A 50,878-nucleotide genomic window follows, 5' to 3' on the forward strand; every position below is an offset into this window, starting at 1 on the left:
GCCAGCAGGCCAAGGCGCTGGGCCTGTTGGCCACCGGCACTACCCTGGCCATGGTCCTGGGCATCCCGCTGGGCCGGGTGGTGGGGGAGGCGCTGGGCTGGCGCATCACTTTCCTGAGCATTGCCGTGGTGGCGCTGGCGACCATGCTCTGCCTGATGAAGTCGCTACCCCTGTTGCCCAGCCAGAACTCCGGCTCGCTGCGCAGCCTGCCGATCCTGTTCAAGCGCCCGGCGCTGGTGATCACCTATGTGCTGGTGACGCTGGTGATCACCGCGCAGTTCACTGCCTACAGCTACATCGAGCCGTTTGCCCTGCACGTGGCACAGATCGGCGGTGAGCGCACCACCTTGCTATTGCTGCTGTTCGGCGGCGCCGGGGTATTCGGCTCGTTGCTGTTCAGCCGTTACAGCGACCGCTTCCCGCATGGCTTCCTGGTCGGTTCGATCGGCCTGCTGGCGGCCTGCTTGTTGCTGCTGTTGCCGCTGTCGGGCAACTTTTATGCGTTCGCTGCGCTGAGCATGTTCTGGGGTGTGGCCATTCTCAGCTTCAGCCTGTCGCTGCAGTCGAAGACCTTGAAGCTGGCATCCGATGCCACCGACGTGGCCATGGCGTTGTTCTCGGGTATCTACAACATCGGCATCGGTGGTGGCGCATTGCTCGGGAGTATTGTCAGCAGCCAGCTGGAGGTGGCCTACATCGGCCTGGTGGGCGGAAGCGTGGCGGTGCTCGGGTTGCTGCTGGCGGTTGCCAGTACCGCGCGGTTCCGCCAGGCACTGGCCCACTGAGCTGACCCTGGCACGCGTATCCTGCAGCTACCTGCAGACCTGGGAGCGGGGTGCAGACCGCTCAGGCCAGCACGGCAGCCCAGGCAGACACCAACAGCACCACGGCCAGCACCTGGTTGAACAGCCGCCACCGCTGCGGCGCCTGCAGCCAACGCGCGCTGCCCGCACCCAGCACCGCCCAGGCCGCCATGCACGGCAGGGCAACCAGCAGGAACACCAGCGCCAGTTGCCACACCGGCAACGACGGCGCGGTAAACACCCCGACCACGGCCACGGCCATCAGCCACACCTTGGGGTTCACCACCTGCAACGCGGCCGCGCTGAGCGCGCTGAAACCTTGCGCCGTGGCTGCCTGCAGCGGGGTGCCGGCACTGCGCAGCATCTTCCACGCCAGCCAGCTCAACCACAGCACCCCGGCCCAGCCCATCAACTGCTGGGCCAGCGGGTGGCGCAGCAGCTCACCCAAGCCCAGGCCCACCATCAGCACGATCGCGGCGGCTGCGCCACAGGCCGCCACGATCGGCGCCAGGCTCGCGCGCAGGCCGGCGCGGGCGCCATGCGCAAGGATCAACAGGTTGGTTGGCCCAGGGCTGATGCTGGACACCAGGGCAAACAGGATGAAAGGCAACAGCGACTGCGACATGATCAACGGCTCCGGATGAACGAAGCACCATGTTGGCTGGCTGCCGCCGTTCAGTCTGGAAGGTTTGAGCAGCGCTTGCGGTAGTCGGCTGGAGTCAGCTGGTAGGCGCGACGGAACCAGCGCCCCAGGTGGCTCTGGTCGGCAAAGCCCAGGGCCATGGCCACCTCGGTGGGTGTCTGGCCCTCGGCGAGCAGGCGCCGCGCACGAGCCAGGCGCAGCTGGATCAGGTAGGCGTGCGGCGCCAGGCCATATGCGGCCTTGAACGCGCGGGTCAGGCGGAAGCGGTCGATGCCACAGGCCTGGGCCAGGTCTTCCAGGCCAATGTCGCTCGCCAGGTGGGCGTGCAGATAATCGCGCGCACGCTGCGCGGTCAGCGGCAGGCGCGGATCGGGGTTGAGACGTCGGCGCCAGTGCAGGTGGCGGGTCAGGCAGGCCAGCAGGTCGTCCATGGCCGTCTGGCGCACGATGCGCCAGTCCTGCCCGTGCACGGCGCGGAAGGCGAGGGCGGTGGCCCGCGCCAGGCATTCATCGTGGCACAGGGTATCGGCAAAGCTGGGCAGGCTGTCGCCTGGCACGTGCTCGAACAGCGCCCGCAGTTGCTGGTCCAGCCAGGCGGGCTGCAGATACAGCGTCGAATAGGTGAAGCCTTCCGCTGTCGGTGCCAGGCCATCATGGAGGTCACCGGGTTCGAGCAGAAACACTTGCCCCGGTGTGCTGCGGTGGCGTACCCGGCGGCAGTTGAACTGCTGCACACCCTGTTCGGTCACGCCGACCAGGAAGCTGTCGTGCCAGTGCGGATCGTAGGCATGCCCGACGAAATGCGCGCGGACCGACTCGATGCCGGTGTCGGCGTCCTGTTTAAGGTCGATCCAGTTGCTCATGGGGGCGTGCCGTAACGGAAACCACTACCTTAGCGTAACGGCCCCCACTCAGTCTGGAACGATTGTGCAACCGTTGCTCAGGGCCCGGGTGCGCAGGGCCTCGAAGCGTTCGCGCAGCCACAGGTGCAATTGCACGACCACGGGGGTGAGTTGCTTGCGGTGCGGGCACACCAGGGTGACCGGGGCGGCCTCGCCGAGGTGCTCCGGCAGGATGATTTCCAGTTCGCCGGCGACCACGTTGGCACTTACGTCCAGCCACGACTTGTAGACGATACCTTCGCCTTGCAGGGCCAGGCGGCGAATCACGTCGGCATCGTCGCTGACCAGCGGCCCGCGCACCTGCACGGTACGGTTGCCCACCCGCCATTTGTCGTACACCCGGTTGTGCTGCATGTACAGCAGGCAGGCATGCTGCTGCAGGGCTTCAGGAGTGAGCGGGCGGCCATGGCGGGCCAGATAATCGGGCGAGGCCACCAGCACCCGGCGGTTCCAGTCGGCCAGTGGCAGGGCAATATAGTTGGCGTCCTGGTTGAGCCCGTAGCGGATGGCCACGTCCACCGGGTCGCGGTTGAGGTCGGCAATCTGGTCGGAGAGGAAGAAGCGCAGGTGCAATGACGGGTGCTCACGGCGAAAGGCGCTCAGCCACGGCAGCAGCATGTTGCGGCCCAGGTCCGAAGGTGCCGACACCTGCAGCGTGCCGCGCAGCACGGTGGAGCTGCCATGCAGGTCTTCACGGCCTTGGCGCAGGCTTTCCAGCACATTCACTGCGGTCGGCAGATACAGCTCGCCTTCGGCCGTCAGGCGCAGGCTGCGGGTGGTGCGGGCAAACAGGCGCACATCGAGGTCACGCTCCAGGCGCTTGATCGCGGCAGCCACCTGGCCGGGTAACACGTCGGCCTCGTGGGCGGCGGCGGTGAAACTGCCCAGTACGCTGCTGCGGACGAACAGTTCGAGGTCGGCGATGCGCAGCATTTTCACTCCAGGCGTTAAAGTGTTGTTGCATTGTGCCGGTTTTTCTTTTTTGCAGGGAAGATAGGATGGCCAGCAAATCCCTCGTTGATTCCAGGAGTTGTTGCATGGATACCGTCTCGCTGGCCAAGCGCCGCTACACCACCAAAGCCTATGACGCCTCGCGTCGCATTCCCCAGGCCACTGTCGACGCCCTGCTCGAGCAACTGCGCCACAGCCCGTCTTCGGTCAACTCGCAGCCGTGGCATTTCATCGTCGCCGACAGCGCAGAAGGCAAGGCGCGCCTGGCCAAGAGCACTGCCGAGCGCTTTGCCTACAACTCGCCGAAGATTCTCGATGCGTCACACGTGATTGTGTTCTGCACGCGCACCGAGATGAGCGAGGCCCACCTGAACGCAGTGCTCGAGCAGGAGGCAGCGGATGGGCGCTTCCGCGATGAGCAGGCGCGCGCCGCGCAGAACCAGAGCCGCCGGCACTACGTCGACTTGCACCGTTTTGACCAGAAAGATTTGCAGCACTGGATGGAAAAGCAGACCTACCTGGCGTTCGGTACGGCCATGCTGGGGGCTGCGGCCCATGGCCTGGACGCGACACCGATCGAAGGCTTCGACAGCAAGATCCTCGATGCCGAGCTGGGCCTGCGCGAGCGTGGCTTCACCAGCGTGGTGCTCCTCAGCCTGGGGTATCGCAGCGAGACGGATTTCAATGCCGGGCTGAACAAGTCGCGCTTGCCGGCTTCGCAGGTGTTCACCTTCCTGTGACATGGCCGGGGGCCGCTCAGCGGCCCCTGCACATTTATCAAGCTCACGTTTACACGCTCACGCGCTCAACCGCTCGGCAATCGGGTTGGCAACTATTCGGCAAATACCGCATACTTGTCGGCAAACGCCGGAAAGGAGCTTGCCATGCTTGCCGAAGTGCTTCGCGACAACGGTTACCACGAGTACCGGGCGCGCCTGCATGCGCTGCTGGAAATCCCCGAGCTTGCCAGTGATTTCGAGATCCACACCCGCATCACCCACGGGTTTGCCGCCACCTGGCTGGTAAAGCTGACCGAGCTCGGGGTGTTCACGCCAGTGGAGCGTGACCAGATCATTCCCCTGCGCACCCTGAAGTCGCGCATCGAACGTGACCAGCCACTGACCGTCGAGGAAAGTGACCGGCTGTTCCGCTCGGCGCACATCACCGCCATGGCCGAAGCCGTGTTCGGCGACGCGGCCAAGGCCAAGCGCTGGCTGTCCAAGCCCAAGGAGCGCTTCGCGGGGTTGACGCCGATGCAGATGCTCACTACCCAGCAAGGTACTACCCAGGTCGAGGAAATGCTGCTGCAGATCGCCGAAGGCTTTGGCTTGTGATCCTGTGGCGAATCAGCGCCTATGCCGACCTGAGCGGAACTGGCGGCCTGCGTGTCAGCGGCCGCTGGCACCAGGCCGGGCGGCCGGTGGTCTATGCCGCCACCAGCCCGGCCGGTGCCATGCTCGAGGTGCTGGTGCACCTGGAGATCGACCCCGAGGATTTCCCCACCACCATGCGTTTGCTGCGCATCGAGTTGCCCGACACGGTTTCCCAGGCACAGCTGCCACCCTTGCAGCCTGGCTGGTCAGCGCAGACCGAACTTACCCGCGGTTTGGGCAATCGCTTCCTTGATGACTGTTCGGCGTTGCTGCTGCCGGTGCCCAGCGCGATCATGCCCAGAACCACCAATTACCTGTTCAACCCGCGGCACCCGCAGGCGCACAGTGCCAGGCTCGAAGTCGAGGACTTCACCCCGGACAGCCGGCTGTTCTAGGCGGGCTTACCAGAATGCCGCCGAAGCCGCCGCCAGCACCCTGGCAAATACGTTGATCGCGGTGTCCACTTCAGCCTCGGTGCTGAAGCGGCCGATGCTCAGGCGTACGCTGTTGCGTGCCCGGCGTTCGTCCAGTCCGATTGCCAGCAGCACGTGCGAGGCCGCCTTGCTTGCCGAATTGCAGGCAGAGGTGGTCGACAATGCCAGCTCGCTGGCCAGTGCGGCACTGTTGAAAGCCGGGTTGTCGATGCACAGGTTCAGCGTATGCGGAATGCGCTGCCGGGGGCAGCCATTGAGGGCCACGCCAGGCAGCGCCAGCAGGCCTTCGCGCAGGCGCCCGGCCAATTGCGCGAGGCGGCGGTGCTCGCTGTCGCCGGGCTGGCCGGCCAAGGCAAAAGCGCTGCCCATGCCGACGATCTGGTGGGTCGCCAGGGTACCGGATCGCAACCCCTGCTCATGCCCGCCGCCGTGCATCTGCGCGCGCATCAGCGGGCGCGCGCGCGGCCCGACGTAGAGCGCACCGATCCCCTTGGGGCCATACACCTTGTGCGCCGAGAACGACATCAGGTCCACCGCCATCGCGCTCAGGTCGATGGCCAGTTTGCCCACCGCCTGCGCTGCATCCACGTGCAGCAGGGCACCGTGGGCGCGCACCTGTTCGCCAATCGTGGCAACGTCAGTGAGGGTACCCAGTTCATTGTTGACCGCCATCAGCGACACCAGGCGGGTGTCGGCGCGCAGCGCCGCCTGCACGGCGGCAGGCTGGATCAGGCCGGCGGCATCTGCGGCCAGGCGGGTAACCGCCCAACCCTGGCGCTCCAGTTCGGCCACGGTGTCGAGCACGGCCTTGTGTTCCAGCTGGCTGGTGATCAGGTGCCCGGGCTGGTCGAGGCCTTGGGCGATGCCCTTGAGTGCCAGGTTGTTGGACTCGGTCGCGCCTGAAGTCCAGACCAGTGCGTCAGCCTGCGCGCCGACGCGTTCGGCCACTTGCTGACGGGCCTGCTCCACAGCCTGGCGGGCGGCCTGGCCAAAGGCATGGCCGGTGGATGCCGGGTTGCCGAAGTTGGCTTGGCTGCCGAGGCAGGCGAGCATGGTTTCGATGACCCGGTCGTCGACCGGAGTAGTGGCGGCATAGTCGAAATAGAGCGGGGCGCTAGGCATTGGGGCGGGTCCGTATTGTTGCCGTGATCTCGGCGTTCGTTGGAGCAAGCGTACCCGCCGCTTGGGCGGTGGTTTTTGCTTCTTGCACCGACATTTTCCGGATCGTTGAACGGATATTTCTACCTCAAGCAAGATCAGTAGAAAATTTTTCTCTCGCCAGCGTAGGTTTGGCCCCAAAGCCATTGGCAACCCCTTCAGACTGGCGCCAGAGCCTTTTCCTCCTCGGCCACGACGCGCTCGCACAACTCGGTGATCTGTTCGCGCATCCAGCGGTTGGCCGGGTCCTGGTCGGTGCTTTCATGCCAATACAGGTGGGTCTCCAGCGCCGGTACTTCCACCGGCAGTGGCTGGTAGCGCAACTGATGGCGGCGGGCGAAGCGCTCGGGAACGGTCATTGCCATGTCGGTCTGCTGCAGCACCTGCGAGGCCATCAGGTAATGCTGCGAACGCAAGGCAACCTTGCGTTGCACGCCCATCTTGCCCAGGGCCAGGTCGACATAGCCCAGGCCGTTGCGGCGGCTGGAGATATGGATATGGGTCATGCCCAGGTAGCTTTCGAGGGTCAGCTTGCTGTCTGCCAAAGGATGGCCCTGGCGCAAGGCGCAGACATAACGGTCCTGCATCAGTTTGATGTGGCGTACTTGCGGGTCGGTATTCAACGGCGCGTCGATGGCGAAGTCCAGGCGCCCGGCGGCCAGTTCCTTGGTGGTCTCGCGACGCTTGCACAGGAAGCTTTCGATCAGCACCGCCGGGGCCAGGCGGCGCAGGCGCTGGAACAGCGGCGGCAGGATGACCGCCTCGGTCAGGTCGGTCATGCTGATGCGGAAGGTCTTGTTGGCCTGTTGCGGGTTGAAGATACGGCTTTCCTGCACCGAAGTGCGCAGCAGCGCCAGGGCGTTGCGCACCGGGCCGATGATGTTCTGCGCCATGGGCGTGGGCACCATGCCTTGCGCGGTACGCACGAACAGCGGGTCGTTGAAGGTTTCGCGCAGCCGCGAAAGGGCGTTGGACACCGCCGGCTGGGTGATGCCGACAATCTGCCCGGCGCGGGTCAGGTTGGCTTCGGTGTAGATCGCATCGAACACGATGAACAGGTTGAGGTCGACCTTGCTGAGGTTCATGGGCGCCGCTCTTTGTTGGAATTATCGGCCGATCATATATCGGTTATGAATGTTAATACACACGGAAAATAGACTAGGTGGATGGGGGCTTGCTGCTCTAGGCTCTGCCCCATGTACTTCGAACCGTGAAGGTAGCCCCGATGGATTTCGCCTATTCGCCCAAGGTCCAGGCACTGCGCGAGCGCGTCAGCGCGTTCATGGACGCCCATGTCTACCCCGCCGAGGCGGTGTTCGAGCGCCAGGTCGCCGAGGGCGACCGCTGGCAGCCCACCGCAATCATGGAGGAACTCAAGGCCAGGGCCCGCGCCGAGGGGCTGTGGAACCTGTTTCTGCCTGAATCGGAATACGGCGCCGGGCTGAGCAACCTGGAATATGCCCCGCTGGCAGAAATCATGGGCCGCTCGTTGCTTGGGCCAGAGCCGTTCAACTGTTCGGCACCGGATACCGGCAACATGGAAGTGCTGGTGCGTTATGGCAGTGAAGCGCAGAAGCGCCAGTGGCTGGAGCCGCTGCTGCGCGGCGAGATCCGCTCGGCATTCGCCATGACCGAACCGGACGTGGCGTCCTCGGACGCCACCAACATGGCGGCCACGGCGGTGCGTGACGGTGACGAATGGGTGGTCAATGGCCGCAAGTGGTGGACCTCGGGTGCCTGCGATCCGCGCTGCAAGGTGATGATCTTCATGGGCCTGTCCGACCCGCAGGGGCCACGCCACCAGCAGCATTCGATGGTGCTGGTGCCGACCGACGCACCCGGGGTGAAGATCGTCCGGCCGTTGCCGGTGTTCGGCTACGACGACGCGCCTCACGGCCATGCCGAAGTGCTCTTCGAAAACGTGCGGGTGCCGTACGAGAACGTCATCCTCGGCGAAGGCCGCGGCTTCGAGATTGCCCAGGGGCGTCTTGGCCCGGGCCGGATCCACCATTGCATGCGTTCGATCGGCATGGCCGAACGTGCACTGGAGCTGATGTGCAAGCGCGCGGTGGAGCGCACCGCGTTCGGTCAGCCTCTGGCGCGACTGGGGGGCAACGTCGACAAGATTGCCGACTCGCGCATGGAAATCGACATGGCCCGGCTGCTGACGCTGAAAGCGGCGTACATGATGGACACGGTCGGCAACAAGGTGGCACGCAGCGAGATTGCGCAGATCAAGGTGGTGGCGCCGAACGTAGCGTTGAAGGTGATCGACCGGGCGATCCAGATCCATGGCGGGGCTGGGGTGAGCGGCGACTTCCCGCTGGCCTACATGTATGCCATGCAACGTACCCTGCGCCTGGCCGACGGGCCGGACGAGGTGCACCGGGCGGCCATTGGCAAGTATGAGATCGGCAAGCACATGCCGGCGCGCAAGGGGCACGGCGAGCAGTGATTCTGCCCGCCGGCGTCGACCGCTTCGCGGCTACGCCTGCGCCCATCGAAGCGGCTTAGCCAAGCTAGCGGCTGGAACGGCTGTTGGTGTTTTCCGGTGTCGCCCTGGTGGGGCGGTGGAGGTGGGCGCCGGTCGGGTCGACGATCTGGATCACATCGCCCCGTTGCCAGCCGTTGGCCTGCGGGTCTGGCGTGGGTATCGCGATGTCGGCCCGTTGCGCCTTGTTTTTGACCGTATCGATACCCAGGCGCCGGTTGCGTTGCTCGACCATGGCCGGGTTGGCCTGGCCATCGGCGGTAAAGCCCATCATCAACTGCGGGACCCCGAGCGGCAGCGTCTTGTCCTGGTCGGTATGCCAGGTATGCCAGGTTTTTCCATAGGTATGCGCCAGGCGCTGCATCAGCGCATGTTCTGCCGGCGCGGGGATGCCTGGCGCTACCAACTGGCCAGACGATACTTCATAGCCATGGCTGTGCCACATGGCTTTCTCCTTTGCCGACAAGTGGGCGAACAGCTTCTGGTCGATGATGTACTCGATGCCCATGATCTTGGCACTACGGGTATTGCCGTCGTAGATCACGCACTGGATTACATCCTCGTTCAGCACCGAGCAGTAGTGGTGGGCTTCCATCTGGATGTCGGGGTGGCCATTGTAGAAGTGGAAGCCATCCAGGTAGGCATTCAACGCATCGATGGGTGGCTTGTCCTGCAACAGCGCTGCGCCTGCCTCCAGCAGTTGCGTGGTGCCGGTTTCAGGGGTTCCGGGGGCATCGACAGGGGATGCCGTACGCGCCGTCGAGCAGCCCCAAAGGGCGAAGCAGGCGACTGACAGGCTCAAGCAGGTTGTGATGAACTTCATGTAAACGGTCTCCATGGGGTGTGCACAGAAGACCATCAGTTGTTGCCTGACACTGAATTGACGGGACGGGCGGTACGACGGGCGCCATGGGCTGGAACTTAGTTGCCTCCGGGTTGCACTAACTGGTTGTCAACCCCGACAACCCAGGCCGTCCCGAGAAAGGTATCCCCATGTCCCGTCTTGCCGAATTCCGCCAGCTGGAACAGAAACTGGCTGCTCAACTTGCCGAACTGGAAGCCATGAAAGGCAGCCCAGAGCTGCAAAGAGAAATCGAGTTTGAAACTAAACTGCGTAACTTGTTGGCCAAGTATGAGTTCAGCCTGCGCGACATTATCAGCCTGCTGGACCCGCAAGGCGGTCGCCGCCCGGTCCAGCCAGCCGTTGCGCCGAAAGCCAAGCGCCGCGCGCGCCAGGTGAAACAGTACAAGAACCCGCATACGGGTGAAATGATTGAAACCAAGGGCGGCAACCACGCGAAGATGAAGGCCTGGAAAGCTGAACATGGCGCTGAAGAAGTTGAGAACTGGCTGGTTCGTTAGTATGCCCAGGCAGGTGAAGCCAGGCGAAATCGTGAGCTTGGCCAGCCCGTAGGAAACTTCTGATTTTTGACCCTCCGCGCTCAAAGTCTGCCCGTGAATGTTAGGTTTCCGCCCCTGAGCCAGGTACAGGGAACTTGTGGATGCGCGTCAGTCTTGAGGGAAAAGGGCAAGCAGTCGATGGCGATGCCACCACTACGGGTGCTGTCTGTATTGCGACGAACGCCGGCTATCTCGCCGAGGGTCGAATGGTGCTTCGCGAAGGTGACCGCACCACGCCATGCCCGCTCTGTGGGCAAGTGGGCACTGTCGCCGAAGGCGTAAACCATTTTATTTCCGGCGGCCAGCGGGTGGCCGTGGACGGTGCGCTGGTGCTCTGTGGCTGCCCGCCGGGCAGTAATCGGGTTGTCGCACCGCTGCATGAGGCCCCACCGTCTACGCAGCCTGTTGCGGGCCGGGCCGATACCCACTTTGCCGAGCCGTCGAACGACGTCTACCCCGAACCTTTCTCCCAGCCGCTGGCAAGTGCGCTGCCCGGTACGCTGGAGCCCGGGTTCTACGTAGTGCCACGGCGCATGTCGTTCGCGCAGGTGCTACTGCAATTGGCCGAGCACGATGCCACGTTGCCAATCTCACGGCTGCAGCGGCTCAACCCGACGTTTGAACAGGGTTTCAAGGCAGGGGAAATCTTTGTCATCGGTGACCCTGACAACGGTGATGCCTGCACCCGCGAGGAGGGCCAGCTGATGGCGGCGGCCGAGCATGCACGCCGTGCGCTGGCAGTGCTCGATTTCGCCGAAGCGGACTTCATGATGGAACATCAGGCTGAAATCGCCGGCTTGCTCAGCAATGCCAGCCAGTCCATGGGCGTGGGCAAGGACATGCTGGAACAAGGGTTAAAGCAGGTCAGTAATACGCTGACCAGTATCGAGCTATTGCACCAGCGCGAGTTCATGCAGCATGGCCACCTGAACAGCCCGAGCTTCTTTGCCGAGCGGCGAAAGTTGTTGCAGCAACTGGATGGTCAGTTGAAGGCGGCGCTGCTTAACAAACAGCTTAACCTGGGCAGCTATGAGCGGCTGAAGAAAAGCTTGAATATTTCGACCAAGAGCCTTGTACACCATTGGTCGAAGGCTGGCGGGCCGGGGCAGATTCCGGGGTATGCGACGCATCTGGACAAGGTGGCGCGACTCAGCAAGTTTCTTGAGTACGGTGGCTACGCTGCGATTGGGTTGGGTGGGACTTCTTCGTATCTGAAAGTGCAAGAAGTTTGTCGGGCAGGGGAGACTGAAGATTGTAAAAAAGTCAGACTGACCGAGACGGGAGGTTTTGCTACTGGAACTGCCGGAGCAATGGCTAGCACTTTAGGAGCAAACCTCGTATCTGGAACAATTTGTGCCGCTGTGACAATGGGCTCGGCAGGTCTGGCTGCGCCGGCATGCGGCATTGTACTGGTGGGCGCCAGCGGCATGGCTGGGGTAATGCTGGGCGGGAAGCTCGGTGAGTCCGTGGGCGAGTTTATTTACGAGGCAACCAGTGATTGACATTACTGGCTGGCAACCACTTGCTAAAGTGGCGCTTCTATTAAGTCCTTTTGCTATCGCCATACCAGGATTAGTCCTTAGTGCTGTTTCAACGTTGACCAAAGATTATGACGTCGCCTGCTCGGCCATCACCAGCAACCCCTATTTTGAAAGCATCAAGCGTTATTGGGGTTGTGGGTCATTCAAGTGGCGCTGGATGACGCTATGTACGGCAAGTGGGTTAGTGGCATTTCCGTGGCTAGCGCTGCGAATGGGTCAACTGGATGCTGGCGAGCTAAATGCGTTTCCGAAGAAGCTTAAACGCAGGTTGAAAATTTCAGCCTGGCTAAACATGACCGGGTGCATCTGGATGGTGATTGTATGGGCGTTATTTAAGTTCAAGTAGGGGAGTCAGACCCGCATCTGCGGGTCATCCTCTTTCTGGCCGACTGTACGATCGGCATTTGCTGGTTGCTCGAGCGGCTGATCCACGACAGCCACCTTCTCCCCCCGCGTCTTGACCAACGAAACCACCACCCCACCCAACAGCAACCCGAACGTCACCCCCAACGACAGCAGCGCCGGCACCTTGCCCACCATGCCGTGGTAGAAAATCTTGCAGCCAATGAAGACCAGCACCATCGCCAGCGCGTACTTGAGGTAAACGAACCGGTGCATCAGCGCCGCCAGCGCAAAGTACAGCGAGCGCAACCCCAGGATGGCGAAGATGTTCGAGGTATAGACGATGAACGGGTCCTGGGTAATCGCGAAGATCGCCGGCACGCTGTCGACGGCGAACACCAGGTCGGCCAGTTCGATCAGCACCAGTGCCAGGAACAGTGGGGTGGCATGGCGCAGCGCCTTGTTCTGGCCGGGCGGAGCAAGGCGTACGAAGAAATGCGCGCCGTGGATCTGCTCGGTGACCCGCATGTGCCGCCGCACGAACTTCAGGATCGGGTTGTTGGCCAGGTCCGGCCGGTGGTCTTCCTTCGACAGCGCCATCTTCACCCCGGTAAACAGCAGGAAGGCGCCGAAGAGGTACAACACCCAGGCGAAGTTCTGCACCAGCGCCGCGCCCACACCGATCATGATCGCCCGCAGCACGACCACGCCGAGGATGCCCCAGAACAGCACGCGGTGCTGGTAGCGGCGGGGGATGGCGAAATAACTGAAGATCATCGCCATGACGAACACGTTGTCCATCGATAGCGACTGCTCGACCAGGAAACCGGTATAGAACTCCAGCGCCGGTTGTGCGCCCAGGTAATACCAGACCCCGAGGCCGAACAGCACGCCGACGCTGAAATAACCTGAATACAACAACAGGCTTTCACGCATTTCGATTTCCCGCTCGTGGCGGTGCAGCACGCCAAGGTCGAGCACCAGCAGGGCGACGACGATGGCCACGAACAGCAGCCACAACCAGGCGCTGGTACCGAGGAACGGGGTGGTGAGGAAAGTGTGTAGAGCTGTCATGAGCCCCTCCTTGAATGTCGACGTTGCATGGCAACAGTGATCCGACATGGCGGCCTGGCAGCCGTCAGAGGGGCCCGGTATCACATGGTCTTGAGCCTAGACCTGATTACCGGGGATGCCGAATGGGGAGCTGTTACATTATTTTGCCGGGACCTGTGTAGCGTCGACCCGCAGCGGCGGTCAGTTCACCCATACCTCGACCCGGCGGTTGCGCAGCCGCCCTTGCTCCAGTTCGTTTCCTGCCACCGGTAGTTCATCGCCCATGCCCATGACCTGCTGCACCTCGACCCCATCGCGCGCCAGCTCGCGGCGCACTGCCTGGGCGCGCAGGCGGGAGAGCAGGGCGGCACGGCCAGGGGTTTCCTTGGGGTCGCCAAAGCCCACCAGCACTGCCTTGCCGTTCAGCTTGCCGGCCTGGCGCAGGTAATCGGCCACCCGCTGCACATCGCGCAATGCCTTGGTGTCGAGGCTGGCGCTGCCCTCCTGGAAGCGGAAGTTCACGCTCAACCGCTGCGCTTGCTGGGCCAAGGCACGATAACGCGGTGGCATGTCGGCCAGCGGTGCGACAGGCTGGGCATTGATCTGCTGCGAGACGAAACCCTGCTGGGCGACGATCGCCTGGCCGGCCGGGCTCTGGGCGAAGTCTGCCAGGGCCTTGGCCTGCGGTTTCGGATTAGCCGGCAGGTAGAAGTACAGGCGCCGCGACAGTGGATAGTCTTCGCTGGCCACCAGCGCGCGCTCGGGGAGCATGGCCGGCGCGTCGCCTTCGGCCACCGCCAGCACCTTGGCCCGGTGCACGGCCGGCAGGCTGCTGAAACCGATGGCCTGGCGGTCGGCGCCGACTTGCGCGGCCAGCTCGTCGCTGGATTCGAAGCGCCTGGCCGTGGCCGCCAACGTTTCGTGCTGCGGTTCCAGCACCAGCGCCTTGAAGGTTTCGTAGGTACCGGAGCGGTCGTCACGGGCGTAGAGATGAATGGTACCACCGGCAATGCCCAGCTGCTCCCAGCGCTGTATCTGACCGGAGAAGACCTGTGCCAGTTGCGCTGTAGTGAGTTGCGGTAGCGGGTTGTCGGGGTGGACGATGACCGCGACGCCATCGAGGCCGATCACCTGCTCGGCGGCGGCGCCGCGCAGGTCGCCAAGTGCGCGCAGCTGGCCCGCTTCGCTGTCGTTGATCGGCCGCGAAGCGGCGGCCAGGTCGGCCTCGCCCCGCCCCAGGGCGGTGAAGCCGGTACTGGAGCCGTGGGCGGCGATATCGACGCGTATCGGCTGCCCTTGGCTGTCACGCGCAGTGATGACGGTTTCATTGGCGAGTTGCCCGGGGTGCTGTTCGACCGCCGTGGCATGCCGGGCGCGCAATTGCGCCTGGACCAACGCCGGCAGCAGCGCTGCGCCGATCGTGTTGGATCCCTGCACCCGCAGGTACTCGGCGTGGGCCGTCAGCGGAAGCAGGGCAAGCAGCAAGACAAGCAGGCGGGGCATGCCGGTTAGCCCTGTGGCATGGAGTTGGCCGGCAGATTACGACAGTAGCGTGATCATAATGTGACAGGTCACACCTGTAGCAGCGGATTTATCCGCGATGCAGGCGCCGCGCTGGCTGGCACCGGCATCGCCGGTCATTTCAATGCGCCCCGGCGGATTTGCTCAAATCGCTCTCGGCCCATTCGGTATAGATGCAGGCATCAGCCACCGCCCAGCGCACCTTCACGGTATCGCCCGGCTGCATCGGCATGCCCGCAGCCGACAGTGCCTTCACGGTCAGCTCGGTGCCGCCCGCAGTGACGACGTGGCAAGTCTGGCTCTCGCCCAGGAACAACACCTCGCCAACCTTGGCACTGACCTCGTTCCAGCCCGCCGGCAGCGGCTCGCGTACGGCCTGCTCGGCGGTGAGGGCCAGGGCCTTTTCCGGGCGCACCATGATCAGCCCCTCCTGCGACGCGGCCAGGCCCGGCGTCAGGCGGATTGCCACTGGCTGCCCTTCGAAGCTGCCTGCGCCGTTGCCGCTGGCCTTGATCCGCAGGAAATTGGAATTGCCCAGGAACGAGGCGACGAAGGCATTCGGCGGGTTCTGGTACAGGTCGTAACCGGTGCCGAGGCCGACGATCTTGCCATGGCTGAAGATGGCGATGCGCTGCGACAGGCGCATGGCTTCTTCCTGGTCATGGGTGACGTAGACAATGGTGATGCCCAGGCGCCGATGCAACTGACGCAGTTCGTCCTGCAGGTCCTCGCGCAGCTTCTTGTCCAGCGCACCCAGGGGTTCGTCCATCAGCAGGATGCGTGGCTCGTACACCAGCGCCCGGGCGATCGCCACGCGTTGCTGCTGGCCGCCGGACATCTGCGCCGGCTTGCGGTGGGCGAACTGCTCCAGCTGCACCAGCTTGAGCATGGCGTCGACGCGCTTGCTGGTCTCGGCGGCGCTCAGCTTGCGAATGGCCAGCGGGAAGCCGATGTTGTCGCGCACGTTCAGGTGCGGGAACAGCGAATAGCGCTGGAACACCATGCCGATGTCGCGCTTGTGCGGCGGTACGTTGACCAGCGACTGGCCGTCGACCAGGATTTCGCCTCTGCTGGGCGTTTCGAAACCGGCCAGCATCGACAGGGTGGTGGATTTGCCCGAACCGCTGGAGCCAAGAAAGGTCAGGAACTCACCATCCTGGATGTCCAGGTCGAGGTTATCGACGGCGGTGAAGTCGCCGTAATGCTTGTTCAGGCCGCGCAGGCTGACCAGGGTCTTGCCTGGCGCGTGTTCTTTCATTACTGCACTCATTATGGTTTTCTCCGCGCGTTCAGGCGTTGACTTCGGTGCGCCGACGCAAAGCGGCGGCAATGAACATGACAAGCAGCGACAGGCCGATCAGCAGGGTCGAGGCCACGGCAATGACCGGGCTGAGGTCCTGGCGCAGGGTGGTCCACATCTTCACCGGCAGGGTCTGCAGGTCGGGGCTGGCCATCATCACGCTCAACACCACCTCATCCCACGACACCAGGAAGGCGAACAGGCCACCGGCGATCATGCCCGGGCGAATCGCCGGGAAGGTCACCTTGAAGATCGCCTGCAGCCGCGAGGCGCCGCAGATCACTGCGGCGTCCTCGATCGACTGGTCGAACAGCTTCAGCGAGTTGATGATCGAGATGATGGTGAAGGGCAGGGCGACGATCACGTGGCTGACCACGAAAGCGAACAGCGTGCCGGTGTAGCCAAGCTTGAGGAACAGCGCGTACACCGCCACCGCGATGATCACCAGCGGCACGATCATCGGCATGGTGAACAGGCCGTACAGCAGTTCGCGGCCGGGGAAACGGCCACGCACCAGGGCGAACGCGGTAGGCAGGCCCAGCAGCACGGCTGCCACGGTGGTCAGCAGGGCCACCTTGAGGCTGGCCAGCGCAGCGTCCATCCACTCCGGGTTGGAGAAGAACTGGCCATACCATTTGAAGGTCCAGCCCGGCGGCGGGAACACCAGCCACTGCGACGAGCCGAACGACAGCAGCACGATGAACACCACCGGCAGCAGCAGGAACGCGGCGATGACCCCGGTGGTCAGGTACAGGCCGGTGCGCAGCGGGCGGCCCATGGCATTGGGAGACAGGAGCATGGCGGTTTACCTCGCGTTGCCAACCGGCGATTCCGGCTGCAGCTTCAGGTACAGGTAGAAGAGCACCAGGGTGATGACCACCAGCAGTGCGGCGGCGGCGCTGGCCAGGCCCCAGTTGAGGAAGGACTGCACCTGCTGGATGATGAATTCGGGCAGCATCATGTTCTGCGCACCGCCCAGCAGGGCCGGGGTGACGTAGTAACCGAGCGACATCACGAACACCATCAGTGCCCCGGAGAACAACCCCGAGCGGCACAGCGGCAGGAACACCTTCCAGAAATTGGTCCACGGGCTGGCGCCGCAGATCGAGCCGGCCTGGAGCACCATCGGGTCGATGGCATGCATGGTGGCTTGCAGCGGCAGCACGATGAACGGGATCATGATGTAGCTCATGCCGATCACCACGCCGGTCAGGTTATGCACCATTTCCAGTGGCGCATCGATGATACCCATGGCCATCAACGCCTTGTTGATCACCCCCGAGCTCTGCAGCAGCACCAACCACGAGTAGGTGCGCGCCAGCAGGCTGGTCCACATCGACAGCAGCACGATGTTCAGCAGCCAGCGGCCCCAGCCCTTGGGCACCAGGGTGATCGCCCAGGCCAGCGGGAAACCCAGCAGCACGCTGATCAGGGTGACCACGCCGGCCACCGAGAAGGTGTTGAACAGCACCCGCGCATAGGCCGAGTTGGCGAACAGTTGCTCGTAATTGCCCAGCCCTGGCGTCGGCTCCAGCACCCCGCGCAGCAACAGGCCGGCCAGCGGGGCGAAGAAGAACAGGCCAAGGAACAACAGGGCCGGCAGCAGGTTGCGGCTGCCTTTCCAGCGCTGGCTCAGGCTTGCGCGGCGCGGGGCCGCGCCCGGTGCGCCGGTGCCCGTGGGGGCACCTTGCTCGCTATGCAGGGCGTTGATGGCGACTTTCATTTGACCAACCACTCATTCCAGCGGGCTGCGATGGCCTGGCCGTTCTTGGCCCAGTAGGCGAAGTCGAGGGTGACCTGGTCCTGGGCGTAGGCAGTGGGCAGGTTCTGTGCAAGGTCCTTGTCCAGCTTGGCCACGCTGTCGACGTTCACCGGCGCGTAGGCAGTCTTGTTGGCGAACTCGGCCTGGCCTTCGGCGCTGCTGGCGTTGGCCAGGAACTTCATCGCTGCGTCCTTGTTCCTGGCGCCCTTGGGCACCACGAGGAAGTCGGCCATGACCAGGTTCTGTTTCCAGCTCACGCCTACCGGCGCGCCGTCCTGCTGCAGGGCGTAGACGCGGCCATTCCAGAACTGGCCGAGCGAAGCTTCACCTGAGGCCAGCAGTTGCTGCGACTGGGCGCCACCGCCCCACCAGACAATGTCCTGCTTGATGGTGTCGAGTTTCTTGAAGGCGCGGTCCAGGTCCAGCGGGTAGAGCTTGTCGGGGGCCACGCCATCAGCCAGCAGGGCCAGTTCCAGGACGCCAGGGCTGGGCCATTTGTACAGGGCGCGTTTGCCCGGGTAGGTCTTGGTATCGAACAACGCCGTCCAGTCCAGCGGTTTGTTGGCGCCGAGCTTGCCTTCGTTGTAGCCGAGCACGAAGGAGAAGAAGAACGAACCGACGCCGTGATCGGAGACGAAGCGGGGGTCGATCTTGTCGCGTTTGATCTGGTTGAAATCGAGGGGTTCGAGCAGGCCTTCGCTGGCCGCCCGCAGGGCGAAGTCGGCTTCGACATCGACCACGTCCCACTGCACGTTGCCGCTTTCGACCATGGCCTTGAGCTTGCCGTAGTCGGTGGGGCCGTCCTGGATCACCTTGATGCCGCTGGCCTTGCTGAAGGGTACGGCCCACGCTTCTTTCTGGGCGTCCTGGGTGGTACCGCCCCAGCTGACGAAGTTCAGGCTGTCGGCAGCCTGGGCGGCCTGGCAGGCCAGGGTCAGCAGGCTGGCGGACAGCACTGCGGTTACACGTTTGCTCAACAGCATGGTTACGCCCTCGTTGCTTTTGTTATTCGAGGCGGGGCTTGTGGTGCGCCCGCCAATCATGTTCGGGGAGCCGCTAAAACAAGGTGTCTGAAGGCCGTTTGTAATTGTAGGGGCCGGCCGACAGATTTTAAGGTCTACGGGATATCATATTATGGTATTCCAAACTTTTGGCAAGCGTTATGGGGCTACCGGCCATCACTCCGTCCGCTCCAGGCTGACGCGAACCCGTGTAGGAGCGGCCTTGTGTCGCGAAAGGGCTGCAAAGCAGCCCCAGCAATTTGTGCATCTGCGCTGAAACCCTGGGGCTGCTTCGCAGCCCTTTCGCGACACAAGGCCGCTCCTACGCGGCTCCGTATCAACCCACCAGGCCAGGCTCGAAGGGGATGCTCTGCACCACCTCCAGCTCGTACCCGGCCAGCCCGGCATATTTCAGTGGTGGGCCCAGGTGACGCAGCTTGCCCACGCCCAGGTCCTGCAGAATCTGCGCGCCGGTGCCGACCTCGGAGTACACCTTCGACTGCCCTCGCTGGTAAGGCCGCACCGGGTGGGTGAGCTGCGGTACGCGCTCGAGCAAGGCTTGGGAGGACTCATGGTTGGCCAGGATCACCACCACACCGGCGCCTTCCTCGGCCACTTTCTGCAGCGCCGCCCACAGCGTCCAGTTGGGTGGCCCGGCGTATTCGGCACCGACCAGGTCGCGCAGCGGGTCGATCACATGCACCCGCACCAGGGTCGGTTGCTCGCGGCGGATGGTGCCCATGACCATGGCCATGTGCCCCCCCCCTTCGATGCGGTCCTCATAGGTGACCAGGCGGAAGGTGCCATGCACGGTCGGCAGTTCGCGTTCGCCGATACGCTTGATGGTCTGTTCGGTACTCAGGCGGTAATGAATCAGGTCGGCGATGGTGCCGATCTTGATCCCATGCCGGGCGGCGAATACCTCCAGGTCGGGGCGGCGGGCCATGGTGCCGTCGTCATTGAGCACCTCGACGATCACCGAAGCCGGGGTGAAACCGGCCAGGCGCGCCAGGTCGCAACCGGCTTCGGTGTGCCCGGCACGGGTCAGCACGCCACCTTCGCGGGCGCGCAGGGGAAAGATGTGCCCCGGTTGCACCAGGTCCTCGGGGCAGGCGCCGGGGGCCATGGCTGCGGCCACGGTGCGCGCGCGGTCGGCGGCGGAAATGCCGGTGGTCACGCCGCTGGCCGCTTCGATCGACACGGTGAAAGCGGTGCTGAACACGCTGCCGTTGGCCGGTACCATCTGTTCCAGGCCCAGGCGCTGACAATGTTCTTCGGTCAGGGTCAGGCAGATCAGGCCACGCGCTTCGCGGGCCATGAAGTTGACGGCCTGGGCGTCGCAACGCTCGGCGGCGATCAGCAGGTCGCCTTCGTTTTCCCGGTCCTCGTCATCCACCAGCAGGACCATCTTGCCCTGCCGGTAGTCCTCGAGAAGTTCCTCGATGGTGTTGAAAGCCATGTTGCACGCTCGCGGTAATGGGGTGATTATTATGGTATACCATCATACATAAATATCGCCGTAACAGGAGAGCAGCGCATGAAGGCCTACTGGATCGCCCACGTGGACGTGACCGACCCCGAGCAATACCAGCAGTACACCCAGCGCGCCCCGGCTGCCTTCCAGGCGTTCGGTGGCCGCTTTCTGGCCCGCGGCGGACGCAGCGAGGCGCTGGAAGGGCGGCCTACCCCTCAGCGTAGCGTGGTGATCGAGTTCGATTCGTACGAGCAGGCGCTGGCGTGTTACCGGTCCGCGCTGTACCAGGAGGCGTGCAGCCATCGCCAGGGCGTGGCGAAAGCCGAAGTGATCATCGTCGAAGGGGCCGAGCCTTGAGTGTTGCCTGATGCCCTCTTCGCGGTTCAACCCGCGAAGAGGGCGGACCTGCGTCAAGGCATGCCAGGCAGCTCGTGCGGTCGCAGGTCGAACACCAGTACCTCGGCATCCACCCCATTGCCCAGCTCCAGCAACTGTTCCTGCCTTACCCGAACGCCATCCCCTTCATTGAGCCGCTGCCCATTGAGCTCGACACTGCCACGGGCCACATGCACGTAGGCATGGCGATTCTCCGCCAAGGTCAGCGTGGCGCGTTCGTCTGCGTCGAACAAACCGGCATACACCCGCGCATTCTGCCGCACCTGCAACGAACCCTCGGCACCATCCGGCGAGATGATCAAACGCAGCTTGCCGCGCTTTTCCTCGGCACTGAAATGCTGTTGCTGGTAACGCGGCGTGGCGCCTTGCACGTTCGGCACGATCCAGATCTGCAAAAAATGCACCGGCTGCACCTGGCTGTGGTTGAACTCGCTGTGGGCCACGCCATGGCCGGCGCTCATCAGTTGCACATCGCCCGGGCGGATGACCGAGCCGGTGCCCAGGGTGTCCTTGTGCTCCAGTGCGCCTTCCAGCACATAGGAGAAAATCTCCATGTCACGGTGCGGGTGCTGGCCAAAGCCCTTGCCGGCGATGACGCGGTCGTCGTTGATCACCAGCAGGTCGGAGAAACCTTGCTCTTCCGGGTTGCGGTAATGGCCGAAGGAGAAGGTATGGAAGGATTTCAGCCAGCCATGGAAGGCCAGGCCGCGGTCGTTGGCGTTGCGTACGGTAAGCATGGTGGTTCTCCTTGATAAGCCTGATCTGCTAAGGCATCAGGCTGCTGATGGGAGAAGCTTAACTGTCAACTTGGTTGTTAAAAAATAAGCACACGCGTGAATAACTGTCTCTTCCAGGCTGACTATCGGGGAAGTGACGCGTAGGACAATGCAACGTGTCCTGTAGGACTGTTCCTGTACCGTTCGGGCGCGATTTTCTTGGTCTTGGTGGGTGCTAGCCTCCCGGTTTCGCTTGAGGAATCTACGGATGGCACCTTTCAGGATTCACGATCGACCCCAGGCCTTGAATGGAGACCGTACCACTACAGGGGCCGTATGCCTGGCCAGTAACGCCGGATTCAAGGTGCAGGGGCGTGAGGCCTTGAGGCTTAATGACAAGACCACTCCATGCCCTGTTTGTGGTGAGGTCGGAACGCTCGTGGAGGGCGTATCACACTTCATCATCCAAGGGCGCCCGGCGGTAGTTGATGGGGCTTTGGTAGCCTGTGCGTGCCCAGCGGGTAGCAACCGTGTCATGGCCACGGGAGGACTTGGCGAAACGACAAGGTCCGCGACGACACAGCAGGCGAGCCAGGCGTCAATATCAGCTCAAGGTGGCTCCATCTCTCCCATCAAGCTTGCGCTTGCAGAAAGCAAACCGCTGCCTGCCACTTGCAACCACCCTGACATGATGGAGCCGGTAGCGAGCTATATCGCGGGGGAAATGAACCGCAACATCACACACCCATCCGTACGGAAAATGAAGAAGCTGACCAGCTTTGACGCGACAGAGGAACGTTCAAAATTTCTAGAGCTTCCTTGGTATGCACGTCTTTTACCGCCTGACTTTCAATCAATGATGGTTGCTAACACTGCTGCCGCGATGGCGCTTTGGGCAGAGCGGGTTGGTCAGGACAGGCCATGGGATCATAAGAAGTCCATCAGGCAACAATTCAGTGGGGTTTGGCACAAACAAGGTGAAGTTGACTACTTCTACGATATCTGGTGGAACATCCATTACGGCTATGTAGGGCGGGCTGGTGGTCTGTCTGAAAGCGCTCTTCTGGACGGTGCCGGGCTTGAGCAGATTGCATCAGATACCATTCGGAAGATTGATGATTGGGATGAACAAGATGGGCCTCGTCGCTACGCAGACATCGACGGGATGCGTGCTTGGGATGATATAGGCGATCGTGTCTCAATCAGTATTGGTATCAAACTGCACAAGCAGCAACCAGACGATGGGATTACGGCAAAGGTGCTTATGGATGAGGTACTAGCAGTGTCATTGTCAAGCTGGGGAGGTAGCGTACGTGACCACCTCTGCAGATAAACCGAAACGGCATTTCTGGCGCTGGGTGGTCGCGATTATGTTCAGCCCAATCGTCTTTTGGTATGTAGCCATACCGCGCTTGAGTTTTCATTTTTCTGACAAGGGGCAGGGGCGTCTTGGCTATATCTTGAACGTCCAAGATAACATTGCAAAAGGCGAGATCTACCCAGGTGAAACCACCGGCGGCGCCGGGCATATCTTCCCCAACGACCAATTCTTCATGCAATTCGATTGGAATAACCGAGGTAAATGGCACTGCATTCGGGCCAAGCCCAGGTGGCCGAGGATCCATATCTACATCGGGCCGGACGGTGCCATAGATAGCCGCACCGATGGCAGATTCATCGAAGCCTGCGGGACGTTTCCGCCATAGCAGCAAAAGACCCGCCTGGGCGGGTCTTCTAGCCATCGATTTACTGCAGGTGCACTTTAAGTTCGGTGCCCGCCTGTCTCATCGCCGCCTTCACCGCCGGCACCTCGCTCAACGGGTTCAACAACCCATAGTCATGAATCATCCCGTTGTAGCGCACCGAGGTCACCGTCACGCCAGCGGCATTCAGCTTGCGGGCATACGCCTCACCTTCATCGCGCAACACGTCGAACTCGGCCGTCTGCACCAGGGCCGGCGGCAGGCCTTTGAGCTGTTCGCTGCTGGCGCGCAGCGGCGAGGCGTAGATCTGTTCCCGTGCCTTGGCATCGGTGGTGTAGTTGTCCCAGAACCATTTCATCATCCCGGTGGTGAGGAAGTGCCCCTCGGCAAACTGCTTGTAGGAAGCAGTCTCGAAGCTGGCATCGGTGACCGGCCACAACAGCAGCTGGAAGCGCAGCGCCGGGGTACCGGCTTCTTTGGCCTTGAGCGCGACCACCGCCGCCATGTTGCCGCCGACGCTGTTGCCGGCCACGGCCAGGCGCTTGCCGTCCACGCCGATTGCCTTGCCATGCTCGGCCACCCAGCGGGTCGCGGCGTAGGCCTGGTTGATCGCCGTCGGATAATGCGCTTCCGGCGACGGGGTGTAGTCGACATAGACTGCCACTGCGCCAGAGCCGACCACCAGGTCGCGGATCAGCCGCTGGTGGGTCGGGAAGTCACCGAGCACCCAGCCGCCGCCGTGGAAGAACATGAACACCGGCAGGTCGCCCTGCACATTGGCCGGGCGTACCACTTGCAGCGTGATCGACTGGCCATCGGCCTGGATGGTGTGTTGCTTCACCTCGATGCCGGAGAGGTCGACCTTGACCGAAGCCTGGGCACCGGTCAGCACGGCACGGGCGTCTTTCGGGCTGAGCTGTTCCAGCGGCTTGCCGGCACCTTGTTGCAACGCTTCGAGGAACGCCTGGGTGTGGCTTTCGACCCCAGGGCCGCCGGCAGCGAAAGCGCCGGAAACGGACAGCGCGAGGAGGGAAGCGGTGAGGGTTTTGTGGACAATGTTCATGAGCGAATCCTTTTCCATGCAAGTGTTGGTAATGGGCGTCTTGCCTGGCCTGGCGGGCCATCGCTGCGACCTGTGGGTAGATTAGGCAGATGCGCGGATGGGAAAAAGCCGCTATAAAGCGTTTGACTGTCACTACGAGCGAGACAATGAACCCTTACGAAGACATGCGCATCTTCGCCCAGGTGATGGAGGCCGGCAGTTTCACTGCTGCTGCCGAGCGCCTGGGCATGTCCAAGCAGTCGGTCAGCCGGCGCCTGATGCAGCTGGAAGAGCGCCTGGGTGTGCGCCTGCTGAACCGCTCCACGCGGCGCCTGGACGCCACCCCGCTGGGCCAGCACTACTACCAGTCGGCACTGCGCCTGCTGGGCGAGGTGCAGCAGGTGGAGCACGACATCAGCGGCCAGGCCCAGGCCTTGCGCGGCACCTTGCGCCTGAGCGCGCCGCTGTCGTTCGCCATGGCCCACCTGGGTTGCCTGCTGACGGAGTTCCTGCAGCTACATCCGCAGGTCGATGTGGAGGTGGACTTGAGCGACCGTGCCGTGGACCTGATCGGCGAGGGCTATGACCTGGCGCTGCGGATCGGCGTGCTGGAGGACTCCAGCCTGATTGCGCGGCGTATTGCAGGCGTCGAGCGGGTCTACTGCGCAAGCCCGGCGTATCTACAACAGCGCGGCGTACCCGCCACGCCTGATGAGCTGGCCGGGCACGAATGCCTGCCATATGGGCACTCACGGCAGGTGCAGTGGCAGTTCCGTCAGGCTGGCAAGGCCCAGGTGCTTCAGGTGAGCGGGCGCATGCGGGCCAACAACGGCGAGATGCTCAGGGACGCGGCGATTGCCGGGATGGGGGTGACTTACTTGCCGACTTTTATCGTTGGCCAGGCGTTGGCGGATGGGCGGCTGGTGACGGTGCTGGATGAATGGCGGCCGCCGGCGTTGCAATTGTCGGCGGTGTACCCGCAACACCGACAGGTGGCGCGGCCGGTGCAGGGGTTCGTGGCTTTCCTGCGCGAGCGACTGGTGCACTTGTGACCGCCTTGAAAGCCCGCTACAGGCTATGCTTGCTGGCATGAGCACACCACCGCCTTTGCGCCAGCCTTGCCCGCCTGGCGCCTGCGTTTGCGGCCGCGACCAGCTGGCTGACCACCCGCAGGCCGCCCAGCGCATCCTCCTGCTTACCCGCCAGGAAGAAAAACGCCTGCTTGAACGCCTGGAAAACCTCAAGGACCTGGAAGACCTGCAGCGCCTGCAGCAACGGATGTACGAAAACCTTGGCATCCGTGTGCACATCGCCCCCGGTTTCAACGAAGTGCGGACCATGCGCGGCATCGTCATCGAGCTGGACGACCAGCCCGGGCTGTGCCGCAAGACCCGCCAATCGATTCCGGCGGCGATCCGCCGGGGGCTGGAACGCAACCCGCAGGTCGCCTTCCGTCTGCTCGATACCCATGATTTGCTGCGGGATACCTGAAGGCCACCAGAAGCACTCCTACGAATGCCAGGCCGCTAATTTTTTCACAGCGTGCCACGTCTACTACAAGGCACCCCTGCGTCACGTGCGCAGTGGCATTCATCACTCAAGGAGACAGGCAATGACTTCCGTTTTCGACCGCGACGATATCCAGTTCCAGGTAGTGGTCAACCACGAAGAGCAGTACTCGATCTGGCCCGACTACAAGGCCATCCCCAACGGCTGGCGCGCCGTTGGCAAAAGCGGCCTGAAGAAAGACTGCCTGGCCTATATCGACGAGGTCTGGACCGACATGCGCCCGCTGAGCCTGCGCCAGAAAATGGCCGAAGCCGCTGCCCAGTGAGCGCAGTGAATCTGCTCTGCCTGCCGTACTCCGGCGCCAGCGCCATGGTCTACAGTCGCTGGCGGCGCAAGTTGCCGGCGTGGCTGCAGGTGCGCCCGGTCGAACTGCCTGGGCGCGGTACGCGCATGGCCGAGCCACTGCACACCAACCTGCAAGTGCTGGCCCGGCAACTGGCGGCCGAGCAACGCCTGGCGACCAGTGCCCCCTACGTGCTGCTCGGCCACAGCCTGGGTGCGTTGCTGGCCTTCGAACTGGCCCACGAGCTGCAGGCGCAGGGTAGCCCGCCACCCATGGCCCTGTTCGCGTGTGGAACCGCTGCGCCGACCCGCCGCGAGGACTACGAGCGCAACAATTGGCGCGAACCCAAGGGCGACGCCGAGCTGATCAGCGAATTGCGCGAGCTGCAGGGCACCCCCGAGGAAGTGCTGGCCAACACCGAGCTGATGAGCCTGACCTTGCCGATCCTGCGCGCCGACTTCCTGCTCTGCGGCACCTACGCTTACCGCCAGCGCCCGGCGTTGCAGTGCCCGCTGCACGTGCTGGGTGGCGTGGACGATCGCGCCAGCGACGAGCAACTGCAGGCCTGGCGCCAGGAAACCCATGGACCGTTCTCGCTGCAGATGTTCCCGGGTGGGCATTTCTTCATTCACGAACAGGAAGACCAGGTGCTCGCTGCGCTGGTCGCATCGCTCGAACCGCTTCGGCTTTCCGCCTGATTGACGTCACCGCTTGCCTGGGGGAGGCTAGGCCTTTTCCAGGCAAGGGGCAGGCAATGCTGATCGATCCACACAAGGCGACGCTGCTGGTCGTCGACATCCAGGAAAAGCTCATCGGCGCCATGAGTGACCCTGCAGGCACCCGCGCACGGGCCCGCTGGTTGCTGGCAGCGGCCGCCGAACTGGAGCTGCCGACGGTGATTTCCGAACAGTATCCCAAGGGCCTGGGGCACACCCTGGCCGAGCTGCTGGCCGCAGCGCCAGCTGCCGAGGTGGTGGAGAAAAGCCATTTTTCCTGCGTGGCCGCCGGGTGCCTGCCCGCCAGCTTGATGGCGCGCGAGCAAGTGATCGTCTGCGGCATGGAAACCCACGTCTGTGTGCTGCAGACCGTGCTCGGCCTGCTGGCGCTGGGCAAGCAGGTGTTCGTGGTCGAGGATGCCTGCGACAGCCGCACCCCGGCGAGCAAGGCCGCGGGCCTGGCGCGCATGCGTGCTGCCGGTGCGCAGGTGGTGACCCGCGAGATGGTGTTGTTCGAGCTGATGGGCACTGCCAGCCACCCGCTGTTCCGGCACATCAGCAAGACCTACCTGGTCGGTGAACAGCCCTGAACGCCCGGATACTGGCGGCCGGGCTGATCGCCCTGGCGCTGTTGCAAGGTTGCGCCGGGCGCCGTGAGGAAGCACTCGAAGCAGACCCGGCCAAGGTCCGCGCGCAACTGCTGCGGTTGTTGCCCGCCCAGGCCAGGGACCGCGAGGGCTGGGCCAGGGACATTCAGCAGGCATTCGAAGCCCAGCGCATAGCCCCGAGCAAGAGCAACCTGTGCGCGGTGCTGGCCGTGACCGAGCAGGAGTCGACCTTCAACGCCGACCCGCAGGTACCCAACCTGGGGCGCATTGCCCGCGAGGAAATCGACCGCCGTGCCGCACGCCTGCATGTTCCCAGGCTGCTGGTCGATGGGGCGCTGAAGACCCCTTCGGCCAACGGCAAGAGCTACCAGCAGCGGTTGCAGGCGGTGCGCAGCGAGAAGCAGCTGAGCGAACTCTACGACGAGGTCATTGCCCGCGTGCCGCTGGGCAAGACCTTGCTCGGTGGATTGAACCCGGTGCATACCGGCGGGCCGATGCAGGTCAGCATCGACTTTGCCGAACGGCACGCGCGCGATTACCCCTACAGCTACACCGGCAGCATCCGCCAGGAAGTCTTTACCCGGCGTGGCGGCATGTATTTCGGTATCGCCCACTTGCTCGGCTACCCGACAAGCTACCAGCGCCAGCTGTATCGCTTTGCCGATTTCAACGCGGGCTGGTATGCCAGCCGCAACGCGGCCTTCCAGGCGGCCCTGAGCAAGGCGGCCGGGGTGACATTGGCCCTCGACGGGGACCTGATCGCACCGGGTTCGATCCTGCCAGGGGCCACGGAAAGGGCGGCGCGCCAGCTCGGCACCCGGCTCGGCCTGCGCAACCCGCAGATTCGCCGCCAGCTTGAGCAGGGCGACAGCCTGGCGTTCGAAGACAGCGAGCTGTACAGCGGGGTGTTCGCCCTGGCCGATGCGGCGGCTGGCAAACCGCTGCCACGGGCCGTGTTGCCCGGGATCGAGCTGAAGAGCCCGAAGATCACCCGCAAGCTGACCACGGCGTGGTTTGCCGGGCGGGTGGATGAACGTTATCAGCGCTGCATGAAGCGGTAGCAGCAAGGCGCCTGTGCCGGCCTCAGTCCTCGCCCAGTGCGGCCACCACCTGGTCGATACTGGCCTGCAGTCCGGCAAAGGCATCCTCGGGGTCACTCTCCACTACCACCAGCTTCGCCCCTGCCGTCCTGATCACTTCGACCACCGCCGGCTGCGGCTGGCGATGGTCCAGTACCACTGCCACCTCCTGTGCCTTCAGGTTGTGCTCCAGTGCCTGCAGTGCAGTGGCATCCCATGCGGCGGGCAGCGGCTGCTCCACCACATCCAGGTTCAGCCCGCTGGCCAGGTAGCCGAGGCGTTCCGACAGGCTCACCACGGTCAGGTTGTCGACCTTGGCCAGGCGTGTCTGGCTGCTGGCGGCAAGTTCCAGCAACTGGCGCTTGAGCCTGGCCAGGTTGCCCTGGATCGCCGCTTTGGCGTCCGGCGCGAGGCGTTCCAAGTCATTGGCTACCACGTCGGCCATGCGCCCAAGGTTGGTCGGGTTCAGCCAAGGGTAGGCGCCATAGGCATCGTCGTCGCTGACGGCAATACCAGGCAGCGCGCCGTCCACCGGCCGGGCGGCGTCGATCTCGACGATGCGGATATTGCTGCGCCGGGCCATCGGGTACAGCGGGTCGTCACGCCAGATCGAACGCACGCCGATCACTGCATCGGCCTGCTGCGCGGCGTCTTGCAGGCTGGCGCCACCACGCCCGCTGAAATACGCAGGCTGACGGCTGGCCGGCAGGTTGGCCGGTGCTGCGCGCTTGAGCTGCACCGCGGTGCCGTCGAGCAGGGCGCTGGCCAGGCTGTGAGTGACTGGCAGGCTGGTCAGCACCTGGGTGGCGAAAGACAGCGATGGCAGGCTGGCCAGGGCCAGCGCCAGGGTCAGGCGTTTGAGGTTCATGCCGGGTTTCCTTGCAGGCGGGGGACGAGGGCGCGGGCCAGCGCAGCCAGGGCAAAGCAGATGCCGGCAACCAGGATGATCGCGGCACCCGACGGCACCGGCAGGTCGAATACGATCGGCAGCAGGATGCCGAGCAGGGTGCTCGAGGTGGCAATCAGCACCGACAGGAAGAAAAAGCCCTTGAGCGACTGGCTGACCAGGCGCGCAGCGGCGGCCGGGATCACCAGCAGCGCCCCGACCAGGATCGCCCCGATCACCTTCACCGCCGCTACCGTCACCAGGGTCACCAGCACCACGAACAGGTAATCCAGGGGCTTCACCGCCACCCCGCGCACCGCCGCCAGCTGCGGGTTGAAGCTGGCCAGCATGATGCGGTTGTACAGGGGCACGGCCAGGGCCAGCACCAGCAGCGCGACGATGCCCAGCACCAGCAGGTCCTGGCCGCTGACGGTCAGCACCGAGCCGAACAGGACGTTTTCCAGGATATGCACATTGATCTTGCCCGCCAGCATCAGCAGCAGGCTGGCACCCAGTGCCAGCGACACCGAGAGGAACACGCCGATCAGCGTGTCCGGCGCTAGCCCGGTGCGGTTGCGCAGGAAGTTGAGCAGGATGCCGAACAGCAGGCAGTAGCCGAACAGGCTGCCGTAAGGGCCAGTGTAGGGTTCGCCCAGCAGGATGCCGATGGCCACGCCGGTCAGCGCCGCATGGCCGACCGCCTCGGAGAAGAAGGCGAAGCGCTTGACCACCACCAGGGTACCCAGGCCGCCCAATACCGGACCGATCATCAGCCCTGCCAGCAAGGCGTTGACGACGAAGCCGTAGGCCAGTGCCTCGGGCAGGTAGCCGGCCGTGGCCCAGCCCTGGACCAGCAGGCGCAAGGATTCAAGGCTCATCAGGCAAGCCCCCCGCTGCGTGGGTGAACGGAGAACAGCCCAAGCAGGCGCTCCGGGCTCAGGGCCTGGGCCGGCGGGGCATCGAACAGCACCTGGCGGTTGAGCCCGGTCACGCGGTCGCTCAGGCGCAGCACGGCCTGCAGGTCGTGTTCGATCCACAGCACGGTGGTGCCGGCCTGGCGCCAGCCGCGCAGCAATTGTTCGAACACCTGGATACCGGCTTCATCCAGGGCCGACATCGGCTCGTCCAGCACCAGCAACTGCGGCGCGGGAACCAGGCCCTGCGCCAGCAGGACGCGCTGGCGTTCGCCGCCCGACAGCGCGCCCATGCGCCGCTTGCGCTTGTCGAGCATGCCGACTCGCGCCAGGGCTGCGTCGATGGCCGGCTGCACCCGGCGCGACAGGCCGAGGAACGCAGGGCGGCGCTGGCACATGGCGGCCATGAAGTCGTCCACGGTCATTGGCAGGCCACGGTCGAACTCCAGCGCCTGCGGTACGTAGCCAATCACTTCGCGCTCACCAGGCCAGTGCAGGGTCAACTGGCCCTGGTGCGGCATCTGCCCGAGCAAGGTTTTGATCAACGAACTCTTGCCGCCGCCGTTGGGGCCGACGATGGCATGCACGCTGCCAGCGGCGACGCTGAAGCTGACCTGCTCGAGGATGCGCGTGCGGCCCAGGCACAGGTCGATGCCGGTGAACTCGATGCGCGGCCCGCAGGTAGCCAGCAGGTTGGCCGCGGCGGTCATGCGCGGTTCTCCTGGATGGCGCGCACGACGGTGTCGAGGTTGCGCTGCATTTCCACTTCGTACTTGTCCTTGGTGTATTCGCCATAGGAAATGTGCGTGAGCGGGTAAAGACGCACACCGGATTCACGCTGGATGGTTTCGACATAGGCGGACGGGAAGTCCATTTCCGAGAAGATCACCCGCACATCCAGGGCCTTCAGCTGGTCGATGGTCTTCTTCAACTGGGCCGGGCTGGGCTCGATGCCATGCGCGGGCTCGACCACCGCCGTCACCTCCAGGCCGAAGTCGCGTACCAGGTAGTCGTAGGCAGCATGGATGGTGGCCACCCGGAAGCTGGCGCCGGGCGCCTCGGTGACCTTGGCCAGGGCCTCGGCCCGCAGGGCGCGCAAGCGCTTGGCGTAGGCGCGGGCATTCTGCGTGTACAGCCTGGCGTTGTCCGGGTCGAGCTTGCCCAGTTCGCGAGCGATATTGTTGACCTGGGCGATGCTGGTGCTGATCGACAGGAAGGTGTGCGGGTTGACCACCTTGCCGGCACCACGGGCGGCAATGCCGGTGGCCGCCAGCAATGGCACGTTCTGGTTGGCCTCGATGGTGTGGATGCCGGGCTTTTCGCTGGCGGCGATCATGCGGTCGGCAAAATCGTCATGGCCCACGCCGTTGAGTACCACCACATCCAGCGTGCCGATGCGCTTGATGTCTTCCGCCCGTGGCTCGTAGGCGTGGGGGTTGAAACCTGCCGGAATCAACGGCACCACTTCGGCCTTGTCGCCGACGATGTTGCTCACATAGCTGTAATAGGGGTGCAGGGTGATGCCGATGCGCAGCGGCTTGCCGTTAGCGGCCAGGGCCGACAGCGGCAGGGCAAGGGCCAGGAGCAGGGCGAGGGCGGAGCGGAGCATGGAGGAGTCCTTGGATTCAGTGACGGTGTTCGCGGGTGACCCCGGCGTCGTAATGGCTGACCACCTGGCGCCAGCCGGCAGCGATCAATGCGGCCTGGCCGAGGTCGTCCGGGGGCGCAGCGGCGCTGTCGCGGCGCAGCCAGACATCCGCCTCGCCAGCACTGTCGCTCGGCACGATCAACAGCAGGCTGCCGGCCACTTCCGGGGCCTGGCTGCGCCCCAGGTAGGCTCCGGCTTGCAGCCATGACCACTGGTGGTTGCCGCGGCTCTGGCTGCCGGCATCGACCACGAACGGTGGCAGGCCTTCCTCGGCCAGGGCGCTTACGCTGGGGACGGCGGCGTTTTCTTCACGCAGCAGGCGGATTTCGTCGAAGGCCACCCGCAGGTCGGTGTACAGGCCTTGCTCGGCGGCGGTGAGGTCGCGCCGGGCATCGATCTGGTGGCTGGCGATGGCCTGTGCGTCCTCGCGCTCACCGCGCACCAGCACCACGCTGGCGGCGAGCACCACGATCAGCAGGCTGACCAGCAGCACGTAGAGGGTTTCGTGCCCGGCACCGGCCGGGCGGATCACTTGGCAGCGGCTCATGGCTGGGTGATATCGGCGTGGTCGACTTCCACCACATGCCCGGGGCCGGCATCGAACAGCACGTAGAATTCGCCGTCCGGGCGCTTGAAGGTCAGCGTCGAGTCATCACCGAGCTTGCCGCCGACCAGTACCTGTTCATCGTAGCCGATCACATCCAGCGTCACCCCAGGGGCACCGCTGCCATCCGAGAAGCCACCGGTGCACTTGACCTGGCCACCGGCCAGTCCTTCGCATTCGCACATCGGGTTGTGTGCCAGGGCGGGGCCAGCGCCCAGCACCAGCACAGGCAGGGCGAGGATGCGCAACAGGTGTTTCATTTCTTGTCTCCTTGTTTCTCGAGCCAGGCCACGGTGGCGGGCGATGCCTTGGCCAGGGGGACTGACGCCTGGTGCAGGCTGCCGTCCCAGCCTTCCAGGGTGATCCAGATCTGCGCGTCCGGGCGGGTGCGGGGCGGGATGGGCAGCGAAGTGCCCATGTGGTAGGGCGCGCCAAAGAAAATCGTGCCGGCGGCGCGCAGGCTGCGCGGCTTGCCGATGCGCAGGTAGGCGGCCTTGACCTCCTTGATACAGGCCTTGCACAACGAGGCGTTGAACACCTTGAAGTACCCGGCCGGGCCATCGGCGCGGGGGGCCTCGTCACGCAGCTCGGCCAGGTCGAGGCGGTAGGGGCCGACCTGGATGTCGCTGATCACATTGGCGCCAAGGCCGGCTTCGCCACGGAACAGCCTGGCGTCGGCGAAGTACTTCGGCATGAAGCCCAGCGGGATGAGAACCAGCAGGATATTCAGGTGGAAGCGCCACTTCAGCCACAGCTGCTTCAGCGGGCTGGCGGGCAGCGCGTGTGCCTTGCTCATGGGCGGACCTCCACGGTGCTGCCGGTGCGTGCCGGGTGCGGCGTGCGTTCGCTGCGCTTGAGCGCGGCGGCGGTGGCCTGGGCGGTGCGTCTGGTCCAGATCAGCAAACCGCTGAACACCATCAGGGTGAGGACCAGGCCGAAGAAGAACCACACCAGCTTGATCGGCAGGCCGCCGAAATCGCCGGTATGCAACGGGCGCATGGATTCGGTGACGACTTCCAGCGCCGAGCGGTCGCCGAGCAGGAACTGGCTGTCGATCTGGCGCGTATAGGGGTTCACCGAAGCGCTCTGGAACATCAGTGGGTACCAGCCCGGCCCGCCCAGGGTGACGTGGCTGTAGGCTGTGGCTGGCAGGGTGATGAAATTGACCTCCAGGCCCGGGATCGCAAGGCCGGCAATGCGTGCGGCTTCATCCAGGTCGATGCGCGGTGCGGGGCTGCCGTCCGCGGTTTGCGGCACGTCCTCGCGGGCGATCACCGGCACCACCGGGCGGCTGGAAATGGTGATGTGGTTGTCGAACAGGATCGCCTGGATCAGAAACCAGGTGCCGGTGATGGAGATGACTGCAATGAACCAGATCGACCAGACCCCGGCCAGGCGGTGCAGGTCGCCCCAGAAAATCCGCGAACCATGGCCGGTGCGCAGTGGTTTGAAGAAGCCTTTCCAGAATTTCTTGTACACCACCAGGCCGGTGACCAGCGACGCCAGCATGGGCAGCCCGAGCAGCGACACCAGGTACCAGCCCCAGCTGAAGCCATTGGTGAACGGCACCAGCCACCAGCCGTGCAGGGCACGGGTGAAGGCCTCGAAGTCGAAATCCGGTGTCTTGCCCTGGATCGCGCCGGTGTAGGGGTTGACGTACAGCGTCGGGCTGGTGCCGTCAGGCAGGGTGACATCGGCCTTGACGGCAAAGTGCGAGCCGTCGGGTTGGCTCAGGCGCTCGACCACCATGTCGGGCTCGGCCCTGTGCAACGCATCCAGCACCTGCTGGAAGCTCAGGCGCTCGACATCGCCATCGGGCTTGTTGGCGCGTACGTCCGGGTTGGCCAGCCAGACGATTTCCTGGCTGACCACGGCGAGCATGCCGGTGAAACAGACGATCAGAACAAAGAACCAGATCGGCAGGGCGAGCCAGCTGTGGACCAGGAACCAAAGCCTGGATTTCGATTTTTTCGCGGTTTTGGCCATCGGACAGTCTTCTGCAAGGGTGGTCGAGCGTGTGCCCAGCCAAAGAGGCTGTACTGATAAGGACGAATGAGAATCAAAATCCTGCCGTTTTAAATGCAAGTAAATGTTTCAGAAACACCAAGGCCGACCTGGGGCGTATGGCGCCAGGCCGGCCAGGCATTGGTTGGCAGCGGGTCAAGCGCGGCTGAGGGCGACCGCTGCCTGCTGCCTGCCGTGCAGCTGGGCCAGGTCCTGGTACAGCGCGCGGCCGATCTCCGCAGCGCGTGCCGGCAGCACCGAAAGCAGGGTGTCGCTCAGGCCGTGGCTGTTTTCGCAGAAGCCTTGCAGGTACACCGACGCCTGCAGGTCGGGGCTGGCCAGCACGCGGTAGTTGCGGTCGACGGTGAAATCGTCAAGGTAGCCGGCCAGTGGTGCCAGCAGGTCACGGTGCGAGCGGCGTTCGTAGCCGGTGGCGAGGATTACCGCGTCATAGCGGTGGGTCTGCTGCTGGCCGGTGGCAAGGTCACGCAGGGTCAGCTCCAGCCCTTCGCGGGTGGCCAGCACCGTTTCCACCTGACGTCGGCACAGCACGTTGTGACGGTACTGGTGCGCCACTTTCTGCCGGTAGAGGATGCCGTAGATGCGCTCGATCAGGTTGAGGTCGACCACCGAGTAGTTCGTGTTGTGGTATTCGCCGAGCAGCTTGCGGCGTTGGTCGGCCGGCTCGTTGTAGACCAGGTCGGTGTAGTCCGGGGCGAAGATCTCGTTGACGAACGGGCTGTCATCGGCAGGCTTGAGCGCCGAGCCGCGCAGAATCATGTCGACCTTGACCGACGGGTAGCTGTCGTTGAGGTCGATGAACGCCTCTGCGGCACTCTGGCCAGACCCGATCACGGCAATGCGCATCGGCGTGCCGGCGGTGCACGGCAGCTTGTTCAGGCTGCTGAGGTACCGGGAGTGGTGGAATACGCGCGGGTCATCCGTGAAGGCAGCGAACTTCTCCGGGATTTTCGGGGTACCGCCGCTGCCGACCACCACCGAACGGGTGCGGCGGCTGTATTCGCGGCCTTGTACGTCACGCGAGACCAGGCGCAGGTGTTCGACCCGGCCTGCCTGCACTTCCGGTTCGATACGCAGCACCTCCTCGCCGTACACCGCCTGGGTAGCGAAGTGCTCGGCGGCCCAGCGCAGGTAGTCGTCGTACTCGAGGCGGCAGGGGTAGAAGGTGCCGAGGTTGATGAAGTCGGCCAGGCGCTGCTTCTGGTGCAGGTAGTTGACGAAGCTGTAGGGGCTGGTGGGGTTGCGCAGCGAAACCAGGTCCTTGAGGAACGAGATCTGCAGCTCGCTCTGGGTCGCCAGGGTTTCGCCGTGCCAGCGGTAGTCCTGCTGCTTGTCGATGAACAGTGCATCGAGGGCATGGCCCTGAGACTCGGCGAGTTCTTCCAGGGCGATGGCCAGGGCCAGGTTGGAAGGGCCGAAACCCACGCCGATCAAGTCTTTTACAGTTTCCGTGTGTGCAGACTGGCTCATGGCTGCGATTCCATAGTGGTCGAATGTGGACGCACGCCGGGAGTAGGCCGGCGCCTGCGTAGGTACATGGGTTGGAACGAGCCACACGCCCGGGAATTTACCGGTGGCCGGCTGCGCGATTTGCACGCTGGGCTAAAGACCTGCGCCTGGCGGCCGATAGGCAGAACAGTCCAGGGACCATTTTTTTATTGCAGGGAGAAATACATGACCGCAATCGCAGCAATCAGCATCGGCAGCACGAGCCAAGTGTCGGGCAGCGCCTCCGGCGTCGCTGGCCAGGATGTGCAGAAGAGCGAAGAAAGCGGGGCCGGCACCCAGGCCGACCTGTCGAAAGTGAACGCTGGCAGCAAAGCCAAAGGCGCCGAGGGCAGCAGCGACAGTTCTGAACCTGCGCACATCAGGCAATTGCGCGAAATGATCAAGAAGTTGCAGAAACAGTTGGCCGACGAGCAGAAGCAACTGGCTCTGGTGATGGCTCAGCAAATGGAAGAAACGGCCAAGCTGGCGGCCGTGAGTGCCAGGCAGGCGAGCATCGCCACGCTCAATGGTGAAATCCTGCAGGCCACCGCGCAGTTGCTCGAAGCGCTGCAGAAGACCGGTGGCAGCAGTGCGGGTGGGATGGTCAGTACCCAGGCCTGACGCTGGCAACGGCGCCCGCCTGGCCAGGGCAGCTGCCAGGAGGCTCTTGCAGGAGCGGATTTATCCGCGATGAGGCGCCGCGCGGGCGGCGCTCGATCGGCCAGGCGCCATTACTCTTTCGATGAACACGCCCTTGGCTTAAACGGCAATGTCACCCGGCACCGTCATTCTGCCGCCAGGCGCCCTTTGTTCTGCCGCTCCGCCTTGTACTGCATGGCTACCGCCGGCGCTGGCTTGGCGGCACCGGTTTCCAGCCACTGGCGCATGCGGCTGGCATCGGCGAAGTGGGTGTACTTGCCAAAGGCATCGAGGATGACCATGGCCACCGGGCGGTTGTCCATGCGGGTCAACAGCACCAGGCAGTGCCCGGCCTCATTGGTGAAACCGGTCTTGGTCAGTTTGATGTCCCAGTTGCTCTTGTTCACCAGGTGGTCGGTATTGCGGAAGCCCAGGGTGTAGTTGGGCTTGCGGAAGGCTACGGTCTTCTCCCGGGTGGTCGACAGCTCGCTCAGCATCGGGTACTTGCGCGAGGCCATCAGCAGCTTGGCCAGGTCGCGGGCAGTGGACACGTTCTGCGTCGACAGGCCGGTCGGTTCGACGTAGCGGGTGTGCGCCATGCCCAGGCTGCGGGCCTTGGCGTTCATTGCCTTGATGAACGCCGGGTAGCCACCCGGGTAATGGTTGGCCAGGGTATTGGCCGCACGGTTCTCCGACGACATTAGGGTAATCAGCAAGGTTTCGCGGCGGTCCAGCTGGCTGCCCAGGCGCACACGCGAATACACGCCTTTCATTTCCGGGTTGTTGGCGATGGTCATGGTGAGCATTTCATCCATGGGCTGCTTGGCGTCGAGCACTACCATGGCGGTCATCAGCTTGGTCACCGAGGCGATCGGCACCACGCGGTCGGCGTGGTTCGAATACAACTCCTGGTTGGTGTTCAGGTCGATCAGCAAAGCGCTGCCCGAAGCCAGGTGCAGCTTGGACGGGTCACGTTGAACCTGGGCCGGGGATTGTGCAGCAGCGGTCGACGGGAGGGTCGCGGTACCTGTGAGCAACAGCAGCAGGCTGAGAATGGACAGGGATGTTTTCACGTTGAGGCTCACTAAAAGTTGGTATGTCGTTGGCTGTGCAAGGGTTTTCCCCCAAAAACCGCTGCATTCTGGAGTATGGCCGAATTGCTGTCGAATGCCTTATGACTAAAGGGCGCAAGGTGAACGAAATTTAATCCTGTACCAATTTTGTACCAATTACGCTCGTTTCAAGCTTCGCCAGCTCGGTCCAATCGTTCGCCGAATTCAGCCATTTCGCGTAGGTCGAAAGCAGCACCTGAACCGAGTGCCCAAGCTGCCCTGCAATGAATGCCGGATTCATCCCTGACATGAGGCACATCGTGGCATAGGTGTGCCGGCAGTTGTACTGGGGGCGATGCTTGAAGCCCTTCGCTTCGACTGCCTGGTTGAAGTGTTTACCGGCGGTTTCAGGTACGGTGATGTGTGGAGACGAGCCTGCTGGCTGGAAGATGAACGGCGACTCGGTCGACACACGGCGTTTTTGCTTGGAACGGTAGTGCGCGATGTCCTTGGCCCTGGCCAGCGCGCCTAGGGCCCGGCTGTTCAGCATCACGGTGCGGGTGTATTTGGTCTTGGTCCGCTCGACCACCTGCTTTTCGACCACGATCCGGCAGATGTGAGCCGTCTTTTTCTCGAAATCAATCTCGTCCCAGCGCAGCGCCATGATCTCCCCGGTACGCATCCCAGTGTAAAAGGCGAACTCGTAGAATGCTGCGAACACCTGGTTGCACCGGGAAAAGTTTTTGTACATCCATTCGATCAGGGCATCCGCTTCTTCCACCGTGAAGGGGTCGACCTGCTTCCTGTTCTTCTGCGGCAACTGAATTGATGCCGCCGGGTTCCTGTCCACTACCTCGTCAAACACAGCTGCGCGGAACATCGCCTTGACCCGGGCGATAGCGGCGCGCTTGACTGTCGAACTCTTCCACTCGGTCTTCGCGACCACCTCTCTCAGCACCATCGGCGTGACCGCTTTGATAGGCAGTGTTGCCAGATGGGGCATCCAGTAGTTGTTCATCAAGCCTTTGTAGTTGACCCGCGTGTCGTGCACAACCTCCAGGCAGTTCAGCCAGCTCTGAGCGTATTCGCCAAACATCAGTTCGCTGGCTGGCGCCGTGTAGCTCGAGTCCGGGAACAGCTCGGCGTATCGTTTTTCGTCCAATACGCCGTGCTTGGCCAGGCTGATTACTTGAGCGCGTAAATCGGCTGCCGCTTTGATCCCCTTGGCGGTCTGGGGGTACGCGAGAGTTTCGGACCGACGCTCACCGTTCCAAGTAAAACGGATCCGGATTGATTTGCCGATGAGTTCGACTCCAGTGGGTAGCCCCAGCTTCCTTCCAGCCACGCTTCGTATCTCCTGATGCTGTAAAAAATCCGGCCGTCGATCTTCTTCCAGACCCCCTCGGGGATCACGCCGCGGCTTCGCTTGCCTTCCAGGGCCCGCTTGGTCGTACCGACCAGCTCAGCCATTCTTTCCTCCGGGACCTTGTCGGATACATAGGCCACCGGCTGGCGTTCTTCGTCTTGCATGATGGTCTCCACGCCGCCGGTGGCGGCAGGTTGGTGGTTAGGCCAGCAGCACCTCGCGCACGACTTCCCAGAGTCGAGCGGCTGGCCATTGGTAACGGTCGAAGTCAGTGTCGGGCTGCATTCCGTAGCGGCAGGTGGAATGGGCGCCGCGCTGATACTCCTCGCGCTTCTGCATGATGGTGGCGACTCGGCCGTCTCCGCCTGGCTCGGTGCGATGGTAGTCATACGCGACTGTCCGGTACTCCCCGCCCGCGTAAACCAGTTCGGTGCCTTGGTGGACCATGTCGGCGCGGCCATCCGGCGTCCAGGGACGCCCGCCACCCGCCTGGCGCTTCCCTTCATGTAGGTACAACACGAACTCGCCTTCGGCGTGCCGCACGGGCTCGTATCGGTGGTTGATCTGTTCACCGACAAGCACGCGGGATACGAAGCTGAAACGGTGGTCGTGGATCGCCGAGTGCTCGAAGCAGCTGCGGCGGGGCAGTTCTGGGTGCCACACGTGCAGGCGCTGGTCGCCCTGCAGCTGCACCTGAACGAAGCCCAGGCCGTGGAGCGTGATCTTGTCGGTCATCACGTCTTCGATGATCATTGCGGTTCTGCCTATAGAGAAGGAAATGGGGGGGTAAATGGATCTTCAAAATTTCGACAAAATTAAGTTGTCGGTCGCTGCGAATATTGGTGCTGGTGTGTTTGGGTTGGTAGTGCCTGGGTTTCTAATGATTTTTGTTTGGGCGCCCACTCTTTTCGAAAGATTGGATTTCTGGAAGTTATTAGTTTTGTCCTTGTCGGTTTGTCTGCCAACATTTCTTCTTCCATTTGGAGTTTCAGGTATATTCCATAGGCTGCTATGTCATGATAAGCCTGACGACGTTGCACTGTGGGGGACGCCCGTGGATTGGTATCTTCGGCATGCTTTTAATAATTCTTTAAATATGTATACGATTATATTGATCGGCTGGCTTTTGGATTTTACGGTTTTGGGGATTGTTTGGTTTCTTGTTTTTTGTGGCTTGCTAATGACGGCTTTGGAGTATGCTCACCTCCTAATGTTCAAAAAGCGACCTAGTGCTCTCTATAATGTTTGGTTTATTTTGGACTCTGGAGAAAAGAATGAGGACAAAAATAAAACGGATTTAGCTAGTTAGTTGGCGCAGGTCGAAATCAGTTCTTTCGGCACCTGAACGGTATCGCCGATCTGGGCGGCGACGATTGCCAGCATCGACGAACCCAGAATGGTTTCTGCCCGGCCTTCGCCTTCGCACTCGGCTACCGGGCTCCAAACAAGGGCTGCTACTTCACTGGAGGCCGATGACTCGATCAGGCGCACGTGCTTATCAAGCAGAGGCCCGCCCAGCGCCCAGTCTTCCCACGGGTTGTAGCGCTTGGTGTGCTCGGTGGCGCTGGCCTGGTACCGGGCGAACACGCGCCAGGGATTGCCGTACTGCGGCGGCACCAGAATCAGGTCCAGGCCTTCCGCCTTGCCGACGGCCCAGCCCAGCGCCTCGCCGGCCAGATCGGCCGTCTTCACTTCGATCAGGTCGGTCATGGCTTGTACCCTCTGGCGCGCATGGCCACCGACAGGCTCTTGACCGACTGTGCATGCGATACGATCTCTCCAGAGCGCATGCCAGAAAGGTCGCCGCCGCGGGCGCAGTCAACAAACTGCTCAAGCTCCTGCACTTGAGCCGGGATATGGCCGTCGGAAGAACAGGTGACCTCATATTCGGTACCGTCGACGACGATGCTTCGGGGGTGGCGCCAAAGCCCTCGAACGACAATGGTGGTGAATTCGCTCACAGCTGATACCTCTCATCAATCCAGCGCCCAGGCGCCAGAGCGGGTGTAGGTTCGGGTTGGGTTTCGTGCGGGGAGAGCTGGCGCTCGTTGCCGGCCTGCAGCTGGCTGTCGGGGATGCAGCTGATGCCGACCCCATTGAGCAGGTAGCAGGTGACGCCGCGCTGGCTGTCGTGCTGCACGTCGATGACGTTCTCGGTTGCGCTGGCACTGGTGGCCAGCAGCAGGAGGCAGAGGGCGAGGCGGGTCATCGGCTCAGTTCCTCGTCCGGGTCGAAGCCGTAGCGCCGGCAAAGCGCATGCGCCACCCCCGACCCACAGCAGAAGGCGTCCTTCATGAGCACCCAGCGCGGCTGCTTCATTCTGGTGGTGCCGCGCACCATGCGCACCGCAGTGCGGAGAAGATCGCCTTCGGTGAACTCACAGCCGGAGAGGGTGATGGTGCGACTCTTCCCGTTCAGGTGCTCGAGCGCTGCCCGGAACTGCTCGATGTACTCTTCCTGGGTTGATCCCCACCGGTTGACCAGGCATTCATCGTCAACTGGACAGCCTTCATCTTCAGGCTCGTCGGAAGGGGTTCCAGGCACCATCATGAACTCACTCTCCACAGCCTGAAGAAGGTCGGAGAAGCGCTTTGTGTTCCTGACGTTTACCTCAAGAACGCTGATCGGATGCGAGTGATGCAGGCCGAAAATGTCGTAGATGCGCGCCAGGTCTGGGTGCAATTGGTTTTCTTCAGGCATGACTTCGTCCTTGGCCGCCATATCGCGGCAGTGAGTTGTACAAGTGGTTGTGTTCGGTACAAGAAAATCGGCCGGTGGTCCGATTCAGTTCTCAAGCTGCGATACCGAGATTGCGTCTCGCCTCGCTTTGTCTATGGTGAGAGTTCACCCTTGGCATACAACTAAAGTCGTAGGAGGTCGACATGAGGATTCGCGGTGAAGTTTTCTGGGAGTGGGCTGATCCGACGCTTCACCACCGTACTCACGACGAGACCCTCAGTGATGGGACGTACATAGATGTTCAGGTGCGACTGTCGCGCACAGGTAACACGCAAATGTTCATTGGGGTGTATGCCGCAGGCGGCATGGCCCTTCATGAGGAGGCATTCGATTCCCGTCCCGGTGAATCCATGACCAGGGCTTTGGCCTGGGGTGTGGGCCGGGCTCGCCGGATCGCCACTGAGGCACAGCCGAAGTTCGACAGGGTCGCCTGCGCGAAATAGAGGGAGAGGGGTTACTGCTGGGTGGAGTACAAATGTGCTCCTGATTGATTTAGCCTTGTGCGCGCATGAAGGCAGCCATGTCGCCCATCTGCTCAATGATTGCGCGCTCTTCGGCAGCTGAAGACTTGATGAGCTTCTTCTTGCGCTTCTGGCACAGCCGGCAATCGACATTGGCCCAGTCGCCTGACAGCTCGGAGGATTCCCCGAGCCAGGTGCCGCAGGGGGCTTGCTCAATGTCTTCCAGGTCGGTGAATGGTGCGAAGTGCGTCTTCACGACTTCGCCCTTGGCTTTGCGGTGCGCTGGAACATGTTGACGTCATGCGCTCGCGGCAGAACTCCTGGCGCGCTCGGCTTTGCGCTGGCGGATAGGGCTGCGCGCCCGTCAAGCAATGCATCGCCCTCGTCTGTGATTTCCCACCACGCCGGGCTGCGCTGCACTCGGTTGAGCAAGCCCAGTTGGACCAGAACATCAAACCAGGTTTTGCCAATGTCGGCGCCCTGACCATCCTCAGCGCAATCACGGAAGCGCTTGAGCTTTCGGATAACCGTTTGGGCGAACTGTGGGAGCGCATCCCGCTCGGCCAGCTGGGCGCGCAGGGCGTCGCGCTCGGCCCTTAACTGTTTCGCATCAGCCATCAGGGCATTGGTTACCTTCTGCTTTTCCTCCGCCTGCCGCGCAGCGTAGGCGATTGCCTGATTGGCGACCTCAAGCTGCTCGGTCAGCCGCTCAACCTCGCCAGTATCAGCATGGGTGTAGAGCTTGATGCCGGGCGCAACCGTCATGCGGTCCACAAGCCAGGACAGCCCGGCGGCAGGGTCCAGCCACGCCACCGGCTCGGCCTGGTGCTGCTCGGCTGGCTCGGTACCGGCCATCGGCCCCAGGCCAACAATCGGCAACCCCGTCGCCGCCGCATCCCGCTCTGCCTCTTCTTTGGTCCACCAGAAGGCAGTACCAACCATCCAGGCTATAGGCTCGGGATGGGGCTGCGGGGCTGGTTGGCCGTAGCTCAGCACGCACAAGTGATCTGGCAGGCCATAGTGCTTTTGCACATGGGTGATGGTCCGGCGTAGAACCGTGCCGGTGTAGTCGCGGGCATCGTCGACCTCGCGGAGCAGAACCGTGTCGCCGACGGCGAACTCACGGTCCGAGCAATCTCGGATCTCGCCGGTCTTGAGGCCGCTGAGCAGGTCAGCCAGCGGGGTCTGTCGGATCTTCAGTTCGTGCTCACGCGGCACGCTGACCATCTCTGTGTTGCTGGATCGGTTTTCTGTAGGCATGGGTAACCTCAAGCGAGACGTTCAAGTTGTTGTTGGATGCGCCGGCCGATCCAGCGGACGACGAACACCGCCTTGCTGTTGCCGATGGCCTTGTAGCGCGGGCCGTCCGGGCATTCATCGGCGGGCTTGCCGCGATAGGGAATGCGGGTGTGGTCGCCGGCGAAGCCTTGGAGCCATTCGCACTCGCGTGGTGTAAGTCGGCGTACTTGGGCGTTTGCCTGCACCGCTTGCACCTCCGCCCGAGCTTCGAGGGTGTAGGCGTGGTCGGCCTGAACTCCGACGCCATCTGGCCCGCTGGAGGGATTCTCACGGAGTGCTCCGGCCTGAATGGCGTGGGCGACGATTGGCTGGCCGCGCCCAGTACCATCTTCACTGGCGTCGAAGCCTTCGGCCTTTAGCGTATGAGTTACCTCGCCAGTGACGCACACCGCGACCTGGCCGCCGGCGTTCGGGTGGCTGGCGCTGTGACCCATGGCTCGAAGTGTTGGGGCGAGGTGCCCGGCGTCGGCGCCGTGATCCTTGCAACTGAAGGCGATGCAGGGCTGACCTTGGCCAGCCTTGCCCCCGCCGGCAGACAGAGTTCCAACTACCTGGCCATCGCCGCCTTCAAGCCGCACTTCCGCTCTGCTGTTCTCGGCAAATGCCAGAACCGCATTCTCTTGTCCGCTGTTTCTGCCCAGCGTATGAGCCATGCCTTGCAGGACACATGGATCCTGCGTCCCGTGCACTACCAGCATGCCGTTCTCAGCGTCCTGTTGGGTGGCACTGCCGGCCGCCTTGCCGTTTGCCTGGAGGGTTCCGGTTACCTGTAGGCCGCCAGCCAGGTCAAAATCAGTACCGAGGCCGCCGCCCGCGCTGGCTCTGGAGCTCAAGGTTCCGGTCACGTAAGCGTCGGAGTCGAGCCGGTGGCTTGCGTTTGGCTGCGCCCGGAGCGATGGGGCAATACAGAAGGTCTCGCTCTCTATGTCCAAGCGAGTGTCCTTGGCCGTCAGTGTGGCGGCCTGGCTGACATTTCCCTGGAGGCCGTGGCCGCCATATGCCGGCACGCCAGCCAAGACCTCGGCTGCCGGCCCGTCTTCGCCCTCGCAATTTGGGCATCCGTACTGGCCCAGGCCTAGATCGAAGATCCATCCGCAGCCGCACTGGAGTGCAGGGCCGAATGGAGCTCGGCCGGCAACGTCTTGCCCCTCGCCTCGGCGCGGCGCAGTATCCCGACGCACGCCTTCGCGCTCAAAAAGTACTTCGAGGGGATCGAACCCTGCTCGAGCACTTGCGACAACGAACACACGGCGGCGTCGTTGGGCCAGGCCGAAATATTGGGCATCCAGAATCCGCCATGCGACTGTTCGCGTGGGTCCATACACACAACCAGCGTCCTTCCATTTGCCCCCTGGCGGTTGAAGTTCTTCGGATTCGCCCACCAGGGCGCCGAGGAAGCAGCCAAACGCGTTGCCTTTGTCGGAGAGGACGCCGGGGACGTTTTCCCAGGTGCAGACGGCCTCGGGTTCGCCGCGCATGGTTCGAACATGGTCAATTGCATCGAACAGCTCCACGTATTTGATTGTGAGGGCCCCGCGCGGATCGGCCAGGCCTTCCCGCATACCTGCCACGCTGAATGCCTGGCAGGGTGTTCCACCGACAAGGACATCGGGCGCCGGGATCTTTCCGGACAGCACCCTAGCAGCCAGGCGGGTCATGTCGCCGTGGTTCGGCGTCTCGGGGTAGTGGTAGGCCAGCACGGCGCATGGGAACGGCTCGATCTCGGCGTACCAGTCGGCACGCCAGCCCAGCGGGTGCCAGGCCACGGTCGCAGCTTCAATGCCGCTGCAGACGCTTCCGTAGGTGATGGGCATAGGATCTCCGATCAGGCGCGGGCGATGATGTCGGCCTCGGCCAGCTCGCAGAAGAAGGAGCAGGCGGGCAGTTTCTCGTTGCGGCGCACTGGGCCATCGCCCAGGTCGCGAAGTGAGAAGCGCACGTTGGTGGTGCGGTTGCGAAAGAGGTATGAGCCTTCACCCAGGTCATCCTGGATGGCGCATAGCGCCTCGAACTGCTCTGGGAAGTCCTGGCGGATCGCCCGGAAGTAACCTTCTCCGCCCTTCACACAGCCGATGCAGTTGGCGTTGTCGTAGCCCATGCGATACATCAGGGGCAGCTCGATGCCGGCGCGCAGCAGGATGGCCTTGCAGTCATCCTTGCCCAGGCCTCGGTCGATCAGCGGGGCGATCACCGGGCGGTCGGGGTTTCTCTCCCTGAAGTCCTCCAGGCGGTCGGCCTCTTCGGCGGTGTAACCGAACACCATCACGTCGCCAGGTTGCTTCCAGGTGTCCAGCAAGCGCCGCTTGAGGATCTTGGTGCACGGCGCTCCGGTACGGCCTTTCATATAGCGCTCGCGCCGGAACACCTCATGGGCGTCGGCGCCGTACTTCTCGTCACGCAGGACGGTGATTGGCTGGCCGAACCAGGCTTCGCAGTCCTGGGCGAACCGTCGGTTGTCTACTTCCTCGTTGGCAATGAATGCGTTGATGATCTGCACGTCGTGCGTGCTGCCGTACTCGGCCAGGGCCAGCTTGGTGGCCACCGCCGAAGCGGCGCCGCAACTGAACTGGCAGACGATTCGATTGGACATGGTGGATCCTCGCCGGGGGGGCGTTCATCGTTTGAGAGGGGAAGGCGCTGGCTGATGGCACGGCGCCATATTTTGCGGGAGGGGTTGATCTTTGTTATAACGCCCGGCCATTTCACAGGAAGGAACCTCATGAAACGCACCGTCATTGGAGCAATGCTTCTAGCCATCACTGCGCTGACGCTTAGCGGATGCTGGGAATCCGAGGCCGACAAGAAAGCCAAAGAACAGCAGGAAGCCAGCGAGAAATTCTGGAATATCACCCCGCCAGATCGCAGCAAGGACAAGGGCTTCAAACCATGAAACGTGCTATTACGATCGCCATCCTGACAACGGCCTCAGCACTGCTTTTGAGCGGCTGCTTGGAGTCCGAAGCAGAGAAGAAGGCTCAGGAACAACAGGAAGCGAGCGAAAACCTCTGGAACATCACCCCGCCGGATGAAAGTCAGGACAAGGGCTTCAAGCCCTGATTCACTACTGACACTAACGCCGCCTATATAGGGCGGCGTTTTCGTTTGTAGGTAAGGCGCTGGCGGGCAGCGCCGGAGGGTCAGGCGGCGCGCACCTTGAAGGTCAGCATTGCTGTAGGCGTCGTCGTTGAAGCACTCGGCCAGTTCCTGATAGGCCCGGTACTTGGCCTGGCTGCGGGTCGCTGCCCACACGCGCTGCACATAATGGCGCGCATCGCCCAGCATGTACCGAACGTCATCCCAGTCGTACATGCCATTGGTGAGAACGTCCCACTGCTTGAGCGGCAGTTTCTCGACCATTTCGCCGTACTGCATCTCCCAGGTGGGGTGGTAGTTGCGGATGCGCTTCTTCGGGTCGCTGTCGAGGATGACGCCAATGTAGTGGCCGCGGTCGGCCATGATGACGCCTGGCTCGTCGTTGGCGATCACTCGGCGCCCGATCTCGGCCGGCACGTCGTAGTGGCGGCGGACGTAGTCGCAGTTGTAGTTGCTCATAGCTTTCTCTATGCATGGCGCCGCCCTCCGTGGCCGGATGCGGCATGGTGGCAATTTGGTCTGGGATGGGGTATTACGGGTGACCGGCACGGGGCCGAATAGCGAGGAGCGTTTATGCAAAAGGTTGATTTGGATGCGCTTGATCCGGCTGTGGAAAGCGATGCGGATAAGCTCCACCGCGTCGCGAGAATTGGGATCGGCCTACTTCCAGTGGCAGGCGGCCCTTTGCTTGAGCTTTTCGGGTCCGTTTTGGAAACTCCGCTCAACAAACGCAAAACCGAGACGATGATTCAAATCGGTGAAATCATTAATCAGTTGATCGATGATGGCGTGGTAACGGAAAAGGGCCTTCAGGAAAACGAGGCGTTTGTGAGCACTGTCGCTGAAGCATGTGCCATATCTCTTCGCAATCATCAGGAGGAAAAGCTCGAGGCGCTCCGCAACGCAGTGAGGAACTCGGCGCTTCCTGGATGTCCAGCGGATGACTACCGACAACTATTTCTCAATTTCGTTGACGTATGCACAGTAACCCACATCCGCTTGCTGCATCTGTTCCATGACCCAGAACTATGGTGTAAGAATCAGAATTTGACCTTGCCGAACTGGGGGATGGGAGGGCTTTCTACTGTCGCCGAATTTGCATTACCGGAGCTTAAAGGGCAAGACGAGTTGTATCGATCGATATGGAAAGACCTTTACCAGCGCGGTTTGGTCAACACGGACAGCATGGGGGCCACCATGTCTAGGGCTGGTATGCTTGCTTCAAGGACTACACAAATAGGCGATCAGCTAGTCAACTTCCTGAGTAAGCAATGACCTCCTTTCTTGCAATGCTCGAGCAGAATTGAGCTTTCGCGCCACAGCCGGTGACACCGTGATTTCGTGGCGCGGAGGTGTCAGCAGCGGCAGCGCTCCGCCAGGGCCCAGCCCATGTAGGTGATGAATCATCAGAGTCATCGCCTCGCCCTGTTCCTCGATTCCAGCCCACTCCATCAGCTCCAGCAGGGCCTGCTTAGTCCCTGGTCGAACCTTCAAGCGTAGGTCTTCTTCCTGGTGCTTTGCTGACTTCTCGCGGCGGCGCCGGTCGCGCTCTGCCTGGTCCATCGCCATACGGCACCTCCTTCAATCCGCTGGGCGGTAGGTTGAATTGTTCTTACCGCCGGCGCTGGCGGACTAGGTTGTTGAGCTTTTTCATTTCCTGATGCGTACCCGTGGGAAGTCGATACCGTTGCGCTCGATTATGTTGACCAGCGTCCCATAGTTGAGGCTCAGCTGCTCGGCCACCTGGGCGCGGTGCAGGCCGGTATCGCGCAAAGCGCAGATCCGCTGGACTACCTTCAGCTCCTCGATCCGCTTCAGGTTCCGCTGGATCTGACGTTGGGCGTCCCGCTTGCTGTTGGCCGACTTCTTCCGCTCCGGGCGCCGAAAAACGAAGTTGCCTTCGCGTGCTGCTCGGAATAGGGCCTGCTTGGATATACCTGTGGCCTCGTGGACCTGCTGGCAGGTCATGGTTTTGGCCATCTCGGCAACCTGGTCGGCGCGGGCTTTCATTTTTTCCTTGCTGGGCGATGGTGCGGCTTTCTTGGCAGCTACCTTTGCGGCCGGCACTGGCTGCGCTTCAGGGCCTTTGTGCGGAGGCAGCGGGCGATAGGTAAAGCCCTCCAGCACGACGAGTTGGCCGCCAGACGCGAAGAAGGCCGCTTTGGCGGCCTCCAGGTCGATGGATTGGTTCATGCTTGCCTCACTTGATGCGGATCGAGCTTTCGCCGCGCTCAAGGTGCGCCCAGGCTGGCTCGGGGATGAGTTCGTCTTCACAGTCTTCGCCGGCAGCCATGCGCTTGCGCACGGCTTCGTTGTGCTCGCGGACGGCCTTGAGCTTGGCGGCGATGGCGTTCTTGTCCGGTGCGATCTTGGTCACCACAGACGTCAGTTCATCCGGTACCGCCTGTTCGTTGTCCACGATTACCTTCTCTTTGCCGGTGACCAGGCTGATGGTGAACAGCGGGCGCTTGATCGTCTTGATGTTGGCCGCGTCCATGTTCCGGCGCAGGTAGTCGGTGATGGCCGTGACGCTGTTGGCCTTGATGCGCTTGAGTTCGTTGAGGCGGTCGATTTCCGCGTCGATCGCGCTGATGTCGCCCTCGATGTTCCGGCGCAGCATGACGATGTTGTCGGCCTTCACCTCGAACTCGCCCTGGATGCCGGCCATGGTGTCCTGAATGGCCTGTTTCAGGCCTTCATCGTCGGTATCACACATGGCGGCCAGTTCGGCCATCTGGCCGGTGAGTGCGTAGAGTTGGGTCATGCTGCAGCCTCCTGTGGCTTGCCGGCTTCGAGGTTCTTCAATTCAAGGGAGATCCGGGCGGCGCCTTTCTCGTCCTTGCGACCGATGAGCTTGCGCACAGCGTGGTCGTGGATCTTTTTGCGCTCATGCGGCGTCACCGCCTTCTGCATGGTCGCGATCGTGTCCTTGATGTAGTTCAGGCGCTCTTCCTGTTGGCGCTCAATCTCGGCCTGCCGGTCTTCGGCCTGTTCGATCGCCTGCTCAGCCTGCAGCTGCTGCACGTAATTCACGTCATCGAACATGCCCAGGAACACGTCGGCGCTGAAGCCCAGCATGGACAGGGCTTTCTTGATGGCATCGGTCAGGGACTTTTTCGGCGCCTCGCCATCAGTGGTCATGCCGTACTTGGTCTTGTACTGGTACCGGGTGCACCCGTACTGCTCGACCTCGCCGCGCTGGCCGTCCTGCATGAACCAGAGCTGGATCTTGACGGTGTGGCCGATCTCCCGGCCCAGGCAGATTCGCTTGTCGCCTTCACCAGCAAACACCTCGTGGCCGTCGTCAAATCGCTCTTCGAGAACCTTCCAGCCCCAGCCGATACCGACCGGGCCGAACATTTCGGTTGCCTTCATTACCATCGCAGTGCCGTTCAGGCTGGTGATCTTCTGACCGCCGACCTCGGCGTTCTTGGTGTAGCGGGTATCGGTGGTCTGCACCTGCTCCCAGATGCGCATGTTGGTAGTGGACATTGGTACACCTCGCGCCAGGCCGGCGCCGTGAGTTGGAATATGAGAGATGCCAGGTCACGCCCATGATGTAGGCCGAGCGCCCTGGCTGCCGGTGATGGTTGCGCGCTCTTGCCGGCTTACGCTCCCTTGCGGGCGCGGTTATCCCCGAGGGGCCCGCCGCACTCGGGTTTTGCGTCAGGAGGTAATGCAGCCAGCGAGAGCGCTGGCGAGCATGAAGAAGGTGCAGGCGAAGAGCATGGAGAAGGAGCCGCGCCAGAACGCCCAGCGTCTGGCCCGCTGGCGGCTCACGTGCGGACCTCGTAGGCCAGGGTGCACATGCCGCAGAGGTAGGCCCGGCCCGACCAGGCCGCAGGGTTCTCGATGTGAGCGAGGCGCGCCTGGTGCATGGCGTCCTCCATGGTCAGGCCCTTGAACACCATCAGGATGCGGTCATCTGGCACGGCCTGGGCAACCTCGGCGACCTGCTCATCGATGAGCGTGGTGACTATTGGCGTGGTCATGCAACCTCCTTGCGCCCATCAACGATCTTGTTGAGACGCCTGCAGTAGTGGTTGAACTCTTCGATCGTGATGCGCTGGTCGGCCATCATTTCGGTGAGCTGCTTCTGGATCATCACGGACCAGCTCAGTGGGGTTGATGGATGGGCCAAGGCATCAAGCTCTTCGTCGAGCAGAACGTGCGGGCTCAAAACCCGCACTCCAGAATCTCGCGTTCGCGGTCCTGCTCGGCTGCGACGGCCTTGGGCGCTACCGGGCGCAGCAGGTCGGCGGCGATCTCCTTGAGGACCTTCGGCCCGCCAAGCAGGTACGTGCACAGCTCCATGATGAAGCCCTTGCTGCCTGTGCCCATGCCAGCCATGACCAGCTTGCCGAAGGCGTCCTGCTGGTCCAGGCCGTCGATTTGGCGGGTG

At 62.9% G+C, this 50,878-nt stretch carries 66 protein-coding genes and 2 pseudogenes (2 of these 68 cut by a window edge); 24 read left to right on the top strand and 44 right to left on the bottom strand.

Annotated elements, in window-relative coordinates; translation table 11 throughout:
- Nucleotides 1–785, top strand: the 3' portion of a protein-coding gene (locus tag ACLEJP_RS00540; protein ID WP_440803578.1) for a sugar transporter. The gene continues 415 nt to the left of window position 1, outside the view; 785 of the gene's 1,200 nt are visible here — the last part of the coding sequence; its start codon lies beyond the left edge, outside the window; its stop codon occupies nucleotides 783–785.
- Nucleotides 786–846: 61 nt separating this feature from the next.
- On the opposite strand, the gene ACLEJP_RS00545 is transcribed toward ACLEJP_RS00540, so the two are convergent.
- The 3 genes from ACLEJP_RS00545 to ACLEJP_RS00555 are packed head-to-tail and all read right to left on the bottom strand — an operon-like array spanning nucleotide 847 to nucleotide 3,281.
- Nucleotides 847–1,428: a LysE family translocator gene (locus ACLEJP_RS00545; protein ID WP_440803580.1), complete on the bottom strand. Its 582-nt coding sequence runs from the start codon at nucleotides 1,426–1,428 to the stop codon at nucleotides 847–849.
- A gap of 50 nt (nucleotides 1,429–1,478) precedes the next feature.
- The gene (locus ACLEJP_RS00550) at nucleotides 1,479–2,309 is read right to left on the bottom strand and encodes an AraC family transcriptional regulator (RefSeq protein WP_440803582.1); all 831 of its coding nucleotides are present in this window, start codon (nucleotides 2,307–2,309) and stop codon (nucleotides 1,479–1,481) included.
- A gap of 48 nt (nucleotides 2,310–2,357) precedes the next feature.
- The gene (locus ACLEJP_RS00555; RefSeq protein WP_440803585.1) at nucleotides 2,358–3,281 is read right to left on the bottom strand and encodes a LysR family transcriptional regulator; all 924 of its coding nucleotides are present in this window, start codon (nucleotides 3,279–3,281) and stop codon (nucleotides 2,358–2,360) included.
- A gap of 104 nt (nucleotides 3,282–3,385) precedes the next feature.
- Between ACLEJP_RS00555 and nfsB the strand changes: the two genes are divergently transcribed.
- The 3 genes from nfsB to ACLEJP_RS00570 all read left to right on the top strand — a co-directional run bounded on the left by nfsB (nucleotide 3,386) and on the right by ACLEJP_RS00570 (nucleotide 5,067).
- Nucleotides 3,386–4,039 (top strand): oxygen-insensitive NAD(P)H nitroreductase, encoded by a 654-nt coding sequence (nfsB, locus tag ACLEJP_RS00560; protein WP_200626111.1) that lies wholly within the window; start codon nucleotides 3,386–3,388, stop codon nucleotides 4,037–4,039.
- Nucleotides 4,040–4,183: 144 nt separating this feature from the next.
- Nucleotides 4,184–4,633, top strand: coding sequence for an antitoxin Xre/MbcA/ParS toxin-binding domain-containing protein (locus ACLEJP_RS00565; protein ID WP_225777285.1), 450 nt, complete (start codon nucleotides 4,184–4,186; stop codon nucleotides 4,631–4,633).
- Nucleotides 4,630–5,067, top strand: coding sequence for an RES family NAD+ phosphorylase (locus ACLEJP_RS00570; RefSeq protein ID WP_440803589.1), 438 nt, complete (start codon nucleotides 4,630–4,632; stop codon nucleotides 5,065–5,067). The genes ACLEJP_RS00565 and ACLEJP_RS00570 overlap by 4 nt, the downstream gene beginning before the upstream one ends.
- A 6-nt stretch (nucleotides 5,068–5,073) precedes the next feature.
- On the opposite strand, the gene ACLEJP_RS00575 is transcribed toward ACLEJP_RS00570, so the two are convergent.
- Both ACLEJP_RS00575 and ACLEJP_RS00580 read right to left on the bottom strand, forming a co-directional pair.
- On the bottom strand, nucleotides 5,074–6,228 hold the full coding sequence (locus ACLEJP_RS00575; protein WP_440803592.1) for a cysteine desulfurase family protein: 1,155 nt from the start codon (nucleotides 6,226–6,228) through the stop codon (nucleotides 5,074–5,076).
- A gap of 194 nt (nucleotides 6,229–6,422) precedes the next feature.
- Nucleotides 6,423–7,349, bottom strand: coding sequence for a LysR family transcriptional regulator (locus ACLEJP_RS00580; protein WP_440803594.1), 927 nt, complete (start codon nucleotides 7,347–7,349; stop codon nucleotides 6,423–6,425).
- Nucleotides 7,350–7,489: 140 nt separating this feature from the next.
- Here ACLEJP_RS00580 and ACLEJP_RS00585 point away from each other — a divergent pair, with 140 nt between their 5' ends.
- Entirely contained in the window at nucleotides 7,490–8,719 is a 1,230-nt protein-coding gene (locus ACLEJP_RS00585; protein WP_440803596.1) for an acyl-CoA dehydrogenase, read from the top strand.
- Nucleotides 8,720–8,783: 64 nt separating this feature from the next.
- On the opposite strand, the gene ACLEJP_RS00590 is transcribed toward ACLEJP_RS00585, so the two are convergent.
- The gene (locus ACLEJP_RS00590) at nucleotides 8,784–9,578 is read right to left on the bottom strand and encodes an OBAP family protein (RefSeq protein ID WP_225777290.1); all 795 of its coding nucleotides are present in this window, start codon (nucleotides 9,576–9,578) and stop codon (nucleotides 8,784–8,786) included.
- Between the two features lie 170 nt (nucleotides 9,579–9,748).
- On the opposite strand from ACLEJP_RS00590, the gene ACLEJP_RS00595 reads away from it, so the two are divergent.
- The 3 genes from ACLEJP_RS00595 (at nucleotide 9,749) to ACLEJP_RS00605 (ending at nucleotide 12,043) form a co-directional block, all read left to right on the top strand.
- On the top strand, nucleotides 9,749–10,117 hold the full coding sequence (locus ACLEJP_RS00595) for a histone-like nucleoid-structuring protein, MvaT/MvaU family (RefSeq protein ID WP_225777291.1): 369 nt from the start codon (nucleotides 9,749–9,751) through the stop codon (nucleotides 10,115–10,117).
- 140 nt (nucleotides 10,118–10,257) lie between these two features.
- Nucleotides 10,258–11,658, top strand: a complete 1,401-nt coding sequence (locus ACLEJP_RS00600) for a PAAR domain-containing protein (protein ID WP_440803599.1) — start codon at nucleotides 10,258–10,260, stop codon at nucleotides 11,656–11,658.
- Nucleotides 11,651–12,043 carry a hypothetical protein gene (locus ACLEJP_RS00605; RefSeq protein ID WP_133295872.1) on the top strand — a complete coding sequence of 131 codons (393 nt, stop codon included), beginning with the start codon at nucleotides 11,651–11,653 and terminating at the stop codon, nucleotides 12,041–12,043. Before ACLEJP_RS00600 ends, ACLEJP_RS00605 begins: the two co-directional genes overlap by 8 nt.
- A 5-nt stretch (nucleotides 12,044–12,048) precedes the next feature.
- On the opposite strand, the gene ACLEJP_RS00610 is transcribed toward ACLEJP_RS00605, so the two are convergent.
- The 7 genes from ACLEJP_RS00610 to ribBA all read right to left on the bottom strand — a co-directional run bounded on the left by ACLEJP_RS00610 (nucleotide 12,049) and on the right by ribBA (nucleotide 20,135).
- Nucleotides 12,049–13,113 (bottom strand): TerC family protein, encoded by a 1,065-nt coding sequence (locus ACLEJP_RS00610; protein ID WP_440803602.1) that lies wholly within the window; start codon nucleotides 13,111–13,113, stop codon nucleotides 12,049–12,051.
- A gap of 180 nt (nucleotides 13,114–13,293) precedes the next feature.
- Nucleotides 13,294–14,595 carry a substrate-binding domain-containing protein gene (locus tag ACLEJP_RS00615; protein WP_440803604.1) on the bottom strand — a complete coding sequence of 434 codons (1,302 nt, stop codon included), beginning with the start codon at nucleotides 14,593–14,595 and terminating at the stop codon, nucleotides 13,294–13,296.
- Between the two features lie 139 nt (nucleotides 14,596–14,734).
- Nucleotides 14,735–15,883 (bottom strand): ABC transporter ATP-binding protein, encoded by a 1,149-nt coding sequence (locus ACLEJP_RS00620; RefSeq protein WP_440803606.1) that lies wholly within the window; start codon nucleotides 15,881–15,883, stop codon nucleotides 14,735–14,737.
- 19 nt (nucleotides 15,884–15,902) lie between these two features.
- The gene (locus ACLEJP_RS00625) at nucleotides 15,903–16,712 is read right to left on the bottom strand and encodes an ABC transporter permease (protein WP_170029338.1); all 810 of its coding nucleotides are present in this window, start codon (nucleotides 16,710–16,712) and stop codon (nucleotides 15,903–15,905) included.
- A 6-nt stretch (nucleotides 16,713–16,718) separates the two neighbouring features.
- Nucleotides 16,719–17,636 carry an ABC transporter permease gene (locus ACLEJP_RS00630; RefSeq protein WP_440803608.1) on the bottom strand — a complete coding sequence of 306 codons (918 nt, stop codon included), beginning with the start codon at nucleotides 17,634–17,636 and terminating at the stop codon, nucleotides 16,719–16,721.
- Nucleotides 17,633–18,658: a polyamine ABC transporter substrate-binding protein gene (locus ACLEJP_RS00635; protein WP_440803610.1), complete on the bottom strand. Its 1,026-nt coding sequence runs from the start codon at nucleotides 18,656–18,658 to the stop codon at nucleotides 17,633–17,635. The genes ACLEJP_RS00630 and ACLEJP_RS00635 overlap by 4 nt, the downstream gene beginning before the upstream one ends.
- Nucleotides 18,659–19,013: 355 nt before the next feature.
- Nucleotides 19,014–20,135 carry a bifunctional 3,4-dihydroxy-2-butanone-4-phosphate synthase/GTP cyclohydrolase II gene (gene ribBA, locus ACLEJP_RS00640; protein ID WP_440803612.1) on the bottom strand — a complete coding sequence of 374 codons (1,122 nt, stop codon included), beginning with the start codon at nucleotides 20,133–20,135 and terminating at the stop codon, nucleotides 19,014–19,016.
- Between the two features lie 78 nt (nucleotides 20,136–20,213).
- Here ribBA and ACLEJP_RS00645 point away from each other — a divergent pair, with 78 nt between their 5' ends.
- Nucleotides 20,214–20,507, top strand: a complete 294-nt coding sequence (locus tag ACLEJP_RS00645) for a DUF1330 domain-containing protein (RefSeq protein WP_440803615.1) — start codon at nucleotides 20,214–20,216, stop codon at nucleotides 20,505–20,507.
- 53 nt (nucleotides 20,508–20,560) lie between these two features.
- On the opposite strand, the gene ACLEJP_RS00650 is transcribed toward ACLEJP_RS00645, so the two are convergent.
- The gene (locus ACLEJP_RS00650; protein WP_440803617.1) at nucleotides 20,561–21,283 is read right to left on the bottom strand and encodes a pirin family protein; all 723 of its coding nucleotides are present in this window, start codon (nucleotides 21,281–21,283) and stop codon (nucleotides 20,561–20,563) included.
- 247 nt (nucleotides 21,284–21,530) lie between these two features.
- On the opposite strand from ACLEJP_RS00650, the pseudogene ACLEJP_RS00655 reads away from it, so the two are divergent.
- The 3 genes and pseudogenes from ACLEJP_RS00655 to ACLEJP_RS00665 all read left to right on the top strand — a co-directional run.
- Nucleotides 21,531–21,767 (top strand): annotated as a pseudogene (locus ACLEJP_RS00655) (PAAR domain-containing protein); the annotation flags it as partial.
- A 219-nt stretch (nucleotides 21,768–21,986) separates the two neighbouring features.
- On the top strand, nucleotides 21,987–22,595 hold the full coding sequence (locus ACLEJP_RS00660; protein ID WP_440804432.1) for a polymorphic toxin type 44 domain-containing protein: 609 nt from the start codon (nucleotides 21,987–21,989) through the stop codon (nucleotides 22,593–22,595).
- Nucleotides 22,576–22,968: a hypothetical protein gene (locus tag ACLEJP_RS00665; protein ID WP_440803619.1), complete on the top strand. Its 393-nt coding sequence runs from the start codon at nucleotides 22,576–22,578 to the stop codon at nucleotides 22,966–22,968. The genes ACLEJP_RS00660 and ACLEJP_RS00665 overlap by 20 nt, the downstream gene beginning before the upstream one ends.
- Before the next feature lie 40 nt (nucleotides 22,969–23,008).
- Here the strand turns inward: ACLEJP_RS00665 and ACLEJP_RS00670 are convergent, their stop codons facing one another.
- Entirely contained in the window at nucleotides 23,009–24,028 is a 1,020-nt protein-coding gene (locus ACLEJP_RS00670; protein WP_440803621.1) for an alpha/beta hydrolase, read from the bottom strand.
- Nucleotides 24,029–24,174: 146 nt separating this feature from the next.
- Here ACLEJP_RS00670 and ACLEJP_RS00675 point away from each other — a divergent pair, with 146 nt between their 5' ends.
- The 6 genes from ACLEJP_RS00675 to ACLEJP_RS00700 all read left to right on the top strand — a co-directional run bounded on the left by ACLEJP_RS00675 (nucleotide 24,175) and on the right by ACLEJP_RS00700 (nucleotide 28,244).
- The gene (locus ACLEJP_RS00675) at nucleotides 24,175–25,059 is read left to right on the top strand and encodes a LysR family transcriptional regulator (RefSeq protein ID WP_440803623.1); all 885 of its coding nucleotides are present in this window, start codon (nucleotides 24,175–24,177) and stop codon (nucleotides 25,057–25,059) included.
- 37 nt (nucleotides 25,060–25,096) lie between these two features.
- Nucleotides 25,097–25,498 (top strand): hypothetical protein, encoded by a 402-nt coding sequence (locus ACLEJP_RS00680; RefSeq protein ID WP_440803625.1) that lies wholly within the window; start codon nucleotides 25,097–25,099, stop codon nucleotides 25,496–25,498.
- Nucleotides 25,499–25,619: 121 nt separating this feature from the next.
- Complete coding sequence (locus ACLEJP_RS00685) at nucleotides 25,620–25,841, top strand: MbtH family protein (RefSeq protein ID WP_003256222.1); 222 nt, start codon at nucleotides 25,620–25,622, stop codon at nucleotides 25,839–25,841.
- The gene (locus ACLEJP_RS00690) at nucleotides 25,838–26,557 is read left to right on the top strand and encodes a thioesterase II family protein (RefSeq protein ID WP_440803627.1); all 720 of its coding nucleotides are present in this window, start codon (nucleotides 25,838–25,840) and stop codon (nucleotides 26,555–26,557) included. The genes ACLEJP_RS00685 and ACLEJP_RS00690 overlap by 4 nt, the downstream gene beginning before the upstream one ends.
- A 56-nt stretch (nucleotides 26,558–26,613) precedes the next feature.
- Nucleotides 26,614–27,165 (top strand): isochorismatase family protein, encoded by a 552-nt coding sequence (locus ACLEJP_RS00695; RefSeq protein ID WP_440803629.1) that lies wholly within the window; start codon nucleotides 26,614–26,616, stop codon nucleotides 27,163–27,165.
- A complete protein-coding gene (locus ACLEJP_RS00700) occupies nucleotides 27,162–28,244 on the top strand; it encodes a DUF1615 domain-containing protein (protein ID WP_440804433.1) in 1,083 nt (360 codons plus the stop codon). Before ACLEJP_RS00695 ends, ACLEJP_RS00700 begins: the two co-directional genes overlap by 4 nt.
- 22 nt (nucleotides 28,245–28,266) lie before the next feature.
- On the opposite strand, the gene ACLEJP_RS00705 is transcribed toward ACLEJP_RS00700, so the two are convergent.
- The 9 genes from ACLEJP_RS00705 to ACLEJP_RS00745 all read right to left on the bottom strand — a co-directional run bounded on the left by ACLEJP_RS00705 (nucleotide 28,267) and on the right by ACLEJP_RS00745 (nucleotide 35,809).
- Nucleotides 28,267–29,130 (bottom strand): metal ABC transporter solute-binding protein, Zn/Mn family, encoded by an 864-nt coding sequence (locus ACLEJP_RS00705; protein WP_440803632.1) that lies wholly within the window; start codon nucleotides 29,128–29,130, stop codon nucleotides 28,267–28,269.
- Nucleotides 29,127–30,026: a metal ABC transporter permease gene (locus tag ACLEJP_RS00710; protein WP_440803634.1), complete on the bottom strand. Its 900-nt coding sequence runs from the start codon at nucleotides 30,024–30,026 to the stop codon at nucleotides 29,127–29,129. The genes ACLEJP_RS00705 and ACLEJP_RS00710 overlap by 4 nt, the downstream gene beginning before the upstream one ends.
- A complete protein-coding gene (locus ACLEJP_RS00715) occupies nucleotides 30,026–30,772 on the bottom strand; it encodes a metal ABC transporter ATP-binding protein (protein ID WP_440803636.1) in 747 nt (248 codons plus the stop codon). The genes ACLEJP_RS00710 and ACLEJP_RS00715 overlap by 1 nt, the downstream gene beginning before the upstream one ends.
- Nucleotides 30,769–31,671, bottom strand: coding sequence for a metal ABC transporter substrate-binding protein (locus ACLEJP_RS00720; RefSeq protein ID WP_440803638.1), 903 nt, complete (start codon nucleotides 31,669–31,671; stop codon nucleotides 30,769–30,771). Before ACLEJP_RS00720 ends, ACLEJP_RS00715 begins: the two co-directional genes overlap by 4 nt.
- A gap of 16 nt (nucleotides 31,672–31,687) precedes the next feature.
- Nucleotides 31,688–32,257, bottom strand: coding sequence for a DUF6162 family protein (locus ACLEJP_RS00725; RefSeq protein ID WP_440803640.1), 570 nt, complete (start codon nucleotides 32,255–32,257; stop codon nucleotides 31,688–31,690).
- Complete coding sequence (locus ACLEJP_RS00730) at nucleotides 32,254–32,574, bottom strand: hypothetical protein (protein ID WP_440803643.1); 321 nt, start codon at nucleotides 32,572–32,574, stop codon at nucleotides 32,254–32,256. Before ACLEJP_RS00730 ends, ACLEJP_RS00725 begins: the two co-directional genes overlap by 4 nt.
- Entirely contained in the window at nucleotides 32,571–33,110 is a 540-nt protein-coding gene (locus ACLEJP_RS00735) for a thiamine pyrophosphate-binding protein (RefSeq protein ID WP_289132128.1), read from the bottom strand. The genes ACLEJP_RS00730 and ACLEJP_RS00735 overlap by 4 nt, the downstream gene beginning before the upstream one ends.
- Nucleotides 33,107–34,300: a PepSY-associated TM helix domain-containing protein gene (locus ACLEJP_RS00740; RefSeq protein ID WP_440803646.1), complete on the bottom strand. Its 1,194-nt coding sequence runs from the start codon at nucleotides 34,298–34,300 to the stop codon at nucleotides 33,107–33,109. The genes ACLEJP_RS00735 and ACLEJP_RS00740 overlap by 4 nt, the downstream gene beginning before the upstream one ends.
- 174 nt (nucleotides 34,301–34,474) lie before the next feature.
- Entirely contained in the window at nucleotides 34,475–35,809 is a 1,335-nt protein-coding gene (locus ACLEJP_RS00745; protein WP_440803648.1) for a lysine N(6)-hydroxylase/L-ornithine N(5)-oxygenase family protein, read from the bottom strand.
- Between the two features lie 204 nt (nucleotides 35,810–36,013).
- On the opposite strand from ACLEJP_RS00745, the gene ACLEJP_RS00750 reads away from it, so the two are divergent.
- Nucleotides 36,014–36,448, top strand: coding sequence for a hypothetical protein (locus tag ACLEJP_RS00750; protein ID WP_440803650.1), 435 nt, complete (start codon nucleotides 36,014–36,016; stop codon nucleotides 36,446–36,448).
- Nucleotides 36,449–36,612: 164 nt separating this feature from the next.
- Here the strand turns inward: ACLEJP_RS00750 and pbpG are convergent, their stop codons facing one another.
- From pbpG to ACLEJP_RS00770, 4 genes are all read right to left on the bottom strand, one after another.
- The gene (gene pbpG / locus ACLEJP_RS00755; protein ID WP_186675466.1) at nucleotides 36,613–37,539 is read right to left on the bottom strand and encodes a D-alanyl-D-alanine endopeptidase; all 927 of its coding nucleotides are present in this window, start codon (nucleotides 37,537–37,539) and stop codon (nucleotides 36,613–36,615) included.
- A 130-nt stretch (nucleotides 37,540–37,669) separates the two neighbouring features.
- Nucleotides 37,670–38,821 carry a tyrosine-type recombinase/integrase gene (locus tag ACLEJP_RS00760; RefSeq protein WP_440804434.1) on the bottom strand — a complete coding sequence of 384 codons (1,152 nt, stop codon included), beginning with the start codon at nucleotides 38,819–38,821 and terminating at the stop codon, nucleotides 37,670–37,672.
- Entirely contained in the window at nucleotides 38,704–39,048 is a 345-nt protein-coding gene (locus ACLEJP_RS00765; protein ID WP_258229932.1) for a hypothetical protein, read from the bottom strand. Before ACLEJP_RS00765 ends, ACLEJP_RS00760 begins: the two co-directional genes overlap by 118 nt.
- 37 nt (nucleotides 39,049–39,085) lie before the next feature.
- Entirely contained in the window at nucleotides 39,086–39,637 is a 552-nt protein-coding gene (locus tag ACLEJP_RS00770; RefSeq protein ID WP_440803653.1) for a hypothetical protein, read from the bottom strand.
- Nucleotides 39,638–39,674: 37 nt separating this feature from the next.
- On the opposite strand from ACLEJP_RS00770, the gene ACLEJP_RS00775 reads away from it, so the two are divergent.
- Nucleotides 39,675–40,193: a hypothetical protein gene (locus ACLEJP_RS00775; RefSeq protein WP_440803655.1), complete on the top strand. Its 519-nt coding sequence runs from the start codon at nucleotides 39,675–39,677 to the stop codon at nucleotides 40,191–40,193.
- Here ACLEJP_RS00775 and ACLEJP_RS00780 read toward each other — a convergent pair.
- Genes ACLEJP_RS00780 through ACLEJP_RS00795 form a run of 4 tightly spaced genes read right to left on the bottom strand, consistent with a single transcriptional unit; the run spans nucleotide 40,190 to nucleotide 41,584 of the window.
- The gene (locus ACLEJP_RS00780) at nucleotides 40,190–40,594 is read right to left on the bottom strand and encodes a phage protein NinX family protein (protein ID WP_440803657.1); all 405 of its coding nucleotides are present in this window, start codon (nucleotides 40,592–40,594) and stop codon (nucleotides 40,190–40,192) included. The two genes, ACLEJP_RS00775 and ACLEJP_RS00780, sit on opposite strands and share 4 nt — an antisense overlap.
- Nucleotides 40,591–40,845, bottom strand: a complete 255-nt coding sequence (locus ACLEJP_RS00785; protein ID WP_440803659.1) for a hypothetical protein — start codon at nucleotides 40,843–40,845, stop codon at nucleotides 40,591–40,593. Before ACLEJP_RS00785 ends, ACLEJP_RS00780 begins: the two co-directional genes overlap by 4 nt.
- On the bottom strand, nucleotides 40,842–41,093 hold the full coding sequence (locus ACLEJP_RS00790) for a hypothetical protein (RefSeq protein WP_173879989.1): 252 nt from the start codon (nucleotides 41,091–41,093) through the stop codon (nucleotides 40,842–40,844). Before ACLEJP_RS00790 ends, ACLEJP_RS00785 begins: the two co-directional genes overlap by 4 nt.
- On the bottom strand, nucleotides 41,090–41,584 hold the full coding sequence (locus ACLEJP_RS00795) for a hypothetical protein (protein ID WP_440803661.1): 495 nt from the start codon (nucleotides 41,582–41,584) through the stop codon (nucleotides 41,090–41,092). Before ACLEJP_RS00795 ends, ACLEJP_RS00790 begins: the two co-directional genes overlap by 4 nt.
- A 182-nt stretch (nucleotides 41,585–41,766) precedes the next feature.
- On the opposite strand from ACLEJP_RS00795, the gene ACLEJP_RS00800 reads away from it, so the two are divergent.
- The gene (locus tag ACLEJP_RS00800; RefSeq protein ID WP_440803663.1) at nucleotides 41,767–42,066 is read left to right on the top strand and encodes a hypothetical protein; all 300 of its coding nucleotides are present in this window, start codon (nucleotides 41,767–41,769) and stop codon (nucleotides 42,064–42,066) included.
- 49 nt (nucleotides 42,067–42,115) lie between these two features.
- Here ACLEJP_RS00800 and ACLEJP_RS00805 read toward each other — a convergent pair whose 3' ends face one another.
- The 4 genes from ACLEJP_RS00805 to ACLEJP_RS00820 are packed head-to-tail and all read right to left on the bottom strand — an operon-like array spanning nucleotide 42,116 to nucleotide 45,973.
- Nucleotides 42,116–42,340, bottom strand: a complete 225-nt coding sequence (locus ACLEJP_RS00805) for a hypothetical protein (protein WP_440803665.1) — start codon at nucleotides 42,338–42,340, stop codon at nucleotides 42,116–42,118.
- Nucleotides 42,337–43,344 (bottom strand): DUF3850 domain-containing protein, encoded by a 1,008-nt coding sequence (locus ACLEJP_RS00810; RefSeq protein ID WP_440803667.1) that lies wholly within the window; start codon nucleotides 43,342–43,344, stop codon nucleotides 42,337–42,339. Before ACLEJP_RS00810 ends, ACLEJP_RS00805 begins: the two co-directional genes overlap by 4 nt.
- An 8-nt stretch (nucleotides 43,345–43,352) precedes the next feature.
- Nucleotides 43,353–45,197 (bottom strand): DNA cytosine methyltransferase, encoded by a 1,845-nt coding sequence (locus tag ACLEJP_RS00815; RefSeq protein ID WP_440803669.1) that lies wholly within the window; start codon nucleotides 45,195–45,197, stop codon nucleotides 43,353–43,355.
- Nucleotides 45,198–45,208: 11 nt separating this feature from the next.
- On the bottom strand, nucleotides 45,209–45,973 hold the full coding sequence (locus ACLEJP_RS00820; RefSeq protein WP_440803671.1) for a hypothetical protein: 765 nt from the start codon (nucleotides 45,971–45,973) through the stop codon (nucleotides 45,209–45,211).
- A gap of 129 nt (nucleotides 45,974–46,102) precedes the next feature.
- Here ACLEJP_RS00820 and ACLEJP_RS00825 point away from each other — a divergent pair, with 129 nt between their 5' ends.
- Nucleotides 46,103–46,273 (top strand): hypothetical protein, encoded by a 171-nt coding sequence (locus ACLEJP_RS00825; RefSeq protein ID WP_440803674.1) that lies wholly within the window; start codon nucleotides 46,103–46,105, stop codon nucleotides 46,271–46,273.
- Nucleotides 46,270–46,440 (top strand): hypothetical protein, encoded by a 171-nt coding sequence (locus ACLEJP_RS00830; protein ID WP_440803676.1) that lies wholly within the window; start codon nucleotides 46,270–46,272, stop codon nucleotides 46,438–46,440. The genes ACLEJP_RS00825 and ACLEJP_RS00830 overlap by 4 nt, the downstream gene beginning before the upstream one ends.
- Nucleotides 46,441–46,520: 80 nt before the next feature.
- Here ACLEJP_RS00830 and ACLEJP_RS00835 read toward each other — a convergent pair.
- Nucleotides 46,521–46,935 (bottom strand): annotated as a pseudogene (locus tag ACLEJP_RS00835) (hypothetical protein).
- Nucleotides 46,936–47,049: 114 nt separating this feature from the next.
- Between ACLEJP_RS00835 and ACLEJP_RS00840 the strand changes: the two are divergent.
- The gene (locus ACLEJP_RS00840; RefSeq protein ID WP_440803679.1) at nucleotides 47,050–47,751 is read left to right on the top strand and encodes a hypothetical protein; all 702 of its coding nucleotides are present in this window, start codon (nucleotides 47,050–47,052) and stop codon (nucleotides 47,749–47,751) included.
- On the opposite strand, the gene ACLEJP_RS00845 is transcribed toward ACLEJP_RS00840, so the two are convergent.
- From ACLEJP_RS00845 to ACLEJP_RS00875, 7 genes are all read right to left on the bottom strand, one after another.
- Nucleotides 47,725–48,045 (bottom strand): hypothetical protein, encoded by a 321-nt coding sequence (locus tag ACLEJP_RS00845; RefSeq protein WP_440803681.1) that lies wholly within the window; start codon nucleotides 48,043–48,045, stop codon nucleotides 47,725–47,727. The genes ACLEJP_RS00840 and ACLEJP_RS00845 overlap by 27 nt on opposite strands.
- A gap of 81 nt (nucleotides 48,046–48,126) precedes the next feature.
- Nucleotides 48,127–48,669 carry a hypothetical protein gene (locus ACLEJP_RS00850; protein WP_440803683.1) on the bottom strand — a complete coding sequence of 181 codons (543 nt, stop codon included), beginning with the start codon at nucleotides 48,667–48,669 and terminating at the stop codon, nucleotides 48,127–48,129.
- 7 nt (nucleotides 48,670–48,676) lie between these two features.
- The gene (locus tag ACLEJP_RS00855; RefSeq protein WP_170030524.1) at nucleotides 48,677–49,240 is read right to left on the bottom strand and encodes a siphovirus Gp157 family protein; all 564 of its coding nucleotides are present in this window, start codon (nucleotides 49,238–49,240) and stop codon (nucleotides 48,677–48,679) included.
- Complete coding sequence (locus ACLEJP_RS00860) at nucleotides 49,237–49,968, bottom strand: hypothetical protein (protein WP_440803685.1); 732 nt, start codon at nucleotides 49,966–49,968, stop codon at nucleotides 49,237–49,239. The genes ACLEJP_RS00855 and ACLEJP_RS00860 overlap by 4 nt, the downstream gene beginning before the upstream one ends.
- 284 nt (nucleotides 49,969–50,252) lie before the next feature.
- A complete protein-coding gene (locus tag ACLEJP_RS00865) occupies nucleotides 50,253–50,468 on the bottom strand; it encodes a hypothetical protein (protein ID WP_440803687.1) in 216 nt (71 codons plus the stop codon).
- Complete coding sequence (locus ACLEJP_RS00870; protein ID WP_440803690.1) at nucleotides 50,465–50,656, bottom strand: hypothetical protein; 192 nt, start codon at nucleotides 50,654–50,656, stop codon at nucleotides 50,465–50,467. The genes ACLEJP_RS00865 and ACLEJP_RS00870 overlap by 4 nt, the downstream gene beginning before the upstream one ends.
- On the bottom strand, nucleotides 50,653–50,878 hold the 3' portion of the coding sequence (locus ACLEJP_RS00875; protein ID WP_440803692.1) for a hypothetical protein. The gene runs 203 nt beyond the window's last position; 226 of the gene's 429 nt are visible here — the last part of the coding sequence; the start codon falls outside the window, past its right edge; it ends in the stop codon at nucleotides 50,653–50,655. The genes ACLEJP_RS00870 and ACLEJP_RS00875 overlap by 4 nt, the downstream gene beginning before the upstream one ends.

This window comes from Pseudomonas sp. SMV7 (assembly GCF_052041995.1).
Classification (GTDB): Bacteria; Pseudomonadota; Gammaproteobacteria; order Pseudomonadales; family Pseudomonadaceae; genus Aquipseudomonas.

Coding starts and splice junctions, on each gene's coding strand:
- ACLEJP_RS00545 (WP_440803580.1), bottom strand. CDS start 1,428: ATGTCGCAGTCGCTGTTGCCTTTCATCCTGTTTGCCCTGGTGTCCAGC.
- ACLEJP_RS00550 (WP_440803582.1), bottom strand. CDS start 2,309: ATGAGCAACTGGATCGACCTTAAACAGGACGCCGACACCGGCATCGAG.
- ACLEJP_RS00555 (WP_440803585.1), bottom strand. CDS start 3,281: ATGCTGCGCATCGCCGACCTCGAACTGTTCGTCCGCAGCAGCGTACTG.
- nfsB (WP_200626111.1), top strand. CDS start 3,386: ATGGATACCGTCTCGCTGGCCAAGCGCCGCTACACCACCAAAGCCTAT.
- ACLEJP_RS00565 (WP_225777285.1), top strand. CDS start 4,184: ATGCTTGCCGAAGTGCTTCGCGACAACGGTTACCACGAGTACCGGGCG.
- ACLEJP_RS00575 (WP_440803592.1), bottom strand. CDS start 6,228: ATGCCTAGCGCCCCGCTCTATTTCGACTATGCCGCCACTACTCCGGTC.
- ACLEJP_RS00580 (WP_440803594.1), bottom strand. CDS start 7,349: ATGAACCTCAGCAAGGTCGACCTCAACCTGTTCATCGTGTTCGATGCG.
- ACLEJP_RS00585 (WP_440803596.1), top strand. CDS start 7,490: ATGGATTTCGCCTATTCGCCCAAGGTCCAGGCACTGCGCGAGCGCGTC.
- ACLEJP_RS00590 (WP_225777290.1), bottom strand. CDS start 9,578: ATGAAGTTCATCACAACCTGCTTGAGCCTGTCAGTCGCCTGCTTCGCC.
- ACLEJP_RS00595 (WP_225777291.1), top strand. CDS start 9,749: ATGTCCCGTCTTGCCGAATTCCGCCAGCTGGAACAGAAACTGGCTGCT.
- ACLEJP_RS00600 (WP_440803599.1), top strand. CDS start 10,258: ATGCGCGTCAGTCTTGAGGGAAAAGGGCAAGCAGTCGATGGCGATGCC.
- ACLEJP_RS00610 (WP_440803602.1), bottom strand. CDS start 13,113: ATGACAGCTCTACACACTTTCCTCACCACCCCGTTCCTCGGTACCAGC.
- ACLEJP_RS00615 (WP_440803604.1), bottom strand. CDS start 14,595: ATGCCCCGCCTGCTTGTCTTGCTGCTTGCCCTGCTTCCGCTGACGGCC.
- ACLEJP_RS00620 (WP_440803606.1), bottom strand. CDS start 15,883: ATGAGTGCAGTAATGAAAGAACACGCGCCAGGCAAGACCCTGGTCAGC.
- ACLEJP_RS00625 (WP_170029338.1), bottom strand. CDS start 16,712: ATGCTCCTGTCTCCCAATGCCATGGGCCGCCCGCTGCGCACCGGCCTG.
- ACLEJP_RS00630 (WP_440803608.1), bottom strand. CDS start 17,636: ATGAAAGTCGCCATCAACGCCCTGCATAGCGAGCAAGGTGCCCCCACG.
- ACLEJP_RS00635 (WP_440803610.1), bottom strand. CDS start 18,658: ATGCTGTTGAGCAAACGTGTAACCGCAGTGCTGTCCGCCAGCCTGCTG.
- ribBA (WP_440803612.1), bottom strand. CDS start 20,135: ATGGCTTTCAACACCATCGAGGAACTTCTCGAGGACTACCGGCAGGGC.
- ACLEJP_RS00645 (WP_440803615.1), top strand. CDS start 20,214: ATGAAGGCCTACTGGATCGCCCACGTGGACGTGACCGACCCCGAGCAA.
- ACLEJP_RS00650 (WP_440803617.1), bottom strand. CDS start 21,283: ATGCTTACCGTACGCAACGCCAACGACCGCGGCCTGGCCTTCCATGGC.
- ACLEJP_RS00660 (WP_440804432.1), top strand. CDS start 21,987: ATGAACCGCAACATCACACACCCATCCGTACGGAAAATGAAGAAGCTG.
- ACLEJP_RS00670 (WP_440803621.1), bottom strand. CDS start 24,028: ATGAACATTGTCCACAAAACCCTCACCGCTTCCCTCCTCGCGCTGTCC.
- ACLEJP_RS00675 (WP_440803623.1), top strand. CDS start 24,175: ATGAACCCTTACGAAGACATGCGCATCTTCGCCCAGGTGATGGAGGCC.
- ACLEJP_RS00680 (WP_440803625.1), top strand. CDS start 25,097: ATGAGCACACCACCGCCTTTGCGCCAGCCTTGCCCGCCTGGCGCCTGC.
- ACLEJP_RS00685 (WP_003256222.1), top strand. CDS start 25,620: ATGACTTCCGTTTTCGACCGCGACGATATCCAGTTCCAGGTAGTGGTC.
- ACLEJP_RS00695 (WP_440803629.1), top strand. CDS start 26,614: ATGCTGATCGATCCACACAAGGCGACGCTGCTGGTCGTCGACATCCAG.
- ACLEJP_RS00705 (WP_440803632.1), bottom strand. CDS start 29,130: ATGAACCTCAAACGCCTGACCCTGGCGCTGGCCCTGGCCAGCCTGCCA.
- ACLEJP_RS00710 (WP_440803634.1), bottom strand. CDS start 30,026: ATGAGCCTTGAATCCTTGCGCCTGCTGGTCCAGGGCTGGGCCACGGCC.
- ACLEJP_RS00715 (WP_440803636.1), bottom strand. CDS start 30,772: ATGACCGCCGCGGCCAACCTGCTGGCTACCTGCGGGCCGCGCATCGAG.
- ACLEJP_RS00720 (WP_440803638.1), bottom strand. CDS start 31,671: ATGCTCCGCTCCGCCCTCGCCCTGCTCCTGGCCCTTGCCCTGCCGCTG.
- ACLEJP_RS00725 (WP_440803640.1), bottom strand. CDS start 32,257: ATGAGCCGCTGCCAAGTGATCCGCCCGGCCGGTGCCGGGCACGAAACC.
- ACLEJP_RS00730 (WP_440803643.1), bottom strand. CDS start 32,574: ATGAAACACCTGTTGCGCATCCTCGCCCTGCCTGTGCTGGTGCTGGGC.
- ACLEJP_RS00735 (WP_289132128.1), bottom strand. CDS start 33,110: ATGAGCAAGGCACACGCGCTGCCCGCCAGCCCGCTGAAGCAGCTGTGG.
- ACLEJP_RS00740 (WP_440803646.1), bottom strand. CDS start 34,300: ATGGCCAAAACCGCGAAAAAATCGAAATCCAGGCTTTGGTTCCTGGTC.
- ACLEJP_RS00745 (WP_440803648.1), bottom strand. CDS start 35,809: ATGAGCCAGTCTGCACACACGGAAACTGTAAAAGACTTGATCGGCGTG.
- ACLEJP_RS00750 (WP_440803650.1), top strand. CDS start 36,014: ATGACCGCAATCGCAGCAATCAGCATCGGCAGCACGAGCCAAGTGTCG.
- ACLEJP_RS00765 (WP_258229932.1), bottom strand. CDS start 39,048: ATGCAAGACGAAGAACGCCAGCCGGTGGCCTATGTATCCGACAAGGTC.
- ACLEJP_RS00770 (WP_440803653.1), bottom strand. CDS start 39,637: ATGATCATCGAAGACGTGATGACCGACAAGATCACGCTCCACGGCCTG.
- ACLEJP_RS00775 (WP_440803655.1), top strand. CDS start 39,675: ATGGATCTTCAAAATTTCGACAAAATTAAGTTGTCGGTCGCTGCGAAT.
- ACLEJP_RS00780 (WP_440803657.1), bottom strand. CDS start 40,594: ATGACCGACCTGATCGAAGTGAAGACGGCCGATCTGGCCGGCGAGGCG.
- ACLEJP_RS00790 (WP_173879989.1), bottom strand. CDS start 41,093: ATGACCCGCCTCGCCCTCTGCCTCCTGCTGCTGGCCACCAGTGCCAGC.
- ACLEJP_RS00795 (WP_440803661.1), bottom strand. CDS start 41,584: ATGCCTGAAGAAAACCAATTGCACCCAGACCTGGCGCGCATCTACGAC.
- ACLEJP_RS00800 (WP_440803663.1), top strand. CDS start 41,767: ATGAGGATTCGCGGTGAAGTTTTCTGGGAGTGGGCTGATCCGACGCTT.
- ACLEJP_RS00810 (WP_440803667.1), bottom strand. CDS start 43,344: ATGCCTACAGAAAACCGATCCAGCAACACAGAGATGGTCAGCGTGCCG.
- ACLEJP_RS00815 (WP_440803669.1), bottom strand. CDS start 45,197: ATGCCCATCACCTACGGAAGCGTCTGCAGCGGCATTGAAGCTGCGACC.
- ACLEJP_RS00820 (WP_440803671.1), bottom strand. CDS start 45,973: ATGTCCAATCGAATCGTCTGCCAGTTCAGTTGCGGCGCCGCTTCGGCG.
- ACLEJP_RS00825 (WP_440803674.1), top strand. CDS start 46,103: ATGAAACGCACCGTCATTGGAGCAATGCTTCTAGCCATCACTGCGCTG.
- ACLEJP_RS00830 (WP_440803676.1), top strand. CDS start 46,270: ATGAAACGTGCTATTACGATCGCCATCCTGACAACGGCCTCAGCACTG.
- ACLEJP_RS00840 (WP_440803679.1), top strand. CDS start 47,050: ATGCAAAAGGTTGATTTGGATGCGCTTGATCCGGCTGTGGAAAGCGAT.
- ACLEJP_RS00845 (WP_440803681.1), bottom strand. CDS start 48,045: ATGGCGATGGACCAGGCAGAGCGCGACCGGCGCCGCCGCGAGAAGTCA.
- ACLEJP_RS00850 (WP_440803683.1), bottom strand. CDS start 48,669: ATGAACCAATCCATCGACCTGGAGGCCGCCAAAGCGGCCTTCTTCGCG.
- ACLEJP_RS00855 (WP_170030524.1), bottom strand. CDS start 49,240: ATGACCCAACTCTACGCACTCACCGGCCAGATGGCCGAACTGGCCGCC.
- ACLEJP_RS00860 (WP_440803685.1), bottom strand. CDS start 49,968: ATGTCCACTACCAACATGCGCATCTGGGAGCAGGTGCAGACCACCGAT.
- ACLEJP_RS00865 (WP_440803687.1), bottom strand. CDS start 50,468: ATGACCACGCCAATAGTCACCACGCTCATCGATGAGCAGGTCGCCGAG.